Source organism: Streptomyces sp. NPDC014870 (genome assembly GCF_043081505.1).
Taxonomy (GTDB): domain Bacteria; phylum Actinomycetota; class Actinomycetes; order Streptomycetales; family Streptomycetaceae; genus Streptomyces.
The window spans coordinates 348,111-403,192 of the sequence record NZ_JBIBWQ010000009.1 but is presented as its reverse complement, the minus strand read 5'-3'; the positions used below and the strand labels follow the sequence as shown (position 1 = coordinate 403,192).

Annotated in this window: 58 protein-coding genes (1 of these 58 only partly in view); 28 read left to right on the top strand and 30 right to left on the bottom strand. The window is 71.0% G+C overall.

Annotation, left to right across the window (positions count from 1 at the left end):
- Positions 1-43: 43 nt before the first annotated feature.
- The 7 genes from ACF09C_RS26670 to ACF09C_RS26640 all read right to left on the bottom strand — a co-directional run bounded on the left by ACF09C_RS26670 (position 44) and on the right by ACF09C_RS26640 (position 7,928).
- Entirely contained in the window at positions 44-1,519 is a 1,476-nt protein-coding gene (locus ACF09C_RS26670) for a type IV secretory system conjugative DNA transfer family protein (protein WP_392094987.1), read from the bottom strand.
- A 2-nt stretch (positions 1,520-1,521) separates the two neighbouring features.
- Positions 1,522-2,925 carry an ATP-binding protein gene (locus ACF09C_RS26665; protein ID WP_392094936.1) on the bottom strand — a complete coding sequence of 468 codons (1,404 nt, stop codon included), beginning with the start codon at positions 2,923-2,925 and terminating at the stop codon, positions 1,522-1,524.
- A 50-nt stretch (positions 2,926-2,975) separates the two neighbouring features.
- Positions 2,976-4,529 carry an SCO6880 family protein gene (locus ACF09C_RS26660; RefSeq protein WP_392094934.1) on the bottom strand — a complete coding sequence of 518 codons (1,554 nt, stop codon included), beginning with the start codon at positions 4,527-4,529 and terminating at the stop codon, positions 2,976-2,978.
- Positions 4,526-5,875, bottom strand: a complete 1,350-nt coding sequence (locus ACF09C_RS26655; protein ID WP_392094932.1) for a hypothetical protein — start codon at positions 5,873-5,875, stop codon at positions 4,526-4,528. Before ACF09C_RS26655 ends, ACF09C_RS26660 begins: the two co-directional genes overlap by 4 nt.
- Positions 5,865-6,710: a hypothetical protein gene (locus ACF09C_RS26650; protein ID WP_392094985.1), complete on the bottom strand. Its 846-nt coding sequence runs from the start codon at positions 6,708-6,710 to the stop codon at positions 5,865-5,867. Before ACF09C_RS26650 ends, ACF09C_RS26655 begins: the two co-directional genes overlap by 11 nt.
- A gap of 62 nt (positions 6,711-6,772) precedes the next feature.
- Complete coding sequence (locus ACF09C_RS26645; protein ID WP_260230621.1) at positions 6,773-7,081, bottom strand: hypothetical protein; 309 nt, start codon at positions 7,079-7,081, stop codon at positions 6,773-6,775.
- A 268-nt stretch (positions 7,082-7,349) separates the two neighbouring features.
- Complete coding sequence (locus ACF09C_RS26640) at positions 7,350-7,928, bottom strand: TetR/AcrR family transcriptional regulator (RefSeq protein WP_392094930.1); 579 nt, start codon at positions 7,926-7,928, stop codon at positions 7,350-7,352.
- A 105-nt stretch (positions 7,929-8,033) separates the two neighbouring features.
- On the opposite strand from ACF09C_RS26640, the gene ACF09C_RS26635 reads away from it, so the two are divergent.
- The 5 genes from ACF09C_RS26635 to ACF09C_RS26615 all read left to right on the top strand — a co-directional run bounded on the left by ACF09C_RS26635 (position 8,034) and on the right by ACF09C_RS26615 (position 12,355).
- Positions 8,034-8,933 carry an NAD(P)-dependent oxidoreductase gene (locus tag ACF09C_RS26635; RefSeq protein WP_392094929.1) on the top strand — a complete coding sequence of 300 codons (900 nt, stop codon included), beginning with the start codon at positions 8,034-8,036 and terminating at the stop codon, positions 8,931-8,933.
- 160 nt (positions 8,934-9,093) lie between these two features.
- Positions 9,094-10,074 carry a bifunctional lytic transglycosylase/C40 family peptidase gene (locus ACF09C_RS26630; RefSeq protein ID WP_362424753.1) on the top strand — a complete coding sequence of 327 codons (981 nt, stop codon included), beginning with the start codon at positions 9,094-9,096 and terminating at the stop codon, positions 10,072-10,074.
- A 157-nt stretch (positions 10,075-10,231) separates the two neighbouring features.
- Complete coding sequence (locus tag ACF09C_RS26625; RefSeq protein ID WP_392094927.1) at positions 10,232-10,948, top strand: phosphatase PAP2 family protein; 717 nt, start codon at positions 10,232-10,234, stop codon at positions 10,946-10,948.
- A 287-nt stretch (positions 10,949-11,235) separates the two neighbouring features.
- Positions 11,236-12,048 (top strand): hypothetical protein, encoded by an 813-nt coding sequence (locus tag ACF09C_RS26620; protein ID WP_392094926.1) that lies wholly within the window; start codon positions 11,236-11,238, stop codon positions 12,046-12,048.
- Positions 12,049-12,181: 133 nt separating this feature from the next.
- Positions 12,182-12,355 (top strand): hypothetical protein, encoded by a 174-nt coding sequence (locus ACF09C_RS26615; protein ID WP_362424703.1) that lies wholly within the window; start codon positions 12,182-12,184, stop codon positions 12,353-12,355.
- 36 nt (positions 12,356-12,391) lie between these two features.
- Here ACF09C_RS26615 and ACF09C_RS26610 read toward each other — a convergent pair whose 3' ends face one another.
- Positions 12,392-12,754, bottom strand: a complete 363-nt coding sequence (locus tag ACF09C_RS26610; protein WP_392094925.1) for a metal-sensitive transcriptional regulator — start codon at positions 12,752-12,754, stop codon at positions 12,392-12,394.
- Positions 12,755-12,947: 193 nt separating this feature from the next.
- On the opposite strand from ACF09C_RS26610, the gene ACF09C_RS26605 reads away from it, so the two are divergent.
- Positions 12,948-13,568 carry a DUF47 domain-containing protein gene (locus ACF09C_RS26605; RefSeq protein ID WP_392094923.1) on the top strand — a complete coding sequence of 207 codons (621 nt, stop codon included), beginning with the start codon at positions 12,948-12,950 and terminating at the stop codon, positions 13,566-13,568.
- Between the two features lie 6 nt (positions 13,569-13,574).
- Positions 13,575-14,573, top strand: a complete 999-nt coding sequence (locus tag ACF09C_RS26600) for an anion permease (protein ID WP_392094921.1) — start codon at positions 13,575-13,577, stop codon at positions 14,571-14,573.
- A 208-nt stretch (positions 14,574-14,781) separates the two neighbouring features.
- On the opposite strand, the gene pstB is transcribed toward ACF09C_RS26600, so the two are convergent.
- From pstB to pstS, 4 genes are all read right to left on the bottom strand, one after another.
- Positions 14,782-15,558: a phosphate ABC transporter ATP-binding protein PstB gene (pstB, locus tag ACF09C_RS26595; protein ID WP_362424692.1), complete on the bottom strand. Its 777-nt coding sequence runs from the start codon at positions 15,556-15,558 to the stop codon at positions 14,782-14,784.
- Positions 15,559-15,585: 27 nt separating this feature from the next.
- A complete protein-coding gene (gene pstA, locus ACF09C_RS26590) occupies positions 15,586-16,665 on the bottom strand; it encodes a phosphate ABC transporter permease PstA (RefSeq protein WP_392094920.1) in 1,080 nt (359 codons plus the stop codon).
- Positions 16,662-17,639, bottom strand: a complete 978-nt coding sequence (pstC, locus tag ACF09C_RS26585) for a phosphate ABC transporter permease subunit PstC (RefSeq protein WP_392094919.1) — start codon at positions 17,637-17,639, stop codon at positions 16,662-16,664. The genes pstA and pstC overlap by 4 nt, the downstream gene beginning before the upstream one ends.
- Before the next feature lie 110 nt (positions 17,640-17,749).
- The gene (gene pstS / locus ACF09C_RS26580) at positions 17,750-18,886 is read right to left on the bottom strand and encodes a phosphate ABC transporter substrate-binding protein PstS (RefSeq protein ID WP_362424683.1); all 1,137 of its coding nucleotides are present in this window, start codon (positions 18,884-18,886) and stop codon (positions 17,750-17,752) included.
- A gap of 319 nt (positions 18,887-19,205) precedes the next feature.
- On the opposite strand from pstS, the gene ACF09C_RS26575 reads away from it, so the two are divergent.
- On the top strand, positions 19,206-20,864 hold the full coding sequence (locus ACF09C_RS26575) for a recombinase family protein (RefSeq protein WP_392094917.1): 1,659 nt from the start codon (positions 19,206-19,208) through the stop codon (positions 20,862-20,864).
- On the opposite strand, the gene ACF09C_RS26570 is transcribed toward ACF09C_RS26575, so the two are convergent.
- From ACF09C_RS26570 to mshD, 7 genes are all read right to left on the bottom strand, one after another.
- Entirely contained in the window at positions 20,842-21,261 is a 420-nt protein-coding gene (locus ACF09C_RS26570; RefSeq protein WP_392094915.1) for an NUDIX hydrolase, read from the bottom strand. The genes ACF09C_RS26575 and ACF09C_RS26570 overlap by 23 nt on opposite strands.
- Positions 21,258-22,274, bottom strand: a complete 1,017-nt coding sequence (locus ACF09C_RS26565) for a CHAD domain-containing protein (RefSeq protein WP_392094983.1) — start codon at positions 22,272-22,274, stop codon at positions 21,258-21,260. The genes ACF09C_RS26570 and ACF09C_RS26565 overlap by 4 nt, the downstream gene beginning before the upstream one ends.
- A gap of 46 nt (positions 22,275-22,320) precedes the next feature.
- The gene (locus ACF09C_RS26560) at positions 22,321-24,672 is read right to left on the bottom strand and encodes an RNA degradosome polyphosphate kinase (RefSeq protein ID WP_392094913.1); all 2,352 of its coding nucleotides are present in this window, start codon (positions 24,670-24,672) and stop codon (positions 22,321-22,323) included.
- Between the two features lie 346 nt (positions 24,673-25,018).
- Positions 25,019-25,936: an ABC transporter permease subunit gene (locus ACF09C_RS26555; RefSeq protein WP_392094912.1), complete on the bottom strand. Its 918-nt coding sequence runs from the start codon at positions 25,934-25,936 to the stop codon at positions 25,019-25,021.
- Positions 25,933-26,799: an ABC transporter ATP-binding protein gene (locus tag ACF09C_RS26550; protein WP_392094910.1), complete on the bottom strand. Its 867-nt coding sequence runs from the start codon at positions 26,797-26,799 to the stop codon at positions 25,933-25,935. Before ACF09C_RS26550 ends, ACF09C_RS26555 begins: the two co-directional genes overlap by 4 nt.
- Positions 26,796-27,179, bottom strand: a complete 384-nt coding sequence (locus ACF09C_RS26545; RefSeq protein WP_392094981.1) for a GntR family transcriptional regulator — start codon at positions 27,177-27,179, stop codon at positions 26,796-26,798. The genes ACF09C_RS26550 and ACF09C_RS26545 overlap by 4 nt, the downstream gene beginning before the upstream one ends.
- A 90-nt stretch (positions 27,180-27,269) precedes the next feature.
- Entirely contained in the window at positions 27,270-28,196 is a 927-nt protein-coding gene (gene mshD / locus ACF09C_RS26540) for a mycothiol synthase (RefSeq protein ID WP_392094908.1), read from the bottom strand.
- A 146-nt stretch (positions 28,197-28,342) separates the two neighbouring features.
- Here mshD and ACF09C_RS26535 point away from each other — a divergent pair, with 146 nt between their 5' ends.
- Both ACF09C_RS26535 and ACF09C_RS26530 read left to right on the top strand, forming a co-directional pair.
- Positions 28,343-30,166 carry a bifunctional metallophosphatase/5'-nucleotidase gene (locus tag ACF09C_RS26535; protein ID WP_392094907.1) on the top strand — a complete coding sequence of 608 codons (1,824 nt, stop codon included), beginning with the start codon at positions 28,343-28,345 and terminating at the stop codon, positions 30,164-30,166.
- A gap of 125 nt (positions 30,167-30,291) precedes the next feature.
- Positions 30,292-31,143, top strand: coding sequence for a phosphatidylinositol-specific phospholipase C (locus ACF09C_RS26530; RefSeq protein ID WP_392094905.1), 852 nt, complete (start codon positions 30,292-30,294; stop codon positions 31,141-31,143).
- Here ACF09C_RS26530 and ACF09C_RS26525 read toward each other — a convergent pair.
- The 5 genes from ACF09C_RS26525 to ACF09C_RS26505 form a co-directional block, all read right to left on the bottom strand.
- On the bottom strand, positions 31,108-32,526 hold the full coding sequence (locus ACF09C_RS26525; RefSeq protein ID WP_392094903.1) for a sensor histidine kinase: 1,419 nt from the start codon (positions 32,524-32,526) through the stop codon (positions 31,108-31,110). The genes ACF09C_RS26530 and ACF09C_RS26525 overlap by 36 nt on opposite strands.
- An 8-nt stretch (positions 32,527-32,534) precedes the next feature.
- The gene (locus ACF09C_RS26520; RefSeq protein WP_392094902.1) at positions 32,535-33,263 is read right to left on the bottom strand and encodes a response regulator transcription factor; all 729 of its coding nucleotides are present in this window, start codon (positions 33,261-33,263) and stop codon (positions 32,535-32,537) included.
- A 20-nt stretch (positions 33,264-33,283) separates the two neighbouring features.
- Positions 33,284-34,336, bottom strand: coding sequence for a S1C family serine protease (locus tag ACF09C_RS26515; protein ID WP_392094900.1), 1,053 nt, complete (start codon positions 34,334-34,336; stop codon positions 33,284-33,286).
- Between the two features lie 114 nt (positions 34,337-34,450).
- Positions 34,451-35,479: a LacI family DNA-binding transcriptional regulator gene (locus ACF09C_RS26510; RefSeq protein WP_362007758.1), complete on the bottom strand. Its 1,029-nt coding sequence runs from the start codon at positions 35,477-35,479 to the stop codon at positions 34,451-34,453.
- A gap of 24 nt (positions 35,480-35,503) precedes the next feature.
- Positions 35,504-36,301 (bottom strand): response regulator transcription factor, encoded by a 798-nt coding sequence (locus ACF09C_RS26505; protein WP_392094898.1) that lies wholly within the window; start codon positions 36,299-36,301, stop codon positions 35,504-35,506.
- A gap of 254 nt (positions 36,302-36,555) precedes the next feature.
- Here ACF09C_RS26505 and ACF09C_RS26500 point away from each other — a divergent pair, with 254 nt between their 5' ends.
- The 7 genes from ACF09C_RS26500 to ACF09C_RS26470 all read left to right on the top strand — a co-directional run bounded on the left by ACF09C_RS26500 (position 36,556) and on the right by ACF09C_RS26470 (position 41,681).
- A complete protein-coding gene (locus tag ACF09C_RS26500; RefSeq protein ID WP_392094896.1) occupies positions 36,556-37,359 on the top strand; it encodes an alpha/beta hydrolase in 804 nt (267 codons plus the stop codon).
- Positions 37,360-37,404: 45 nt separating this feature from the next.
- Positions 37,405-37,659 carry a MoaD/ThiS family protein gene (locus ACF09C_RS26495; protein ID WP_315896192.1) on the top strand — a complete coding sequence of 85 codons (255 nt, stop codon included), beginning with the start codon at positions 37,405-37,407 and terminating at the stop codon, positions 37,657-37,659.
- 10 nt (positions 37,660-37,669) lie between these two features.
- Positions 37,670-38,815 carry a hypothetical protein gene (locus tag ACF09C_RS26490; protein WP_392094893.1) on the top strand — a complete coding sequence of 382 codons (1,146 nt, stop codon included), beginning with the start codon at positions 37,670-37,672 and terminating at the stop codon, positions 38,813-38,815.
- A gap of 96 nt (positions 38,816-38,911) precedes the next feature.
- The gene (locus ACF09C_RS26485; RefSeq protein ID WP_392094892.1) at positions 38,912-39,601 is read left to right on the top strand and encodes a DUF2993 domain-containing protein; all 690 of its coding nucleotides are present in this window, start codon (positions 38,912-38,914) and stop codon (positions 39,599-39,601) included.
- Between the two features lie 505 nt (positions 39,602-40,106).
- Positions 40,107-40,946, top strand: a complete 840-nt coding sequence (locus ACF09C_RS26480; protein WP_392094891.1) for a sulfurtransferase — start codon at positions 40,107-40,109, stop codon at positions 40,944-40,946.
- Positions 40,947-40,993: 47 nt separating this feature from the next.
- Positions 40,994-41,281, top strand: coding sequence for a DUF1416 domain-containing protein (locus ACF09C_RS26475; RefSeq protein WP_017242395.1), 288 nt, complete (start codon positions 40,994-40,996; stop codon positions 41,279-41,281).
- A gap of 136 nt (positions 41,282-41,417) precedes the next feature.
- Positions 41,418-41,681, top strand: a complete 264-nt coding sequence (locus tag ACF09C_RS26470; protein WP_362423667.1) for a DUF3099 domain-containing protein — start codon at positions 41,418-41,420, stop codon at positions 41,679-41,681.
- 24 nt (positions 41,682-41,705) lie between these two features.
- Here ACF09C_RS26470 and ACF09C_RS26465 read toward each other — a convergent pair whose 3' ends face one another.
- Positions 41,706-42,068, bottom strand: a complete 363-nt coding sequence (locus ACF09C_RS26465) for a DsrE family protein (RefSeq protein ID WP_392094890.1) — start codon at positions 42,066-42,068, stop codon at positions 41,706-41,708.
- Positions 42,069-42,172: 104 nt separating this feature from the next.
- On the opposite strand from ACF09C_RS26465, the gene ACF09C_RS26460 reads away from it, so the two are divergent.
- The 6 genes from ACF09C_RS26460 (at position 42,173) to ACF09C_RS26435 (ending at position 47,150) form a co-directional block, all read left to right on the top strand.
- Positions 42,173-42,934 (top strand): hypothetical protein, encoded by a 762-nt coding sequence (locus ACF09C_RS26460; RefSeq protein ID WP_392094889.1) that lies wholly within the window; start codon positions 42,173-42,175, stop codon positions 42,932-42,934.
- On the top strand, positions 42,931-43,809 hold the full coding sequence (locus ACF09C_RS26455) for a hypothetical protein (protein WP_392094888.1): 879 nt from the start codon (positions 42,931-42,933) through the stop codon (positions 43,807-43,809). The genes ACF09C_RS26460 and ACF09C_RS26455 overlap by 4 nt, the downstream gene beginning before the upstream one ends.
- Positions 43,806-44,840: a hypothetical protein gene (locus tag ACF09C_RS26450; RefSeq protein WP_392094886.1), complete on the top strand. Its 1,035-nt coding sequence runs from the start codon at positions 43,806-43,808 to the stop codon at positions 44,838-44,840. The genes ACF09C_RS26455 and ACF09C_RS26450 overlap by 4 nt, the downstream gene beginning before the upstream one ends.
- Before the next feature lie 248 nt (positions 44,841-45,088).
- Positions 45,089-45,661 carry an FABP family protein gene (locus ACF09C_RS26445; RefSeq protein WP_362423682.1) on the top strand — a complete coding sequence of 191 codons (573 nt, stop codon included), beginning with the start codon at positions 45,089-45,091 and terminating at the stop codon, positions 45,659-45,661.
- A 49-nt stretch (positions 45,662-45,710) separates the two neighbouring features.
- The gene (locus ACF09C_RS26440) at positions 45,711-46,148 is read left to right on the top strand and encodes a Fur family transcriptional regulator (RefSeq protein ID WP_392094885.1); all 438 of its coding nucleotides are present in this window, start codon (positions 45,711-45,713) and stop codon (positions 46,146-46,148) included.
- Between the two features lie 36 nt (positions 46,149-46,184).
- Complete coding sequence (locus ACF09C_RS26435) at positions 46,185-47,150, top strand: YgfZ/GcvT domain-containing protein (protein WP_392094979.1); 966 nt, start codon at positions 46,185-46,187, stop codon at positions 47,148-47,150.
- Between the two features lie 18 nt (positions 47,151-47,168).
- Here ACF09C_RS26435 and dtd read toward each other — a convergent pair whose 3' ends face one another.
- Positions 47,169-47,594 carry a D-aminoacyl-tRNA deacylase gene (gene dtd / locus ACF09C_RS26430; protein WP_383167877.1) on the bottom strand — a complete coding sequence of 142 codons (426 nt, stop codon included), beginning with the start codon at positions 47,592-47,594 and terminating at the stop codon, positions 47,169-47,171.
- A 126-nt stretch (positions 47,595-47,720) separates the two neighbouring features.
- On the opposite strand from dtd, the gene ACF09C_RS26425 reads away from it, so the two are divergent.
- Both ACF09C_RS26425 and ACF09C_RS26420 read left to right on the top strand, forming a co-directional pair.
- On the top strand, positions 47,721-48,302 hold the full coding sequence (locus ACF09C_RS26425; protein WP_392094882.1) for an ABC transporter substrate-binding protein: 582 nt from the start codon (positions 47,721-47,723) through the stop codon (positions 48,300-48,302).
- Positions 48,303-48,424: 122 nt separating this feature from the next.
- A complete protein-coding gene (locus ACF09C_RS26420) occupies positions 48,425-49,669 on the top strand; it encodes a GNAT family N-acetyltransferase (protein ID WP_392094881.1) in 1,245 nt (414 codons plus the stop codon).
- Between the two features lie 34 nt (positions 49,670-49,703).
- Here the strand turns inward: ACF09C_RS26420 and ACF09C_RS26415 are convergent, their stop codons facing one another.
- Together ACF09C_RS26415 and ACF09C_RS26410 are read right to left on the bottom strand one after the other, a co-directional pair.
- Positions 49,704-50,459, bottom strand: coding sequence for an ABC transporter permease (locus tag ACF09C_RS26415; protein ID WP_392094879.1), 756 nt, complete (start codon positions 50,457-50,459; stop codon positions 49,704-49,706).
- Entirely contained in the window at positions 50,440-51,423 is a 984-nt protein-coding gene (locus ACF09C_RS26410) for an ATP-binding cassette domain-containing protein (protein ID WP_392094877.1), read from the bottom strand. The genes ACF09C_RS26415 and ACF09C_RS26410 overlap by 20 nt, the downstream gene beginning before the upstream one ends.
- 115 nt (positions 51,424-51,538) lie before the next feature.
- Here ACF09C_RS26410 and ACF09C_RS26405 point away from each other — a divergent pair, with 115 nt between their 5' ends.
- Both ACF09C_RS26405 and ACF09C_RS26400 read left to right on the top strand, forming a co-directional pair.
- Positions 51,539-52,306, top strand: a complete 768-nt coding sequence (locus ACF09C_RS26405; RefSeq protein ID WP_392094875.1) for a TetR/AcrR family transcriptional regulator — start codon at positions 51,539-51,541, stop codon at positions 52,304-52,306.
- Positions 52,303-52,911 (top strand): TetR family transcriptional regulator, encoded by a 609-nt coding sequence (locus tag ACF09C_RS26400; protein WP_392094873.1) that lies wholly within the window; start codon positions 52,303-52,305, stop codon positions 52,909-52,911. Before ACF09C_RS26405 ends, ACF09C_RS26400 begins: the two co-directional genes overlap by 4 nt.
- 40 nt (positions 52,912-52,951) lie before the next feature.
- Here the strand turns inward: ACF09C_RS26400 and ACF09C_RS26395 are convergent, their stop codons facing one another.
- Together ACF09C_RS26395 and ACF09C_RS26390 are read right to left on the bottom strand one after the other, a co-directional pair.
- Positions 52,952-53,659: an AAA family ATPase gene (locus ACF09C_RS26395; protein ID WP_392094872.1), complete on the bottom strand. Its 708-nt coding sequence runs from the start codon at positions 53,657-53,659 to the stop codon at positions 52,952-52,954.
- A 74-nt stretch (positions 53,660-53,733) separates the two neighbouring features.
- A complete protein-coding gene (locus ACF09C_RS26390; RefSeq protein ID WP_392094871.1) occupies positions 53,734-54,165 on the bottom strand; it encodes a hypothetical protein in 432 nt (143 codons plus the stop codon).
- Between the two features lie 159 nt (positions 54,166-54,324).
- Here ACF09C_RS26390 and ACF09C_RS26385 point away from each other — a divergent pair, with 159 nt between their 5' ends.
- Positions 54,325-55,082 carry the 5' portion of a HelD family protein gene (locus ACF09C_RS26385; RefSeq protein ID WP_392094869.1) on the top strand. 1,297 nt of this gene lie beyond the right edge of the window, so 758 of the gene's 2,055 nt are visible here — the first part of the coding sequence; the start codon lies at positions 54,325-54,327; the stop codon falls past the right edge of the window.

Genomic DNA, 55,082 nt, shown 5'->3' with positions numbered 1-55,082 from the left:
CGCGTCGGGGGCCTTGGGCGTCGTTCGGGGTCCGTCGGTGCGACTACGGCGTGAGGAGCCGCTCCGGCCAGCGGGTGCGGGCCTGTTCGGGGGAGCGCAGGAGCGCCAGGGTGGGCATGCCGGTGTCCCCGCCGTCGGCCAGGAGCTCGGGCAGCTGGGGGAGCGGGGCCACGGCCGCGGCGTCGTCGAGGACGAGGGTCAGTGGTGGGTCGAGCCGACCGTCGGATGACCGTGCGGCCATGCGGCGGCCGTGCTCGACCACGCTTGCGGCGAGGGCGGTGAGCAGCGGCATCGCGCCGGGGCGGCTGCGCGGGTCCTCGATCGGCTCACCGACCACATAGAGCGTGCCCCCTTCGGCGACGAAAGATTCCAGCGTCAGCGAATCAGTTCGATTTGGGGTGCAGGCTTCCCTGATGTGGATCGAGGAGAGCGCGGAGAGCGCCCGCGCGGTCAACTCCTGGGCGATCTCGCGCCGTTCCGGGTGCGCGGTGAGGGCGGACTCCAGGAGGCCTGCGTGTCCGGAGGCGGCCCTGGGGTGGGTGCGGAGGATCCGTACGGGCTCGTGGGCGCCGGTGCCCTGGGCCCAGCGGTGGACCTGCTTGAAGGGGCGGTCGTCCAGGGCGGCGGCGTGCAGCCAGCAGCGCAGGAGCGTTTCCGCGGTGTCGGCCACGGCGGCGTCCAGGCGGGACGGCGGGCGTACGGGGGCGAGGAGGGCGATCGCCCGTTCCTGGGCCCTGGCCGGGTCCTCGCAGCCGGCGGACGGGGACCAGTGGAGGCGGGCGGGGGTGTCGCAGAGGTGGCCGGGGTCGTAGAGGAGGACGGGGCCGAGCTTGCCGCGGGCGTCCTTGGTGTCGGCCCAGAGGGTCGGGTCGGAGGTGACGACGAGGGCGGCGCCCTCCGCGTCCTGGAGGGCCTGCAGGGCGGCGGGTCGGCGGGTGGCGGGGGTGCCGTAGACGAGGCCGGTGCGCGGGGCCGGCGGGGCGACGGCGGGCGGGGCGGCCACCGCGGTCTCGGCGGCCGCTTCCGTCGGCCGCGGTTCGTCCAGGGGCTTCCTGGGCGCGGGCGCCACGACCTCCGTACGTTCGGCGTGCTCGGTACGTTCCGGGGCCGACCTCTTCGTATCCGGCTCCCGCTCTCCGTACGCGCCGCCCCGCCTGTCCGCCCGTACCGCCCTCCAGCGCGCCAGCGTCCCCACCACGAACACCGTGAGGACCACAAGCACCATCAGCTCACCGATGAGCAGGCCCCAGAAGAGCCCGTACCCGGACAGCTCGCCGGCCGGGGTGTCCGGCCAGGCGGCTGCCAGGTCCTGCGGCCGGCCGAGCAGTGAGCGGACGGCCATCGGGGTGCGGGTGAAGGTGACCCCGTCCGGCCAGGCGCCCTTCGCGAGCAGCGCCGCAAGACCGGTCGCCGTCCAGGCGAGGACCGTCAGGCCGACGGGGACACCGACCAGGGCCAGGACGAGCCCGTCCGGGACCCCGCCGTGCTGACGCTCCTGCGGCCCCTTCGCCGTCCGCACGCTCACGCCACCCCGGACCTGGAGGGGTCGTTCAGCTGCTGCTCCATGAGGGCCGCGCGCTGTTCCGTCTCCCACTCCAGCTCCTGGTCGACGGGCGGGCGGTCGGACGACTCGGTCATGGCGCGGTCGGTGTAGACGAGCGGGCGTTCCTTCTCGGTGATGAGGTGTTTGACCACCTGCACATTGCCGTTGACGTCCCAGACGGCGATGCCGGGGGTGAGGGTCGGGATGATCTCGACCGCCCACCGGGGCAGGCCGAGCACCCGGCCCGTCGCCCTCGCCTCGTCGGCTTTCTGGGCATAAATGGTGCGGGTGGAGGCCATCTTGAGGATCGCCGCGGCCTCCCGGGCCGCCGCGCCGTCGACGACGTCCGAGAGGTGGTGGACGACGGCGACGAAGGAGAGACCGAGGCGCCGGCCGAACTTGAGCAGCCGCTGGAACAGCTGCGCCACGAACGGGCTGTTGATGATGTGCCAGGCCTCCTCGACCAGGAAGATGCGCTTCTTCCGGTCGGGGCGGATCCAGGTGTGCTCCAGCCACACGCCGACGATCGCCATGAGGATCGGCATGGCGATGGAGTTGCGGTCGATGTGGGACAGGTCGAAGACGATGAGCGGCGCGTCGAGGTCGATGCCGACGGTGGTCGGGCCGTCGAACATGCCGCGCAGGTCGCCGTCGACGAGCCGGTCGAGGACGAGCGCGACGTCCAGGCCCCAGGCGCGGACATCGTCTATGTCGACGTTCATCGCCTCCGCCGACTCCGCCTCCGGGTGCCGGAGCTGTTCGACGATGTCGGTGAGGATGGGCTGGCGGTCGGTGATGTGCTCGTTGACGTAGGCGTGGGCGACCTTGAGCGCGAAGCCGGAGCGCTCGTCGAGGCCGTGGCCCATCGCGACCTCGATGATCGTACGGAGCAGGGCCAGCTGCCCGGTCGTGGTGATCGACGGGTCGAGCGGGTTGAGCCGGATGCCGGCGTCGACGGCGACCATCGGGTCGAGGCGGATGGGAGTTATCCCCAGCTCCTGCGCGATGAGGTTCCACTCGCCGACGCCGTCCTCGCCCTGGGCGTCGAGGACGACGACCTGCCGGTCGCGGAACCGCAACTGCCGCAGGACGTAGGTCTTCTCAAGGGCCGACTTGCCGTTGCCGGACTCGCCGAGGACGAGCCAGTGGGGGGCGGGGAGCTGCTGGCCGTACAGCTGGAAGGGGTCGTAGATGTACCCCTTGCCGCTGTAGACCTCGCGGCCGATGATCACGCCGGAGTCGCCGAGGCCGGGGGCGGCCGTCGGCAGGTAGACGGCCTGGGCCTGGCCGGTCGAGGTGCGGACGGGCAGGCGGGTCGTCTCCACCTTCCCGAAGAGGAAGGAGGTGAAGGCTTCGGTGAGGGCGGAGAGTGGATCTCGCATGTGCACGGGCCCCTTAGCGGCTGGCGTGGCTGGCGGCTAGTGGCGGGTGGCTAGCGGCGGATGCCGGTCGCGAACGGCAGGGTGTTCACAAAGGCCCGGTGGTGCTCGCGGTCGCACCACTCCAGCTTCAGGTACGACTTGCCCGCGGAGGCCCTGATCGTGCGCTTGTCCCTGGCCAGGGCTTCGGGGGAGCGCGACGACACAGTGATGTACCCGACGAGGTTGACCCCTGCCGCGCCGCTGGCGAGATCTTCACCCCGCTGGTCGAGCCGGCCGTGGGCGGCGATGTCGCGCGGGTCGACCGTGCGGTTCATCTTGGCCTGGCGGGAGGCCTCGGCCTCGTCGTTGGTCTTCTCGGTGAGCATGCGCTCGATGGCGACCTCGGTGGGTTCGAGATCCATCGTCACCGCGACCGTACGGATCACGTCGGGGGTGTGGACGAGGAGCGGTGCGAGGAAGTTGACGCCGACGGGGGTCATCGGCCACTCCTTCACCCAGGCGGTGGCGTGGCACCAGGGGGCGCGGGTGGAGGACTCGCGGGTCTTGGCCTGGAGGTAGGTGGGCTCCATGGCGTCGAGTTCGGCGGGCCAAGCGTTTCGTTTCGTCATGGCCTGGATGTGGTCGATGGGGTGGTCCGGGTCGTACATGGAGTGCACGAGGGACGCGAGCCGGGACTGCCCGAGGGGCTGCCGTACGCGGATGTCGGCCTCGGCGAGCCGGGCGCAGATGTCGGTGAGCTCGCGGGCCATGACGACGGCGAGGCCGGCGTCGCGGTCGAGCCTGCGGGCGCCGGAGGTGTGGCGGGCGGCGCGGGCCATGGCGTTGGCCTCGGCGGCGAGTTCGCGGGTGTAGTGCATGCACGCGACGAGGTAGGCGCGGTGCTGCTCGCTGGAGGTGGAGACCATCGACTGGAGCTGCTCGTACGACTCCTGGAGCCAGCCGGGGGCCTGGACGTCGCCGCGCTGGGCGACGTCCTTGGCGTGCGCGTCGGGGTCGGCGGGGAGGGTACGGGCGAGCATCTGGAGGCGGGTGACGAAGCCGTCCCCGTTGGCGACGTGCTTGAGCAGCGTGCCGAAACGGTCCACCAGGGCTTCCTGGTCCTCGCTGTCGCGCAGGCCGACACCGGGGCCCTCGATCTCGATGGCGGCGGTGACGGTGCGGCGGTCGGCGTGCAGGAGGACGGCGATCTCGTCGGGGCCGAAGGGCGCGGAGAGCCAGTTGATCCGGCCGATGCCGGGGGGCGGGCCGATCTCGACCTCGCGGCCGTCGAGCCGTACGCCTGCTTCGGCGGCGGCGGAGCGGTACGCGGTGCCGCGCTTGAGGGACCGCTTGTAGCTGCGGTTGATTTCGAACCACTTGTAGAAGGTGCGGTGCTTGTACGGGACGTACACGGCGGCGAGCGCGAGGACGGGGAAGCCGACGAGCAGCACGATCCTGAGGGTGAGGGCGGGGACGAGGAGTCCGCTCATCATGCCGAGGAAGGCGCCGGCGATGATGAGGGCGATCTCGCCGGTCTCGCGGTTCTTGCCGACGATCGCGTTCGGCCGGGCTCGGCCGATGAGATACGTACGGCGGGGCGCGACCGGCTGGGACTGGGTCGTCAACGCCCTCCACCTCCTGTGCTTCCTGTGGATCCGGTGTTCCTGCGGCTGCTGTGCGGGGTGCCCGCGGTGGGGCTGCTGCTACGCGGCGGGGGTGCGGCGGAGGGGACAGGTCCGCCGCCGCCCCCGGCGTTACCGGCGCTGCCGCGGCTGCTGTGCGCGGCGACTCCGCCGGAGAGCGGGTTGGCGGGGCGCGGGGCGCCGCCGCTGTTCTGGTTGCCGCCTCCGCCGTCGCGGGTGCTGTGGGTCTTGATGCCCTGCGAGACGAGGGAGGCGGGGGAGGAGAGGACGGCCGCGGCGGCGTTCTCGCCGGCGCGGTGGATGCGGTTGTTGCGGGAGGCGACGATCTCGTCGCCGAATCCGGGGACGAAGCGGTAGATCATCGCGGAGGCGAAGATCGCCAGGAGGATGATCGCGAGCCCGGAGACGACGGCGGAGAAGGAGTCGGGGCCGGTGCCGGAGGAGAGCGCGCCGGCGAGGCCGAGGACGATCACGATGACCGGCTTGACCAGGATGATCGCGATCATGATCCCGGCCCAGCGGCGGACGTGGCCCCACATGTTCTTGTCGACGAGGCCGGAGTAGACGACGACGCCGAGGAGGGCGCCGACGTAGAGCATGACGGCGCGCAGGAAGAGCTCGAGGTAGAGGACGCCGGCGGCGAGGATGCTGACGAGCGAGACGATGATCAGCATGATCGGCCCGCCGCCGATCTGGTCGCCCTTCTGGAGGGCCTCCTTGAAGCTGCCGAAGAAGACGTCGGTCTGCTGACCGGTGCCGGCGGCGATGACTTCGGTGACGGCGTCGGTGGCGTTGACGACGGTGTAGAGGATCAGCGGGGTGAACGCGGAGGCGAGGACGGTCAGCCAGAGGAAGCCGATCGCCTCGGAGAGCGCGGTGGTGAGGGGCACGCCGCGCATGGCCCGCTTGGCGACGGCGAGGAGCCAGAGGAGGAGCGTGAGGAAGGTGGCGGCGGCGAACACGATGGCGTAGCGGCCGAGGAACTCGAGGTTGGTGAAGTCGACGTCGGCGGTCTCTTTGACGGACTTGGAGAGCGCGTCGACGATCGACACGGCGGCGTCGGCGCATCCGCGGGCGAGGGAGGCGAGGGGGTCGAGGGAGGCGGTGGGGTCGGGGGCGGTGCGACCACCGCCGGTGCCGGCTTCGCCGTTCTCGCAGTAGTCGCGGGCGGGGCCGCGGATCAGGTCGCAGGGGTTGTTGCTGGGGCTGGGCGTGGGGGTGGGCGTCGGATCTGCGAAGGCGCGGCTGGACCACACGATGGCGATCGTCTGGACGGAGCCCGCTACCGCGGCGACGGTGAGGGCTCGGCGGGAACGCTCAACGGGCATAGGTGAACCCTCCGAACTGGTCGACGGCGTCCGCCATCTCCTCCGCGCTGGACGCCGTTTGGTCGCGGCCGACCGGCACGGGCCCGTCCTTCTGCTCGAAGTCCGTGACCTTCCAGTCGCCGCCGACCCACCGGAGCTGGTACGTCGTCGTGTACCAGCTCTCGCTCACGGGGTTCTGCGAACCCTCGCCCGCGAGGCCGAACAGCGAGGAGTACCAGACGGCGACGGTCGCCCGGTCACCGTCGAAGCTCTCGATCTTCGAGCCGACGGGGATGACACGAGAGATGAACGTGAGCCCGTTGGGCGCCTTCCCGTCCTCCTGGAGGCCGATACGCGTCAGGAACCCCTTGTCGGCGTACACCTTGTCGAGGGCGCCCTGCCGCGCGGCGGCGATGTCCGGGGCATACACCGCGTCGACGATCTCGTGGCGACGAGCGGTGTCGAACATGTAGGCGGAGCCGAGAGGAATCGCATAGTTCGACGCCGCACTCTGCGCCCCCTGCTCGTCCCGGGCGAACCCCGTCGGGATCGTGCCGTTCTTGCCGGTGACCGGGCGGACGCCCGTCGCGGCTGTGGGGGCCTGTTTGCCCGGGGTGTTGGAGGAGGCGGAGGTGTTGTCCGTGCCCGCCTCGCCGTCGCCTCTGTTCGCGAAGGCGATCGCGGCGATCAGCAGGACCACCACGCCGACCGCCCCGATCAGTGAGCGTGAGCCGCGCGGGCGGCGTGCGGGGGCGTACGGGTCGCCCGTGCCGCCCTCGGGGAGACGTGTGCGGGTCTGGCCGGAGCCGCCCATGCCGCTGCTGCCGAAGCCGTCGTTGTCGTCGCCGAGGCTCATGGCGAGCACGCCCTCTCAACCCTGTGGTGACTGGACATCAGGAAAGGAACCGACCTCGGAAGTCAGACGGCCATCCCGTACACGATCGTGAAGAGCGTCCCCAGCGAGCCGATGATGAAGACGCCGGTCAGGCCGGCCACGATGAGGCCCTTGCCCTGTTCCGCGCTGAAGGTGTCGCGGAGTGCGGTCGCGCCGATGCGCTGCTTGGCCGCTCCCCAGATGGCGATGCCGAGGCAGAGCAGGATGGCCACGGCCATCACGACCTCGATCATCACCTTGGCTTCATTGCCCAGGCTCCCGAAAGGCCCCCAGTTCGGGGCGATTCCACCGATGATGGTGGTGATGTCGCCCTCTTCGGCCGCCAGGTACATGTAACTCACCGCCCCTGTTGGGTAGTTCGTCGCCCCTGCCCGATGGCATGGGTCATCGCCCTATCTTCGCTGATGAAACCGCTCGCGTGTGACGGCTTGACGGCTCTCTTTACCCGATCCCCGCACATCTGACCGGTCCGGCCGTCTTGACCTGCGACGGCGTGGCCGGTTTCGGTGCGAGGACGCGTATGGTCACTCTGTGTATCACGGAGGGTGACTCCGGGCAATGACTGTCGTTGTTGCACTCTTGGGGTGGTGGCGCGGCAGGTCAGGCGTAGGACGCGACCAGGCGCGAGAGGTGACGGCCCGCCAGGAGCAGCGGGGTCTCCGAGTGGGTGACCTGTGCGGTTACCTCCGCGCCTTCCAGGGTGTTGATGACCGTCTGTGCGAGGTCGCGGGCCTCGGGGTCGGGGAAGCCGCAGCCGAGGAGCTTGTCGGTGACGACGCGCTGCCAGATCAGGAACGCCTCGGCGCAGGCGCGTTGGATGGCGTTGTCCGTGCCCAGGGTCTCCAGGGCGGCCGCGGTGACCGGGCATCCGTCGATCCAGCCGGAGTCGCGGAGCTCGCGGGCCAGGAGGCGGGCGCAGGCGTCGACCGCGGCGGCGGGGTCGTCCTCGCCGTCGAGCGCGGTGCGCAGCATCGCGGCGAACTCCTCCCGGCTGTGCGCGATCGCCTCCACCGCCACGGCCTCCTTGCCGCCGGGGAAGAAGTGGTACACGGAGCCGAGCGTGGCCTCGGCCTCCTGGGCGATCTGCTTGATACCCGTGCCGACGTAGCCCTGGCGCTGGATGAGGCGGGCGGCGGTCACGACGATCCGCTCGCGGGTGCCGGTCGTGCTGGTCTGCATGCGGTGATTCTAGCGAGGTCCGGTCAATAAGTAGAGCGTTCGTTTTAGAGGTGTGCTAGCGTCCGTTCCGTTGCTGGATAGAGCGTTCGTTCTAGGGAGCCTTTCATGCGTCAGAACTCCGTCACCGTCATCGGCCTCGGCCCCATGGGGCGCGCCATGGCCGCCGCCTACCTCGACCAGGGGTACGACGTCACCCTGTGGAACCGCACCCCCTCCCGCGCCGACGAGCTCGTGGGCCGGGGCGCCGTGCTCGCGGCCACGCCCGCCGACGCCGTCGCCGCCAACGAGGTCGTCCTCCTCAGCCTCACCGACTACCAGGCCCTGTACGACGTGCTCGGCGGCGTCGACCCGGTGCTCCTCGCCGGGCGGGTCCTTGTCAACCTCAGCTCCGACACCCCGGACCGGGCGCGCGAGGCCGCGGACTGGGCGCGCGAGCGCGGCGCCGTCCAGCTCACCGGCGGGGTCCTCGTACCGCCGTCCGGGATCGGCCGGCCCGGCTCCTCCACCCTCTACAGCGGTCCGAAGGACGTCTTCGAGGCCCACCGCGCCACCCTCGAGGTCCTCGCGGAGGCCGACCACCGCGGCGAGGACCCCGGGCTGGCCGCGCTGTACTACCAGCTCAGCATGGTCATGTTCTGGACCTCCCTCAGCGGCTACTGGCAGGCCCTCGCCCTCGCCGGCGCGTACGGCATCACGGCCACCGACCTCCAGCCGTACGCCCTGCGCGCGCTCGACCTGCAGCAGTTCGTGGAGTTCTACGGGCCCCGCGTCGACGCCGGGGACCACGCGGGAGACGTCGACCGCCTCGCGATGGGACTCGCCAGCGCCGAGCACGTCGTGCACACCGTCGCCGACGCCGGCGTCGACACGGCACTCCCCGCCGCCGTCGCCGAGCTCTTCCGGCGCGGTGTCGACGCCGGGTACGGGGACGCCAGCAGCTCCAGCCTGGTGGAGGTGCTCATGGGCAAGGGCACGGACAAGGGCCGGGAGGGGGACGCCGCCTGACATTTGTCCGAAACGGGCGACCGGCGGCCCGTCCACCGGGCGGGTGCCGCACCTAGACTTGTCGCCCGATGGGCTGATCCATGGACTGCCAAGACCCCAGGGGTGGTTGACGGTGCGTAAGGCGCGCAAGGCCTGGCTGGTGGCCGGTGGGGTCTTCGGCATGTGCCTCGGCTTCGTCGCGCTGCTCGTGGTCGGTACGTACTCCGCCGCCGCCGGCCTCATCGGCGGCGCGGGGGACGCCAAGAACGGCACCGTCGCCCTGGCCAAGGGCGCCGTGCCCGCCGCGTACCAGGGGCTCGTCCAGCAGTGGGGGAACCTCTGCCCGGCCATCAACCCGGCCCTGCTCGCCGCCCAGCTCTACCAGGAGAGCGGCTGGAACCCGAGGGTCGTCTCGCCCGCCAACGCCATGGGCATCGCCCAGTTCATCCCCGGCACCTGGGCCGGGCACGGCATCGACGGGGACGGGGACGGCGACCGGGACGTCTGGGATCCCAAGGACGCGATCCCCTCCGCCGCCAGCTACGACTGCGAGCTCGCCGGCTATGTGAAGAACGTGCCCGGCGACCCGACGAACAACATGCTCGCCGCATACAACGCGGGCGCCTACCGGGTCATCAAGTCCGGTGGTGTGCCGCGGATCAGCGAGACCCAGAACTACGTCCGCATCATCCGGTCCCTGGAGAAGAGCTTCGCCCGGCCCGTCGGCCGCGTCGAGCCCTCGCGGCAGGCCGCGGGCGCGATCTACTTCGCCCAGCAGAAGCTCGGCACCCTCTATCTCTGGGGCGGCACCGGCACCGCGGCGCAGAATGGCCGATTCGACTGCTCCGGGCTGACCCAGGCCGCGTACGAATCCGTCGGGATCCAGCTGCCGCGCGTCGCCAACGACCAGTACAACGCGGGACCCCATCCCTCCCGCGACGAGCTGCTCCCCGGTGACCTGGTCTTCTTCTCCGACGACCTGACCAACTCCCGCGCCATCAGGCACGTCGGCATCTACGTCGGCGGTGGATACATGATCGACGCCCCGCGCACGGGGGCCGTCATCCGCTTCGACAAGATCGACACGCCTGACTATTTTGGTGCCACCAGGGTGACGAAGGACGGCGCCGCGGCGCTTCCCACACATCTGCCGCAGGCCTGACAGACCGTCGACCCCTGGCCGGAACTCTCCGTTAAGCACAGGCCCTGAGCTGCGACGACGTATCACTCTTCGGTAACGTCAGGGCGATCATCGACGGTGAGCGGAACGCACGCGTCAGACGGTTCGTTCGATTCACGTGACAAGGCAAGGGGCAGCAGTGGCTGAACTCGCATCGGATGGTTCCAACCCCGATGTCAGCCTGCTCTACGACATCAACGGGCTGGCGCGGGACGCCCCGCCCTGGTTCGACCGTGTCATGGGCTTCGTGGGCGAGTACGGGATCATGCTCGCCCTCGTCCTCGTCGCGCTCTGGTGCTGGTGGAGCGTCCGCCGGCGGGACACTCTCGGCGACTCCGTCTCCGGCGTCGCCTCGCTCCTCTGGGCCCCGCTCGCCGCCGCAGTCGCCGTCCTCGTGAACGTCCCGATCCGCGGCTTCGTCGAGCGGCCCCGGCCCTTCAACGACCACCAGGGTCTCGAAGTCCTCGTCTCCGGCAAGACCGACTACTCCTTCGTCAGCGACCACGCCACGCTCGCGATGGCCATCGCCGTCGGGGTCTTCATCGCCCACCGCAAGCTCGGCCTCCTCGCGATCGCCTTCGCCTTCGCCGAGGGCTTCTGCCGGGTCTACATGGGTGTCCACTACCCGACCGACGTCATCGGCGGCTTCGCGCTCGGTACGGCCGTGGCGCTGCTGCTCGCCCCCGTCGCCCACGCCCTGCTGAACCCGCTCGTCTCGGCGATCGCCCGCTCCCGGCACGGCGCGCGCCTGGTCCGCTCCCGCAGCGCCGCCGCCCGCTCCGCCGTCCCCGAGGCCCTCGACATTCCCGAGCCCCGCATCGGCTCCGGGCCCGAGGAGAACGACCTCGCCGCGTAGGCGCCCCCCGGCACTACTGGACCGTCTGCTGCGGCGAGTCCGTGTGGGCCGCCGCGTCCGTCCGGGCCTTGTCCCGTGATCTTCGCGCCGGCCCCGCCCAACCGCAGCTGCATCGGGCGACTGCGAAAGAGCCGCGCTCCGTCGTGGTGGCGTGATGCGCGTGATGCGGGGCCTGCTGCTCGTGCACGCATCCACGGTACTGCGCGTGACGGGTGGCCCGAGCCGTCGTTATGCGAATCGGGCGGGTCCCGGACAGGCAGCGGTACGGCGTTGGGGGTTGGCAGGCGATGGCGGTGCGGCGGCGGTACGGGCACAGAGGCGGGGCGTGGGCCGTCGCCGCCGCGCTGATGGCCGGCGGATGCGCCGGACCCGAGGACCCCGCGCCCCCCGGCGGCGACCCGACCGAGACCGTACGGGGCGCGGCCGAGGTGCTCACCCGGGCGGGCACCGCCAAGACGAGCACCAGCATGGAGATGGCCACCGGCGGGACCCGGGTCACCATCCGCGGCGAGGGCGGTTACGACTTCCGGCGCCGTACCGGGCGGCTTCAGGTCGTCCTGCCCAAGGACGCCGCAGGAGCGGACGAGCACCGCCCCGTCACCGAACTCCTCGTCCCCGGCGCGCTCTACATGAAGAACCGCGGCGCGGGTGTCCCGGCCGACAAGTGGGTCCGGGTGGACACCACCACCCTGGACGACGGCAACCTGGTCACCGGTGGGGCCACCGACCCGGGCGCCGCCGCCGAGCTGCTGCGCGGCGCGCAGTCCGTGACGTACGTCGGCCAGGTCGACCTGGCAGGGGTGAAAGTCAGCCACTACCGCGGTGTCGCCGACCTCGGGGCGGCCGCACGGGCCGCCTCGCCGCAGGTGCGCGGCTCGCTCGCCGCGGCGGCGAAAGGGTTCGCCAAGGACACCGTGCCCTTCGACGCGTACCTCGACGCGGAGGGCCGGCTGCGGAAGGTCCGGCACCAGTTCAGCTTCGCCAACAAGGACCGTACGGTCGGGGTCGCGTCGACGACCCTGCTGTACGGGTTCGGCACCCCCGTCGACGTACGGCTGCCGGGTCGCGCGGACATCTACGCCGGGAAGATCGAGGTGTAGCGGGGGCGGCCGGAAGCCACGCGCAGGCCATGGGCAAGCAGGCCATGGGCAAATGGTCCGGACGAGTCATGCGCGGTGCGTGGCGCGCTCCCTACGCTGGGAGACCGACGCCGGCAGGAAGAGGTGAACGCGCGTGGCCCCGCCCAGTACCGCGACCGTGCCCACGGAACAGGACCGCGTCGCTCTCGCCGAGATCGAGCTGTGCGGTGAGCTGATCATCGCCGCGTCGGCGGCCGACGGGGAGCGCCTCAGCGCGGACCGCATCGACGAGGTGCTGCGGGTCGCGGAGCGGGCGACCCCTTCCTGATCGGCCGGATCCTGATCGGCCGGCCGCCCCGGACCGTCAGGTGCGCAACATCCGCGCGATGGCCTTGGTGGCTTCCTCGACCTTGGCGTCGATCTCGTCGCCGCCCTTGGTCGCGGCGTCGGCGACGCAGTGCCGCAGGTGCTCCTCCAGGAGCTGGAGGGCGAAGGACTGGAGGGCCTTCGTGGAGGCCGAGACCTGGGTGAGTATGTCGATGCAGTACGTGTCCTCGTCGACCATCCGCTGCAGGCCGCGGATCTGGCCCTCGATCCGGCGCAGCCGCTTGAGGTGCTCGTCCTTCTGCTTGTGGTACCCGTGCACGCCGTGATCGTGGTCGGTCAGGGGTGCCGTGGCGGGTGCGGTGCTGTCGGGGGTGACCTCGGCCGCCTCGGTGGTCGTCATCGCGTCCTCCCGTTGTCCAGAAAGGGTGTGTATACCCCTCGTGGGTATATGGTACCGATCCCCGCCGATCCGGGCGGGGGCCCGTGCAGATCACTGTGCCTGATGGGCGACACTGAAGGGACGCCGGTTAGCCGTGGCCGGATGATGCGCCTAGCATCAGCCTGACCGAAACCCAGCACCCCGAGGACCCCACGTGCGATTTCGTCTGACCCCCAGGGAGACGAGCTTCTATGACATGTTCGCCGCGTCCGCGGACAACATCGTCACGGGCTCGAAGCTCCTGATGGAACTGCTCGGGGCGGAGCCTTCGGCCCGGGCCGAGATCGCGGAGCGCATGCGGGCGGCGGAGCACGCGGGTGACGATGCTACCCACGCGATCTTCCATCAGTTGAACTCCTCGTTCATCACACCCTTCGACCGTGAGGACATCTACTCCCTCGCGTCCTCCCTCGACGACATCATGGACTTCATGGAGGAGGCCGTCGACCTGGTCGTCCTCTACAACATCGAGGACCTCCCCAAGGGTGTCGAGCAGCAGATCGAGGTGCTGGCCCGGGCGGCGGAGCTGACCGCGGAGGCGATGCCGCACCTGCGGACGATGAACAACCTCACCGAGTACTGGATCGAGATCAACCGGCTGGAGAACCAGGCCGACCAGATCCACCGCAAGCTGCTCGCCCACCTGTTCAACGGCAAGTACGACGCCATCGAGGTGCTCAAGCTCAAGCAGGTCGTGGACGTCCTGGAAGAGGCGGCCGATGCGTTCGAGCACGTGGCGAACACGGTGGAGACCATCGCGGTCAAGGAGTCCTGAGGCTTCGTGGACACCTTCGCGCTGATCGTGACCATCGGTGTCGCGCTCGGCTTCACTTATACGAACGGCTTCCACGACTCGGCGAACGCCATCGCCACCTCGGTCTCGACCCGGGCGCTGACCCCGCGGGCGGCCCTGGCGATGGCCGCCGTGATGAACCTCGCCGGCGCGTTCCTCGGCAGCGGGGTCGCCAAGACCGTCAGTGAGGGCCTGATCGAGACGCCGCACGGCGACAAGGGGATGGGCATCCTCTTCGCCGCGCTCGTCGGCGCGATCATCTGGAACCTGGTCACCTGGTACTTCGGTCTGCCGTCCTCCTCCTCGCACGCGCTGTTCGGCGGCATGGTGGGCGCGGCGCTCGCGGGCGGTACGGAGGTGATCTGGTCGGGCGTGCTCGACAAGGTCGTCATCCCGATGTTCGTCTCGCCGGTCGTCGGTCTCATCGCCGGTTACCTGGTGATGTGCCTGATCCTGTGGATGTTCCGGAAGGCCAACCCGCACAAGGCGAAGCGCGGTTTCCGCATCGCCCAGACGGTGTCGGCGGCGGGCATGGCCCTCGGCCACGGTCTGCAGGACGCCCAGAAGACGATGGGCATCGTGGTGATGGCCCTGGTCATCGCCGACGTCCAGCAGGCGGGCGACGACATCCCGGTGTGGGTGAAGATCGCCTGCGCCGTGATGCTCTCGCTGGGTACGTACGCGGGTGGCTGGCGGATCATGCGGACGCTCGGCCGGAAGATCATCGAGCTGGACCCGCCGCAGGGGTTCGCGGCGGAGACGACGGGCGCGACGATCATGTTCGGCTCCGCGTTCCTCTTCCACGCGCCGATCTCCACCACGCACGTCATCACGTCCGCGATCATGGGCGTGGGCGCGACGAAGCGGGTGAACGCGGTGCGGTGGGGTGTCGCCAAGAACATCATCCTGGGCTGGTTCATCACGATGCCGGCCGCTGCCATTGTCGCGGCGCTCAGCTTCTACGTGGTGCAGCTGTTCTTCGGCTGACGGTCTCCACGCGGGGTGCTGCGCGGGCCCTTGGGGTGGACGGGCTCGGTAGCGTGCACCGTTCACGTGGCGTTGTGCCCACCCGTTCCGCCCTGCGGAACGACTGCCCACAACGCGGCGTACGAAATGGTTGGGCCCGGCTCTCCAACAGGAGAGCCGGGCCCATTCGTCTTGCGGTGGCACCGCCATGCAGCACCGCTAGACGTGTTTATCCGAAGCGGCCGGAGATGTAGTCCTCGGTCGCCTGGACGCTCGGGTTGGAGAAGATGCGCTCCGTGTCGTCCAGCTCGATGAGCTTGCCCGGCTGGCCCACGGCCGCCAGGTTGAAGAAGGCCGTGCGGTCCGAGACACGGGCGGCCTGCTGCATGTTGTGCGTGACGATGACGATCGTGAAGCGTTCCTTCAGCTCGCCGATCAGGTCCTCGATCGCGAGGGTCGAGATCGGGTCGAGGGCCGAGCACGGCTCGTCCATCAGCAGGACCTCGGGCTCGACCGCGATCGCGCGGGCGATGCACAGACGCTGCTGCTGACCGCCGGAGAGGCCGGAGCCCGGCTTGTTCAGGCGGTCCTTGACCTCGTTCCAGAGGTTCGCGCCCTTGAGGGAGCGCTCGACGATCTCGTTGAGCTCGGACTTCTTGTAGCTGCCGTTGAGGCGCAGGCCCGCCGCCACGTTGTCGAAGATCGACATGGTGGGGAACGGGTTCGGGCGCTGGAACACCATGCCGACCGTGCGGCGCACGGCGACCGGGTCGACCCCGGCGCCGTACAGGTCCTGGTCGTCCAGGAGGACCTTGCCCTCGACGCGGCCGCCGGGGGTGACCTCGTGCATGCGGTTGAGGGTGCGGAGGAACGTGGACTTGCCGCAGCCGGAGGGGCCGATGAAGGCCGTCACCGAGCGGGGCTCCACGGTCATGGAGATGTCGTCGATCGCCTTGTGGGCGCCGTAGTACGCGGAGAGGCCGCTGACGTCGATTCGCTTGGCCATATCAATTCACTTCCAGGGGTGGCCGCGTCAGCGGCTGGTCTTGGGGGCCTTCCAGCGGGCGATGCCGCGGGCCACCAGGTTGAGGATCATGACGAAGGCGATCAGGACGAGCGCGGCGGCCCAGGCACGGGACACTGCGGCGTCGGTGCCGACCGCGTACTGCTCGTACACGTAGAGCGGCAGCGAGGACTGGGCGCCTTCGAAGGGGTTCGGGTTGATGAGCTTCGTACCGAACACGAGGAGCAGGACGGGGGCCGTCTCACCGGTGATGCGGGCGACCGCGAGCATGACGCCCGTGGTGATGCCGCCGATCGCGGTGGGCAGGACCACCTTCAGGATCGTGCGCCACTTCGGGATGCCGAGGGCGAGGGAGGCCTCGCGCAGCTCGTTCGGGACGAGCTTGAGCATCTCCTCGGTGGAGCGGACGACGACAGGCATCATCAGGATCGCGAGGGCCATCGCGCCGGCGAATCCGGAGGGCCCGAAGCCCAGCATCAGATTCCAGGTGGCGAGGATGAACAGACCCGCGACGATCGACGGGATGCCCGTCATGACGTCGACGAAGAAGGTGACGGCCCGGGCGAGCTTCCCCTTGCCGTACTCGACCAGGTAGACCGCGGTCAGCAGACCGATCGGCGCGGCGATCAGGGTCGCGATGGCGACCTGCTCGATGGTGCCGAGCAGCGCGTGGTAGACACCGCCGCCGGCCTCGGCGTCGAGGACGCCGTTCATCGAGTGGCTGAGGAAGTACGGGTCGAGGACCTCGAGGCCCTTGCTGATCGTGACCCAGGCCAGCGAGAGCAGCGGGACGACGGCCAGGATGAAGCAGACCCAGACGAGGCTGGTGGCGACGCGGTCCTTGGCCTGACGGCTGCCCTCGACCTTGGAGGTGATGGCGTACGTGCCGAGGACGAAGAACAGCGCGGCGATCAGGCCCCACTGGATACGGCTGTGCCAGCCGGCCGCGAGGCCGAGGCCGACCGCGGCGGCGATCGAGCCGATCGCGATGGCGAACGGGGTCCACTTGGGGAGCCGGGAGTGGCTGAGCGGATCGCGCTTCACGGTGACCTTCACGGGCGGGCGATCCTGTATGGCGTTGTGGCTCATGCGTTGGCCCCCGAGTACTCCTTGCGGCGACCGATGATCCAGCGGGCCGCGCCGTTGACCAGCAGCGTGATGACGAAGAGGACCAGGCCGGAGGCGATCAGCGCGTCACGGCCGAAGGTGTCGGCCTCGTTGAACTTCGCCGCGATGTTCTGGGCGAAGGTGCCGCCGCCCGGGTCGAGGAGGTGGCCCGAGAGGAGGAAGCTCGGGGAGAGGACGACGGCGACGGCCATCGTCTCGCCGAGCGCGCGGCCGAGTCCGAGCATCGAGGCGGAGATGATGCCGGAGCGGCCGAAGGGCAGCACCGACATCCGGATGACCTCCCAGCGCGTGGCGCCGAGGGCGAGGGCGGCCTCTTCCTGCATCTGCGGGACCTGGAGGAAGACCTCACGGGTGACGTTGGTGATGATCGGCAGGATCATGATCGCCAGCAGGATGCCCACGGTGAAGAGGTTGCGGGCGGGGCCGTCGGTGGCCTTGTCGAAGATGTAGGTCCAGCCGAAGTACTGGTCGAGCCACTTGTTGAGGCCGTCGAGGTACGGGACCAGGAAGATCGCGCCCCACAGGCCGTAGATGATGCTGGGCACGGCGGCGAGCAGGTCGACCACGTACGCGAGCGGCTTGGCCAGCTTGCGCGGGGCGTAGTGCGAGATGAAGAGCGCGATACCGATCGCGACCGGCACGGCGATGAGCATCGCGATGATCGACGAGACGATCGTGCCGAAGGCGAGGACCGCGATGCCGAACACCGGCGGGTTGCCCGACGGGTTCCACTCGAAGGTGGTGAAGAAGTTCGTGGAGTCCTTGGAGATGGCAAGGATCGCGCGGTAGGTGAGGAAGCCCGCGATCGCGGCCATGATCACCAGGAGGGTGATGCCGGATCCTCGGGACAGTCCGAGGAAGATCTTGTCTCCCGCGCGCGTCGCGCTCTTGGCGCGGCGGCTGTTTCGTATGGGTGGCGTGGTTGTCGTAACCATCGGTCTCTCCGGTCTGCGGAGCCGTTACTGCGTACGGCTCCTGGCGGCGGTGCACCGGATGCCGGGGCCGGTCCCTCACCCGTGGGTGGTGGACCGGCCCCGGCCGGGGATCAGGACAGGGTGGGGACGATCTCGCGGACCTTGGCCGCGATGTCGGCCGGGAGCGGGGCGTAACCGGCGTCGGAGAGGATCTTCTGACCCTCCTCGGAGACGGTGTAGTTCAGGAACGCCTTCAGGGTCGGCAGGGTCTCCGCCTTGTTGCCCTTGTCGCAGGCGATCTCGTAGGTGACGAGGATCAGCGGGTAGGCGCCCTCGGCCTTGGTGGCGTAGTCGAGGGAGAGCGCCATGTCGGAGCCCGTGCCCTTGACCTTGGCGGCGGCGATGGCCTTGGAGGCGTTCTCCGAGGTGGCCGCGACCGGGGCAGCGGCGCCGGTGTTCAGGCTGACCGTGCTGATCTTGTTGGCGGTGGCGTAGGAGAGCTCGAAGTAGCCGATGGCGCCCTCGGTGTCCTTGACCGCGGTGGCGACACCGGAGGAGCCGTTGGCGGCCTGGCCACCCTGGGCCGGCCACGACTTCGACTTCGGGTCGTGCTTCCAGTCGGCGGCGGCGGCCGTCGAGAGGTACTTGCCCAGGTTCTGGGTGGTGCCGGACTCGTCCGAGCGGTGGAAGGCCTGGATCGTGCTGTCGGGCAGCTTGGCGCCCGGGTTCAGCTTGGCGATCGCCGGGTCGTTCCACTTGGTGATCTTGTTGTCGAAGATCTTGGCGAGGGTGGAGGCGTCGAGGACCAGGTTGTCCACGCCGTCCAGCTTGTAACCGATGGCGATGGGGCCACCGACCATCGGGAGGTTGACGCCCTTGCCGGTCTTGCAGATCTTCGCGGACTCGGCGACCTCCTCCTCCTTCAGCGCGGAGTCGGAGCCGGCGAACGCGACCTGGCCCTGGTTGAACTTGGTGATACCACCGCCGGAGCCGATGGCCTGGTAGTTGACCTCGACACCCTCACAGGCCGCCTGGAAGTTCTTGACCCAGAGGTCCATCGCGCCCTTCTGCGCGGAGGAGCCCGCGGCGAGGAGCTGGCCCTTGGCACCGTCGCACTTGATGTTCGACGCGGCGGCCGAGGTCTTCTCGCCGTTCGCGGGGGTGCCGGTGTTGTTGTCCGAGCCACACGCCGAGAGGACGAGGGCACCGGAGACGACGAGGGCACCGATCGCGGAGGCGCGAAGCCCGTTCATGCGCGAAAGCTTCACTTTCGGGTGTTCCTTCCAGAAGCCGCCAGCCGCGGACCGGGTGTCCTGAACGTTGTACGGCGGTGTGTGTCGGGGTGTGGGCGCGGCGCTGTGCCTGTGCACCCTGTACGACCGAAATTAGGCAGAACAGGTGAAGCGGCCGACGGTTGAGAGTGAACGGAAAGTGAACCGTGCTGTAAGGGCGGGTGCGGTGCCTCTGGGCCGGGCGGGCGGCTGGGGGAGCGCTGGGGGCCGGCTCTCTGCGGATTCCGCGCGGCCCACGTGCCTTTTGGGTGGTACGGCTCGTTGCGATGGTATCGACGACGGTGCAGGGGGTCACATGATCGACACGCGTGATGCGGAGAGGCCGACGAGGACCTTCTCCCGCATCTGCATCGCCCCGGCACTTCTGGAGTGGCTCGACCAAGGTGGCACCGTGGAGGGCTGGCTGCGAGGACGGGTGCCTCTGATCTCATACGCCCGGATCTCCGCCGACAGACTGAGCGGTGACGCCATCGGTGTCACCCGCCAGCACCGGAACAACGCTCGAAGTGCGGAGGGCTTGGGCTGTGCCGTGGTGATGCACTACGAGGACAACAACCTGACGGCGGCCAAGGAGTCCGTCGTGCGCCCGGCCTTCCGTCGCATGTGCCAGGACATCACCCACGGCCAAGAGCGGGATTCAGGGATTCCCGTCCGGGGGTGTGTCAGTGTCGAACGGGAGAGGGTCTATCGCCTCCCTGCCGACTTCGTCGCCTTTCAGGACGCTCTGGTGATGGCCGGTGACGGAGTCTTCATCGAGGGCGCCACGGTGCTGGACATCACCGGGGAAGTCGGCCCGTCCCTTGGTGCGGAGGAAGTGGACCGAGTGCGCACGCGTACGGCCAGGAGTCGCGCGGACCGTGCGGAGGAAGGACGGGTCTACGCGGGGCCTCGCCGTTTCGGCTGGCTCGGAGCATCTCGGAACCCCCTCAGGATCGGCAACAAGCACAGGAACGACGAGGAGTGGCCGCACCTGGTGGTCATGATCAAGGCGCGAGTCGCCGGAAGGTCATGGCGGGGGATCGCCGGCGACCTGAACCGGCAGGGGGTCGAGACCGCACGGGGAGGCCGGTGGTCCGAGCAGGGAGTGAAAGTCCTTGTCAGCAATCCGGCCTGGTGGGGTGGCCGCGTCCTCGACGGTCTCCTGGTGACGGACATCGCGACGGGTGAGCCGGTGATCGGTGAGTGGTTCCACGCCGACGAGGCGCGGGATGGAGTCGGCTATGAGACCTGGAAAGGGATCATGGCCGGGGTGCGAGCGGCCCGTATGCACCGGGGCATGAACCAGGGCGAAGGGGCGCCCGTGCCCCGGCCCGCTGCCGGGGCGGCGGGCCGGACGTACCTCTTCTCCGGCGTTCTCCGATGCGGACGGCTCAACGACCTCGGCGAGGTCTGCCGCTCCAAGCTCTGTGGCAACAAAGCGAGCGGAAGGAACGCGAAGTACGGCGACTACTACCGATGTGGAGACCCCAATTGCAAGGGCGTCGGCCGGAGAGCGCGGCCCGTTGACGACTTCCTCGAAGGTCTGGTCCTCGATCACCTGGAGGAGCACTTCGCAGGCCCACCGGCCGAGCCGGTCGCATGGCGCGGTGAGGAGAAGCTGACCCGGCTCCGCACGACGCGGCGCGGGATCGAAACGGCGGTTGTCACGGGGGAGGCATCATGGGGAGATGGCCGGCATCTGCTCGCGCGAGTCGACCGGGCCATCGCGAGTCTGGAGGCGGAGCGCCACGAGTACCTGGAGGCGCAGACGGCCGAGAACCTCGTGCGCGGGTGGGCCCCCGAGAATTGGGCTCGGATGAGTTCGTGTGAGAAGCGTGAGGTGATCTCTCAGGTGCTCGCTTCGGTACTCGTCCTGCCCGTGCCTGCGGGCGTCAGCGACAAGGCGCCCTTTGACCCCAGCCTGCTCAAGCCCTCGTGGCGACCTACCGGGCCTACGCGCCTTTCCGCGCCGTGAGAAAGGCGTCGAGGAGCTCCTTGTCCCGGGTCCGGGTCAGTCGTGCCCGCGCGGCGGTCGGCGAGAGCCAGAGCAGCCGAGTGACTTCCCGGTTCGGTTCGAACCAGCCGCCCGTGGCCTCAGCCGCCCAGTAGCGGACCACCTTGGGGCGGCCTTGGACTTCGTACCGCACGCTGGACAACTCGATGCCCAGCTCGCACGTCATACCGGTCTCCTCCAGCACCTCTCGTAGGGCACCGGCGCGTGAGTCCTCCCCGCGCTTCAGCTTTCCCTTCGGGTGGGACCAATCGCGCCACTTCGGCCGGAAGATCACGGCGATCTGCGTGCCGCCGCCCCCGTAGGGCATGCGCCGCCACAGTACGCATCCCGCCGCGAGGATCGGGTCGGTTGCGGTCATGACAGGCTCGCCGTGGCGTGCTGCCAGGCGCGTTGGAAGGCGAAGCGGGCGGCCTCGACCTCGTGCCGCTGGTCCGCGTGCAGGACGCCCAGGGCGTACGCGGTCGCCGGGGCGATGCGCGGGGTGCGGGCCGCGCCGGCCGCCGCCGCGGCCGCCTCGGAGGCGTCGCGGTGCCGGTTCAGGGCCCGGCCGGCCTCGTCGAGGACCGGGTCGGGCGGGGCGTCGCCCTGGAGGACCTCGCAGGCGTACCGGTGCAGGCGGAGCAGCAGCCGGGTCTGGTGCCAGGGCGCGTCCTGGGTCTCGCCGGCCGCGAGGGCGAGCGCGTCGGCGTTGTACGGGTGGGCCGCGCGGGCCAGCGGCAGGCCGCCGACCGCGTCGAGCAGACGGCGCTCGACGACCGCGGCCGGCGCGTCGAGGACGTCGACCGCCTGGGCCGCCCCCGCGGGGCCCAGCGGTACCTCGGAGGCCAGCAGCGCGACGGCGTCCGCGACCGCGTGGAAGCGGGAGGAGCCGAGTGCCTGGAGCGCGGCCGAGTGGGCGCGCGTACGGCCCAGGGTGAGCTGGCGTTCCAGGAGGGCGCCGGCCCGGGCGGCGCCGACCGTCAGGCCGGAGCCCTCGGCGCCGCGCGCGGCCGGCACGGGCCCACCGGAACCTGGGCCGACGCTCGACAGGCGGGACAGTGCGTCCACCAGTCGGACGAGCCGGGCGGTGCAGGCGTGCTCCAGGGCGAGCGTCCCGGAGAGCCAGGCCAGCTCCGTACGCAGCTGGTCGGCCCAGGGGGCGTCCAGGAGCGGCCGGAAGGTGTGCAGCGTGCCGCCGATGCGCCGGGCGGCCGCCCGCAGCGCGCGGGCGGCCTCCTCCGCGCCGGTCGTGTCCGCCCCGGCCTCGGTGTGCAGGCGCAGGGCGCGGAGGAAGTCCCCGGCCCGCGCCTGGAGGTAGGGGGAGAGGACCTCTCCCGCCGAGACGCCCGCGGTGACACCTGTGACGGCTGTGACGCCTGCGGTGTCCGTGATGCCTGTGGCGCCCGTGGTGGTGGCGTCCGCGGTGGCCGCAAGGTGGTCAGGGTTGTGCACGCCGGCGCCTCCGCGCGTCGATGAGCATCTCCTGGACGTGCCGCAGCGGCTGGCCTTCGGGGTCGGTCGCGTGCCGCGTCCAGTTCCCGTCCGGGCCGAGGTGCCAGGAGGAGGTGGTGTCGGACATCCCGGTCTCCAGGAGCCGGGTCAGGGCCGCCCGGTGGGCCGGGTCGGCGACCCGGACCAGGGCCTCGATGCGCCGGTCGAGGTTGCGGTGCATCATGTCGGCGCTGCCGAGCCAGACCTCGGGCTCGCCGCCGTTGCCGAAGGCGAAGATCCGGGAGTGCTCCAGGAAGCGGCCGAGGACCGAGCGGACCCGGATGTTCTCGGAGAGACCGGCGACGCCCGGGCGGAGCGCGCAGATGCCGCGGACCCAGATGTCGACCGGCACGCCCGCCTGCGAGGCCCGGTAGCAGGCGTCGATGATGGCCTCGTCGACCATCGAGTTGACCTTGATCCGGACGTACGCCGGGCGGCCCGCGCGGTGGTGGGCGATCTCCTTGTGGATCCGGGAGACCAGACCGTCGCGCAGCGACTTCGGCGCGGTGAGCAGCCGTCGGTAGGTCTCGCGGCGGGAGTAGCCGGAGAGCCGGTTGAACAGGTCGGAGAGGTCGGCGCCGACCTGCGGGTCGGCGGTGAGCAGACCGAGGTCCTCGTAGAGCCGGGCCGTCTTCGGGTGGTAGTTGCCGGTGCCGACGTGCGAGTAGCGGCGCAGCACGTCGCCCTCCTGGCGGACCACGAGCGACAGCTTGCAGTGCGTCTTCAGTCCGACGAGGCCGTAGACGACGTGGCAGCCGGCCTCCTCCAGCTTCCGCGCCCACTTGATGTTGGCCTGCTCGTCGAAGCGGGCCTTGATCTCGACGAGGACGAGGACCTGCTTGCCGCTCTCGGCGGCGTCGATCAGCGCGTCGACTATCGGGGACTTGCCGGAGGTCCGGTAGAGCGTCTGCTTGATCGCGAGGACGTCCGGGTCGGCCGCCGCCTGCTCCAGGAAGGCCTGGACGGAGGTGGAGAAGGAGTCGTACGGGTGGTGCAGCAGCACGTCCCGCTCGCGCAGCGCCATGAAGATGTCGGGCGCGGACGCCGACTCGACCTCGGCCAGGTCCCGGTGGGTGCCGGCGACGAACTTCGGGTACTTCAGCTCGGGCCGGTCCAGGCCGGCGATCCCGAAGAGGCCGGTCAGGTCGAGCGGTCCGGGCAGCGGGTAGACCTCGGCGTCGGAGATCTTCAGCTCGCGGACGAGCAGGTCGAGGACGTACGGGTCGATGGACTCCTCGACCTCCAGGCGGACCGGCGGGCCGAAGCGGCGGCGCAGCAGCTCCTTCTCCAGGGCCTGGAGCAGGTTCTCCGCGTCGTCCTCCTCGACCTCGAGGTCCTCGTTCCTGGTCACCCGGAACATGTGGTGCGCGAGCACCTCCATGCCGGGGAACAGCTCCTCCAGGTGCGCCGCGATGACGTCCTCCAGCGGGACGTACCGCTCGGGGGAGGCCTCCAGGAAGCGGGAGAGCAGCGGCGGGACCTTGACGCGGGCGAAGTGGCGGTGGCCGCTCACCGGGTTGCGCACGACGACGGCCAGGTTGAGGGAGAGGCCGGAGATGTACGGGAAGGGGTGCGCGGGGTCGACGGCCAGCGGGGTGAGGACCGGGAAGATCTGCTGGCGGAAGAGGGTGAAGAGGCGCGCCTGCTCCTTCTCGGTCAGCTCGGGCCAGCGGATCAGGTGGATGCCCTCGTCGGCCAGGGCGGGGGCGATGTCCTGCTGGTAGCAGGCGGCGTGCCGGGCCATGAGCTCGCGCGAGCGGGTCCAGATCAGCTCCAGGACCTCGCGGGGCTGCAGTCCTGAGGCGGAGCGGTTGGCGACGCCGGTGGCGATGCGGCGCTTGAGACCGGCCACCCGGACCATGAAGAACTCGTCGAGGTTCGACGCGAAAATGGCGAGGAAGTTAGCCCGTTCGAGGAGGGGTGTGCTGGGATCCTCGGCGAGTTCGAGCACGCGCTCGTTGAACGCGAGCCAGCTGCGCTCCCGGTCGAGGAAGCGGCCCTGGGGCAGCTCGCCGGAGGAGTCGTCCTCGTAGCCGTCGAGGTCGGCGTCCAGGTCGTGGTCGAGGTTGGAGCCCTGGCCGGGCGAGCCGACCGTCTGCGGACGGTGAGCGGCTATGGAGCCGACGGTGGGCTGCGCGGGGCCCTCGCCCTTCTTCTCGCCGGTCGCGGGCTTCTTCCCGGACGTCCTCGCGGACGCCTTGGCGTTCTTCCCTGCCGCCGTCGCGGAGGGTGCCGCGGACGTCGGGGCGGAAGGGGTGGCGGACGGCTGGACCGGGACCTCGGCGGGCTGCTTGCTCATGGCCCCATTCTTCCGCGCGAAGGGCTGGTCGGGCGCGTCGGAGCGGGCCGTGGGCGCGGGCAGTCTCCCCTTCGGGAGCGCCTGGGCGGGAGGAGGCACGGCGGGCTTCATTGCGCGAGCGTCGCAAGCGCGTCTGAATGGCTGGTAACGAGGACATGTCGTGCCGGAATCGGGGGCGGGGCCCCTGAAGGGCCCCACCGGCCGATTTTCCGTGGCCTGATTCGTACGGTACGGGTTCGGGCCGCGCCCGTACATGCCGGGCGCGGTGGCCGGGCGCGCCGGACGAGCGTGCCGGGCGGGGCGGCGACCCGTGCCGGGCGGGCGCTAGCCGTGCCGGGCGGGCCCGCTAGCCATGCCGGCGGCGCAGGATCCGGAAGGCGGCGAAGAGCGCGAGCGCGGCGAGGGCGAGGCAGACGCCCGTCTCGATGAGCTGGAGAGGCCAGTACTGCGAGACCGGGTGGTAGTCCGCGAAGTGGCTGGTCACGCTGACGTCGCTGCGGCACAGGGCCGGGTTGACGGGCTCGGAGCAGTACCAGCCCTCCAGGCGCGCGCCGGTGTCGGTGAGCAGCCCGGAGTCGCCGGGGGCGGCGCTCTCGGGGATGAGGGCCACGATCCCGTCGCCCGCGGTGAAGTCCGCGGTGGCGGTCCGGACGGGCAGCCACTCCCAGCGGAGACCGTTCAGGGCCAGCAGGACGGCGCCGGTGACGACCCCGGAGGCGGCCATGGCGACGACGGTACGGCGGATCAGCTGGCCGAGCACGGCGCCGATCCCCAGGGCGAGCAGGACGTGGGCGACGAGGACGGGGCCCGAGGCGTCGAAGACGCCCTGGTCGTACCACTGGAAACGGAAGGATCCGGCGACGCCGCCCCAGCCGAGCCGGAACGCGCCGACCAGCACGAGCGTGCCCACGACCGTGACGACGCCCGCGACCAGCAGCTTCGACGCCAGCCAGCGGGTCGGTGTGACGGACTGGGTCAGGGCGAGCTTGTACGTCCCCGATTCCAGCTCGCGGGCGATCAGCGGGCCCGCGACGAACACGGCGACGAGGAGGGGGAGGAAGTGGAGCGTGGTGGCGGCCAGGTCCATGGCGGCGCGCAGCGGCCCGTGGCCGGGGTCGTCGAGGCCGACCGCGCGGGAGTCCCAGAAGCGGACCCAGGCCATGGAGGCAAGACCCAGCACCACGGCGCCGCCCGCGAGCCTCAGCGCCTTGCGGTGCTGCCGGACCGTCACCCAGTACGGACCCTTCAGGGGCAGGCTGCTCATGCGGAGGCTCCTTCGGTGGTCGTCCCGGCGGTCTTCGACGCGCGGAGGTGGGCGAGGAGGAGGTCCTCCAGGGTGGGCTGGGTGGTCTCCCAGGCGCCCTCGACGCGGCCCTCGCGGCGTACCAGGGCGGTGAGCTGACGGCCCGTCGTGCGGGAGTCGATCACCGTGTGCGGGGCCAGGTCGGCGACCGGGCCGCGCAGGAGCACGTGCGCGCCGAGGAGGTCGTCGATCGCGCCGTCGAGCCGGACGCGGCCGTCGGCCACGAACAGCAGGTGGTCGCAGGCGCCCTCCAGCTCGGTGAGGACGTGCGAGGACATGACGACGGTCGTGCCGCGCTCGGCCGCGTCGGCCATCAGGACGCCCATGAGTTCGTGCCGGGCCAGCGGGTCGAGGTCGGCCATCGGCTCGTCCAGGAGCAGGAGTTCCGGGCGCTTGCCGAGGGCGAGCGCGAGGGCCACCCGGGTGCGCTGTCCGCCGGAGAGGGAGCGGATCTTGGCGCCCGGGTCCAGCGGGCCCGCGGCGACGACGCGGTCCGCGATCGACGCGTCCCAGCGGCCCGGGTTGAGCTCCTGCCCCATCCGCAGCGTCTCGGCGATCGTGAGCTGCGGGTAGAGCGGCTTGTCCTGGGCGACGTACGCGAGCCGCTCGCGCTCCGGGGCCCGGACGGTGCCCTCGGTGGGCCTGAGCAGGCCCGCCGCGAGGGCCAGGAGCGTGGACTTGCCGGCGCCGTTGGGGCCGACGAGCGCGCAGATCCGGCCGGCGGGGAGGGCGAAGGAGCAGTCCTTCAGCGCCCAGCGGCCGCCGCCCCCTCCGCCGTACCGCTTGCCGAGGCCCTCGGTGCTCAGGGCCGTACCACTGGTCATGCGTCCCCCTCGAAGAATTCCTTCAGTACGGAAGTGAAGAGCGCGGCCACGTCCTCGCGCTCCAGGCCCTCGGTGCGGGCCCGGCGCGCCCAGTCGGCGAGTTCGCCGCGCAGCGGCGACTCGGCGGGGGCGGCTCCGAGCGTGGCCCGGACGAAGGTGCCCAGGCCCCTGCGCGCCTCGACGAGGCCGGCGCGCTCCAGTTCGCGGTAGGCCTTGAGGACCGTGTTCGGGTTGATGGCCGTCGCCTCGACGACCTCGCGCGCGGTGGGCAACTTGTCCCCCGGTTCCAACAGGCCCATACGCAGAGCCTGTTCGGTCTGCTGGACGATCTGGAGGTAGGTGGCGACCCCGCTGCGCCGGTCGATCCGGTATTCGAGCACGTTCCCTTCCACCACCCTTTCACTAATCAAGTAGTGAAAGGGTGGTGGAAAGAAGGGGGCGGTGTCAACCGCCCCCTCCCGAAACCCGGTTCAGGACTCCGTTCGGTACATCAGGTCCACCTCGTGCGTCACGAACCCCAGCCGCTCGTAGACCGTCACGGCCGCCGTGTTGTCCGCGTCCACGTACAGCATCGCCGTCGGCAGCGCCTGCGCCGCGAGGTGCCGCAGGCCGATCGCGGTCAGCGCCTTGCCGAGGCCGCCGCCCTGGGCGTCGGGCAGGATCCCGACCACGTACACCTCGCCGAGCTGCTCCTCGGCGTGGGTCTTCGTCCAGTGGAAGCCGATCAGCCGGCCGTCCTTCTCCGCGAGGAAGAAGCCCTTGGGGTCGAACCACGGCTCCGCCGTCCGGTCGTCCAGGTCCCGCTGGGTGAGCGAGCCCTGCTCCGGGTGGTGGGCGAAGGCCGCCGCGTTCACGGCCAGCCAGGCCGCGTCGTCCTGACCGGGCACGAAGGTGCGGACCGTGACGCCCTCGGGCAGCACCGGCTCGGGGATGTCGAGCGGGACCAAGGGGCGGCGCAGCTGGCGCAGTTCGCGGAACAGGGTCAGGCCGAGGACCTGCGCCAGGTGCCGGGCCGCCGACTTCCCGCCGTGCGCCCACACCCGCAGCCGCTTGCCCGAGGCGCCGAGCAGCGCGGTGCCGAGCGCCCGCCCGTGCCCCCGGCCCCGGTGCGACGGATGGACGACCAGCTCGGCGGCCGGGGCCTCCACGGGATCGGTGTCCTCCAGTTGGGCGTAGCCGTAGAGGTTCGAGCCGACGGTGAGCAGGAAGTGCCGTACACCCTCGCGCCGCCCGTGCCGGAGATAGAGCCGCCCCTGCTCGGACACGGCATGCACGCCGTCCGCACGGTCGGCCGCCTCCAGCAGGTCGAGGACGTCGCTCACCTGCTCGGCCGAGAGCTCGTCGAGAGTGTGGATCTGCCGGCCGGGTTCGAGGGCCGGTGCCGCGTCAGGAGTCATGATGCGAGCCTACGGAATCAACCTAGTTGTAACCCGGTACCCCCTGTTGCGCTACGCGCGTTGACTCTAGGCTGCGCTGGCACGATCAGCAGTCGAATGAGCAGTCGAGTGGCGCCGCACAACGGGGCGCGGGGACAAGGGGAGCGATGGCAGCGACAGCGAAGAAGAAGAGGGCGGCGGGGCGGATACTCGCCGTCGGCGCGGGGCTCGCCACCGTCGGTGCGCTCGTGGCCGCGCTGCCCGCGGGCGCTTCGGGGACGAAGAGTGACGGCCGTGGGCAGGGCAACGGGTACGGCTACGGGCGCTACGTCGACGTGCAGCTGCTCTCCTTCAACGACCTGCACGGGAACCTGGAGCCCCCGACGGGCTCGGCAGGACGGGTCACCCAGATCCAGCCCGACGGGACGACGAAGACCATCGACGGTGTCGGTGGCGTCGAGTACCTGGCCACGCACCTGCGTGAGGCCCGCAAGGGCAACCCGTACTCCGTGACCGCCGCCGCCGGTGACATGATCGGCGCCTCTCCGCTGATCTCCGGGCTCTTCCACGACGAGCCGACCATCGAGGCGCTGAACAAGCTGAAGCTCGACGTCAGCTCCGTCGGCAACCACGAGTTCGACGAGGGCGCGCGCGAGCTGGCCCGGATGCAGAACGGCGGCTGTCACCCGACCGCCGGCTGTTTCGAGGAGGGCAAGCGCTTCAAGGGGGCGAAGTTCCCCTACCTCGCGGCCAACGTGACCGACGAGAAGACCGGGCGCCCGATCCTGGACCCGTACTTCATCTGGGAGCGCAACGGGGTCAAGGTCGGCTTCATCGGCGTGACCCTGGAGGGCACCGCCGACATCGTCTCCGCCGAGGGCATCAAGGGCCTGAAGTTCGGCGACGAGATCGAGGCGATCAACAAGTACACCAAGGTCCTGGAGCGCAAGGGCGTCAAGTCCATCGTCGCGCTGCTGCACGAGGGCGGTGTGCCGGCCTCGGGCTCGTACAACTACGACTGCGACAGCCCCGGCCCCGGTGACGGCATCTCGGGCCCGATCGTCGACATCGCGAAGAACGTCAGCCCGCAGGTCGACGCCATGGTGACCGGCCACACGCACCAGGCGTACGCGTGCACCATCCCGGACCCGTCCGGCAAGCCGCGCACGGTCACCTCGGCGGCCTCCTTCGGCAAGCTGTACACGGACACGACGCTCACCTACGACCGTCGTACGAAGGACATCGTCCGTACGGCCGTCTCCTCCGCGAACCACGTCGTCACCCGTGACGTGCCGAAGGCCGCGGACATGACCTCGCTGATCGAGCGCTGGAAGACGCTGGCCGCGCCGATCGCGAGCCGTCCCGTCGGCTACATCTCCGGTGACATCGACAACCCGTTCGAGGCGCCCGAGAAGCCGCTCGGCAACCTGATCGCCGACGCGCAGCTGGAGGGCATGGCCCCGGCCGACAAGGGCGGCGCGCAGCTGGCGCTGATGAACCCGGGCGGCGTGCGCGCGCCGCTGGTCCACAAGGCGTCGGCCGGTGAGGGCGACGGCGTGGTGACCTACGGCGAGGCGTACACCGTCCAGCCGTTCACCAACATGATGACCGCGGTCGACCTGACCGGTGCCCAGCTCATCACCGCGCTGCAGCAGCAGGTCAGCGGCCCGAACCAGGCCGCCCCGAAGATCCTGCAGGTCTCGAAGGGCTTCACCTACACCCTGGACCTGACGAAGACCGGCGCCGACCGGATCGTGGTGTCCTCGGTGAAGCTGAACGGCGAGGCGATCGACCCGTCGAAGACCTACCGGGTCGCGATGAACGAGTTCCTGGCCGGTGGCGGTGACGGCTTCGCCGTCCTGAAGGAGCACAAGAACAAGCTGGTCGGCGCCTCCGACCTGGACCTGTTCACCGCCTACCTCGGTGCCCACTCCTCGGCGGGCGCCCCGCTGGCCCCGCCGGCGACGGGCCGGATCACGGTCGTCAAGTGACCGTCGTCAAGTAACTCCGCGACGCCCGGGGCGGTGGATCGTTTCTACGGTCCGCCGCCCTTTCGTCGTTCTCTCGGCACCCGCACCTCTGGCGTTGCTTGACGCGTACGCGTCATACTCCGCGCATGGACCGACGACGCTTTCTCGCGGGAGCCGCAGCAGCCGGTGCCGTCCTCCTGGTGGGAGCCCCGCCCGCGCGGGCGCTCAGCACCCAGGACTGGATGGCCGGCCACGGCGACCCCACCCCGCTCCAGAAGCTCACCATCCCCGGCACCCACGACTCCGGCGCCCGCTTCGGCGGCCCCTGGGCCGAGTGCCAGAACACCACGATCGCCCAGCAGCTCGCCGCCGGCATCCGCTTCCTCGACGTCCGCTGCCGGGTCACCGGCGGCTCCTTCGCCATCCACCACGGCGCCGCCTACCAGAACATGATGTTCGGCGACGTCCTCATCGCCTGCCGGGACTTCCTCGCCGCCCACCCCTCCGAGACCGTCCTCATGCGGGTCAAGCAGGAGTACTCCTCCGACTCCGACGCCACCTTCGGCGCGGTCTTCACCGACTACCTCGACAACCGCGGCTGGCGTTCCCTCTTCCGCATCGGCGACACCGTGCCCACCCTCGGCGAGGCCCGCGGCCGGGTCGTCCTCATCGCCGACAACGGCGGACTGCCCGGCCTCAAGTGGTGGGACGGCGGGGCCATCGCGATCCAGGACGACTGGAACGCCCTGCCGAACGCCAAGTACCCGAAGATCGAGGCGCACTTCCGCAAGGCCGCCGAGCAGCCCGGCAAGCTGTACATCAACTTCGTCTCCACCTCGGCCTCACTGCCGCCGCGCTGGAACTCCGACAACCTCAACCCGCGCGTCCACGGCTTCCTCGACGGTACGGCGAACGGCTGGAAGGGCCTCGGGATCGTCCCCATGGACTACCCCAACACCCGCTCAGGCCTGGTCGAGTCCCTCATCCGCCACAACTGACGGCGGGGGCGTCGGTGCCCCCGGCAGTCGCAGGACCGCCGCCGTGCCGCCGCCCTCCGCCGCCGTCAGCTCCACCGTGCCGCCGGCCTGCTGCACCGTACGGGCCACGATCGAGAGGCCGAGCCCCGAGCCGGGCAGGCTGCGGGCCGACGGAGAGCGCCAGAAGCGGTCGAAGACATGCGGGAGTTCCTCGGGCGCGATCCCCGGACCGTGGTCGCGGACCGTCAGCTCGCCGCGCATCAGCCGCACCTCGACCGTCGCCCGCGGCGGCGAGAACTTCACCGCGTTGTCCAGGACGTTCACCAGCGCGCGCTCGAGACCGGCCGGCTCGGCCCGGACGTACCAGGGCGCCAGCTCCGTGACGAAGGTCAGCTCGGGTCCGCGCAGCCGCGCCCGGTCAAGGGCCGAGCGCAGGATCGTGTGCAGCGGTACGACCTCCAGCGGTCCGGGCTGCGCCGCGTCCGGGCGGGCCAGCTCCTGCAGGTCGCCGATGAGCGCCGCGAGCTCCGTCATCTGCGCCTTCACCGACGCCATCAGCGCCCGCCTGTCCTCCGCCGGCAGGGCGCGGCCGGTCTCCTCACTGCGGGCGAGCAGTTCGACGTTGGTACGGAGGGAGGTCAGCGGCGTCCGCAGCTCGTGGCCCGCGTCCGCGATCAGCTGCGCCTGCCGGTCACGGGAGACCGCGAGCGCCGCCGTCATCGCGTTGAAGGAGCGCGAAAGACGGGCGATCTCGTCCTCGCCCTCGGCCGGGATGCGGACCGTGAGGTCCTCCGTCGCGGCCACGTGCTCGACCGCGTCGGTGAGCCGGTTCACCGGTTCGAGCCCGGTCCGCGCGACCCACAGTCCGGCCGCGCCCGCGCCCACGACACCGATCCCGGAGACCAGGAGCAGCACCCAGCGCAGCGTGGCCATCGAGTTGTCGATCTCGGACAGCGGGCGGGCGACGGAGACGCCGACCACGTCCTGGAAGGCGGGCTGCCGGTAGGTGTAGACCCGCATCTCGGTGCCGTCCTCGGCGTTCGCGGTGTGCAGCGAGTCCGGCAACTGTCCGCGCGCCACCGCCAGGTCGCCCGCCTGCACCGGAATCGGCGAGGGGCCGTACGTGCACGCCTTGCCGTTGCTCAGCACGATCTGGACCGTGGCCGTGTAGGAACCGGTGAGCTGGACCGGCGAGTCGTCGCCGCGCGCGCAGGCAAGCGACAGGGCGGTCACCGAACGTTCGTCGACCTTGATGCTGCGCAGCGAGGAGTCCAGCTCGGCCTCGAGCTGCGCCCGCGTCACGAACCAGCACGCCAGCGACACCGCCGCCACGGCCAGGGCGACCGCCGTCGCCGTCAGCAGCGCGAGCCGGGACCGCAGGGGCCGCGACCGGAACCACGACACAGGACCACTCACTCAGGACCCCCACCGCGCAGCACGTAGCCCACGCCGCGCACGGTGTGCACGAGACGCGGTTCGCCGCCCGCTTCCGTCTTCCGCCGCAGATACATCACGTACACGTCGAGCGAGTTCGAGGACGGCTCGAAGTCGAAGCCCCAGACCGCCTTCAGGATCTGCTCGCGGGTCAGCACCTGGCGCGGGTGCGCCAGGAACATCTCCAGGAGCGTGAACTCCGTCCGCGTCAGCTCCACCGCGCGGCCCGCCCGCGTCACCTCGCGGGTCGCCAGGTCCATCCGCAGGTCCCCGAAGCGCAGGCTGTCGTCGCCGTCGGCCGGGGCCCCGGCGGCGCTCGCGTACGAGCTGCGCCGCAGCAGCGCCCGGATCCGGGCGAACAGCTCGTCCAGCTCGAAGGGCTTCACCAGGTAGTCGTCGGCGCCCGCGTCGAGCCCCGTCACCCGGTCGCCGACCGTGTCCCGCGCGGTCAGCATCAGGATCGGCACGGTCGAGCCGGACGCCCGGATCCGCCGTGCCGCCGTCAGCCCGTCCATCCGGGGCATCTGCACGTCGAGCACGACGAGATCGGGGGCGTACGACTCCATGCGGGCGAGCGCGTCGACTCCGTCGACGGCCTCCTCCGTGCCGTACCCCTCGAACGCGAGGCTGCGGCGCAGCGCCTCCCGTACGGCGGGTTCGTCGTCGACGATGAGGATGCGGTCGCCTGCGTTCTCCGGGCCAGTCATGGTGTCAGCGTCGCACGCGTTCAGTTCGAACCGCCGTCGCGGAGGCTGTCGAGGTCGGCCTTGAGGGTGTTCACGGGGATCGCGAATCCGAGCCCGACGCTGCCGGCCGAAGAACCGTTCGAAGAACTCGGCGCATACATGGCCGAATTGATTCCGATGATCTCGCCGTTCATATTGATCAGCGCGCCGCCGGAATTCCCCGGGTTCAGCGAGGCGTCCGTCTGGATCGCCTTGTACGTCGTCTTCGACGAACCGGTGTCGCCGTTGAACTCCTGACCGCCGAACTCGAAGGGCCAGCCCTGGCGCGGGTCGTACTGCGGGCGCTGCTGCTGGTCCTGGCCCTCGTCCTTGGCGACGGTGACATCACGGTCGAGCGCGGAGACGATGCCGCTGGTGACGGTGCCGGTCAGGCCCTCGGGGGAGCCGATCGCCACGACTTCGTCGCCGACCTTCACCTGGTCGGAGTTCCCGAGCGTGGCCGCCTTCAGGCCGGACGCGCCCTCCAGCTTGATCAGCGCCAGGTCCTTGTCGGGGTCGGTGCCGACGACCTTCGCCGGGTACGTCTTGCCGTCGGACAGCCGCACGCTGATCTCGGAGGCGCCCGAGATCACGTGGTTGTTGGTGACGACCTCGCCGTCGCCGGTGATGATCACGCCGGAGCCGGTGGACTTGCCCGAGGTCGAGCTCGCGGAGATCTCCACGATCGAGGGGGAGACCGCCTCGGCGACCCCGGCGACCGTGCCCTTGCTGCTCGCGGTGACGTTCGTGCCGCTGACGCCGCCCGCGACGGGGGTGCCGTCCTCGGTCAGCTGCTGCACGAGGGTGGCGGCGCCGCCACCGACCGCCGCCGCGGCGATGGCGACGGCGGCGATGAGCCCCACACCCCGCTTGGCCCGCCGGCGCGGGGCCGGGGCGCCGGCGTGGGACGGCGGTGCCGCGGGCGGCACGGGAGGCATGTGGCCCCCGGACGGCCAGATCGTCGTACCCGGGTCGGTCGTGACCGGCTGCGTGGGGTCGTACGGAGGACGCGGTGGGTAGTACGGCTGCTGCGGCTGCTGCTGGAAGTCCGTCATGGCTCTGACTCTCGGAGCCGAACATGAGAGCACCCTGAGGACGACCTGAGAAGCCCGACAGAACCCTGTATGCCCGATATAAAGGCCGGAGGGGTGTGGGTCGGGAGGGGTGCGTCAGCCGCCGTCGCAGCCGCAGGAGCGGCGGACCACGAGCGCCGACGGGAACAGCTTGACCCGCTCGCGCTTCGACCCCGCCACCCGCAGCCCGTCGTCGAGGACGAGGTCCACCGCCGCCCGGGCCATCGCCGGACGGTCCGAGGAGATCGTCGTCAGCGGCGGATCCGTCAGCGCCGCCTCCTTCACGTCGTCGAAGCCCGCCACCGCGAGCTCCGTCGGCACGTCGATCCGCAGCTCCCGCGCCGCCCGCAGCACACCGAAGGCCTGGTCGTCCGTGGAGCAGAAGATGGCCGGCGGCCGATCGGGGCCCGAGAGCAGCTTCAGCGCGACCTGGTAGGCGTCGTAGCGGTTGTACGGGGCCTGGAAGAGCCGGCCCTCGATCGAGCGGCCGGACTCCAGCATCGCGCGCCGCCAGCCCTCCTCGTGGTCCGCGACCGGGTCGCCGACCGCCGGGGTGTTCGGCACGCCACCGAGACAGGCCACGTACTCGTGCCCGTGCTCCAGGAGGTGGCGGGTGGCGAGCTGCGCGCCGCCGATGTCGTCCGTGACGACCGCCACGTCGTCCAGCGCCTCGGGCCGCTCGTGCAGCAGCACCACGCGCGCGTCCCAGGCCTCGATCTCGCTCGCGGCCCGCTCGCTCATGCCCTGGCTGACCAGGATCAGACCGGAGACCCGCATCCCGAGGAAGGCGCGGAGGTAGTGGACCTCGCGCTCGTCGCGGTAGTCCGAATTGCCGACCAGGACCATCTTGCCGCGCTCGGCGGCGGCCTGTTCGACCGCGTGCGCCATCTCGCCGAAGAACGGCTGGCGCGCGTCCGGGACGATCATGCCTATGAGATCCGTACGGCGGGACGCCATGGCCTGTGCCACCCGGTCCGGGCGATAGCCCAGCTCCTTGATGGCTGCGAGTACACGCTCGCGCGTGGCCGGGGCGACCGGCCGGGGTCCGTTGTTGATCACGTAGCTCACGACGGCGGTCGAAGTACCCGCCAGTCGCGCTACGTCATCCCGCGTCACCTTGGCCACGCGCGGCAGTCTACGCGGGGTGACCTACCTACCGGCAGGTCGCACTGTGGCCTCTGCCACGTTCCTGTCCCCCGAAGGGGTGTCATCGCGCGTGGTGGCCTTGACCCGGGCCTCTTCCTTCGCCCGCGCCTCCTCGGCCGCCCGCTCCACCTTCTCGGGCGTGACGAACCGGTATCCGACGTTACGGACGGTGCCGATCAGCGACTCGTGCTCGGGTCCGAGCTTGGCGCGAAGCCGCCGCACATGGACGTCGACCGTACGGGTGCCGCCGAAGTAGTCGTACCCCCAGACCTCCTGGAGGAGCTGGGCGCGGGTGAAGACCCGGCCCGGGTGCTGCGCGAGGTACTTCAGGAGCTCGAACTCCTTGAAGGTCAGATCCAGGACCCGGCCCTTGAGCTTGGCGCTGTACGTCGCCTCGTCCACCGAGAGATCGCCGTTGCGGATCTCCATCGGGGAGTCGTCGGCGACGATCTGCTGCCGCCCCATCGCGAGGCGCAGCCGCGCCTCGACCTCGGCAGGTCCCGCGGTGTCGAGCAGCACGTCGTCGATGCCCCAGTCGGCGGTGACGGCCGCGAGGCCGCCCTCCGTGACGACGAGGATCAGCGGACAGCCGGGCCCCGTGGAGCGGAGCAGCTGGCAGAGGCTGCGGACCTGCGGGAGGTCCCGCCGGCCGTCGACCAGGATGACGTCCGCCCCGGGGGTGTCCACCAGGGCGGGGCCCTCGGCGGGGGCCACCCGCACGTTGTGCAGCAGCAGGCCGAGGGCGGGAAGCACCTCGGTCGACGGCTGGAGGGCGTTGGTGAGGAGCAGCAGAGAACTCATCGCACCCCACCTGCCCGCACCGTCGGCCGCGCTGTCGGTCGGGTCGTCGCTCGGTCGTGCTCGGTTCGCTCGTCCATGACGTCGGTTCCTCCTCGGTCCCTGCGAGGACTACTGCGGCACTTGCTCACAGCTGCATCACTGCTGGCTCTCGCGCCCTGAGAGCTTTTGTTCATCCATCCGTAACAACGGGCGGAAAACGCAAAAGGACCCGGGGGCTGCGTCGCCCGGATCCTCTGGCAAGCAGAATAGCCCACATGAGTTCCGAGGCAGAGGGCCGATTTCACATCGTGGATGTCTTCTCGACCACATCCGGATCCCAGCGTGCCACTTTGCTCACCGGGGACGGTGTCCGTATCGAGGCCGTTTACGAACCGTGTACGCGCGGTGTCACCGATACGGCCGTCGTCCTCGCCCACGGGTTCACCGGGTCGGCCGACCGGCCCGCAGTCCGCCGCGCCGCCCGGGCCCTCGCCGAACACGCCGCCGTCGTCACCTTCTCCTTCCGGGGACACGGCCGATCGGGTGGCCGCTCCACCGTCGGCGACCGCGAGGTCCTCGATCTGGCGGCCGCGGTCCGCTGGGCCCGTGACCTCGGCCACGCGCGCGTGGCGACCGTCGGCTTCTCCATGGGCGGCTCGATCGTCCTGCGCCACGCCGCCCTGGAGCGGGACACCGGCGGCCACGCGGACGCCGTCGCGGCCGTCAGCGCGCCGGCCCGCTGGTACTACCGGGGCACGCCCTCCATGCGCCGCGTCCACTGGGTGATCACCCGCCCCATGGGCCGCCTCGTCGGGCGCTACGGGCTGCGGACCCGCATCGACCACCGGGACTGGGACCCCGTACCGCTGTCCCCGGTCGAGGCGGCCCCGCTGATCGCGCCGACCCCGCTGCTGATCGTGCACGGCGACCGCGACCCGTACTTCCCCGTCGACCACCCGCGGACGCTCGCGGCGGCCGCCGGGTGCGAGCTGTGGCTGGAGCCCGGCATGGGGCACGCGGAGAACGCGGCGGACGAGCAGCTGCTGAGCCGTCTGGGGGACTGGCTCACGCGCGGATAGCCCATCATGGACAGCGGCGCGCACACGAACGAAGGGAGCGCCGCTATGGCAGCGGGAACCATCCGCTACTGGGCCGCGGCCAAGGCCGCCGCCGGTGTCGCCGAGGAGCCGTACACCGCCGAGAACCTGGCCGAGGCGCTGGACGCCGCCCGCGCGAAGCACCCGGGCGAGCTGGTCCGCGTACTCCAGCGGTGTTCGTTCCTCATCGACGGTGACCCCGTCGGGACCCGCGCGCATGAGACCGTACGCCTTGCCGAGGGCGGCACGGTCGAGGTGCTCCCGCCGTTCGCAGGAGGGTGAACCGCACAGCATGAGCAGCGATCAGCAGCAGCCGTACGACCCGGGCTCGGGGTACGACCCGTACTACGGGAACCAGCGGCCGTACGGGGAGCAGTCGCCGCCGTACGGGCAGCAGGAGTACGGACAGCAGGAGTACGGGCAGCAGCACGGGAACCAGCAGCAGGACCCGCATGTCACGCAGACGTGGGAGGGCCAGACCTGGGACACGCAGTACCAGCCGGTGGTCCAGCAGCCCGCGCCCGCGTCGCAGCCCTTCGCCGGCGACACCGCGTACCTGCCGCCGCAGCCCGCCGCGCACCCGCTGCCCGAGGAGACGCCGGTGGCAGCGCCGGCGGCAGCGTCCGATGCTCCCGCCGCCGGGCCCGAGTGGTCCTCGCCCACCACCTCCGGCCACACCCGCCTCACCGACGCCCAGCGGGCGCGGGCCGAGGGCCGGTCGCCGATCATCCCGCCCGGGATCCAGCCGGCCGCGCTCACCGCCGGTCTCGGCGCCCTGCTCGCCGGCGGCGCCGCCCTCGGCCCGTACGGGCTGCTCCTCCCGCTCGTGCTGCTCCAGGCCGTCACCGCGGCCGGCTGGTTCCGGCTCAACGGCATGTGGCCGGCCCGGCAGGGCATCGCCCTCGCCTTCGCCGGCGGCCTGACCGCCGACGTCGTCCTGCTCGCCGCCGGCCGGGAGAACGCGCCCGCCGCGATCATGGGCACCCTCGGCGTGTGGGTGCTGCTGACCCTCGTCCTCCAGCTGCGCAGCCACGCGGACCCCGACGAGCGGATGTACGGCCTGATGGCGACGGTCGCCTCCGCCGCGCTGACGATCGTCGCCGCGGGCCACCTCGGCGCCGCGCCCGACGCCGTCGTCGTCGGCGGCCTCGCGGTCGCCGCCGCCGTCGTCGCCCGCGCCCTCCCGCTGCCCGGCGCGGCCTCCGTGGTCGTCGCGCTGCTCGCCGCCGCGGGCGCCGGGATCGCGGCCGGCACCCTCACGGACCTGGGCACCTCCGGGGCCCTGCTCGGCCTCGGGGCCGGGGTGTGCGCGCTGGTCGGCCTGCGGGCCGCGAGCTACGACTACCCGTCGCGGTTCGTCCACATGACCGCGGGCGTCGCCCTTCCGCTGACGTTGGCGGCCCCGGCCGTCTACCTGCTCGGCCGCGCGCTCGCCTGACCCACCCAGCCATTTGTTCGGGAACCATCCGGCCCCACGACACGTCGATCTTCGTGTCGGGGGCCGGAGTCGTTTTTCAAGGGGGGCGAGCAGACCGTGCGAGCACTGCGCGTATTGCTGATCGTGGCCGTGGTCCTCGGCGGGATCTTCGTGGGCGTCGACCGCCTCGCGGTCTCGTACGCCGAGTCGGAGGCCGCGGGCAAGGTGCGCCTCGGGCCCGCGCGCGCCGCCTCGACGGAGGTCGACATCAAGGGCTTCCCCTTCCTGACCCAGGTCATGGACAAGCGGCTCGACGAGGTCGACGTGGTGGTGACCGGTGTCGAGGCCACGGCCGGCGACAAGAAGATCCGGATCACCGAGATGCAGGCCGACCTGCGCGACGTGACCGTGAACGACGCCTTCACGAGCGCCCGCGCCCGCAGCGCGACCGGCACGGCCTTGATCTCGTACGCGGACCTGACGGCGGCCGCCGACCGTGACGTGAAGATCGCCTACGGGGGCAACGGCAAGCTGAAGGTCACCGGTGGTGTCCAGGTCCTGGGCCGCACCCTCACGCGGAGCGTCGTCTCCTCGGTGACCCTGGTGGACGGCGACACGATCCGGGTGCGCGCGGACGCGGTGCCGGGCGAGGGCATCCCGGGCCTGGAGTCCCTGGTCCGCAAGCGGACCGACTTCGACCGCGAGATCGGCGGCCTCCCGGCGGGCATGAAGCTGGACCGGATCGAGGCCCGCGAGGACGGCGTGGTGATCGGCGTGACGGGCACGGACGTGACCCTGGCGGGCTGACGCCCGGTCCTTACGGGCTGACGCCCGGCCCTGGCGGGCAGACACTCGGCACTGGCGGCGGGCTGACGCCCGGTCGGCCCCTCCCGGGATCGCCTTTCAGGCCCCCTGGCCACATATTGAGACACCCTGGTCCGCCCCGCAGAAACATCGCTCTCCCGGGCCCCTCGAAAGCGGGCCGAGGACCCCGTTCCCCGCGATCGCGTCCCGCATCTCGGACGATCGCGTCTCAAAATACGACACACCGGTGACACGGCGGCCTGTCCGTCCCTACGATCGTGGGCATGAAGCGACAGGCGGATCTCACGAAGCGGCGGGCAGTAGACCTGTGCCGCATCGCCGCCATGCTCTGTCGCTCTGTCTGAGCGGGACCCCGAGTCCCGTATTCCTCAGGCCCTTCGACCTCCGGTCGGGGCCGCACCTCGCGAAGCCGTACGCCCGCAATGCCGCGTACCCGCAACCGCACCCGCATGAACACCGCCGAACACTGCCCCGGAGGAGAAACAGCATGAGCCGCAGCGACGTCCTGGTAGACGCCGACTGGGTCGAGGCGAACCTCGACAACCCGCAGGTTGCCGTCGTCGAGGTCGACGAGGACACCTCGGCGTACGAGAAGAACCACATCCGCAACGCGATCCGGATCGACTGGACCAAGGACCTGCAGGACCCGGTCCGCCGTGACTTCATCGACCAGGAGGGCTTCGAGAAGCTCCTCTCGGCCAAGGGCATCGCGAACGACACCACGGTCGTCCTCTACGGCGGCAACAACAACTGGTTCGCCTCCTACGCCTACTGGTACTTCAAGCTCTACGGTCACCAGGACGTGAAGCTCCTCGACGGCGGTCGCAAGAAGTGGGAGCTCGACTCCCGCGACCTGGTCGCCGAGGTCCCCTCCCGTCCGGCCACCGAGTACAAGGCCAAGGCCCAGGACACCTCCATCCGTGCCTTCCGTGACGACGTCGTCGCCGCGATCGGCGCGCAGAACCTGGTCGACGTCCGGTCCCCCGACGAGTTCTCCGGCAAGCTGCTCGCGCCGGCGCACCTCCCGCAGGAGCAGTCGCAGCGCCCCGGCCACGTGCCGAGCGCCCGCAACATCCCGTGGTCGAAGAACGCCAACGACGACGGCACCTTCAAGTCGGACGACGAGCTCAAGGCCCTCTACGAGGACGAGCAGGTCGATCTGGCGAAGGACACCATCGCCTACTGCCGCATCGGTGAGCGCTCCGCGCTGACCTGGTTCGTGCTGCACGAGCTGCTCGGTGTCGAGAACGTCAAGAACTACGACGGCTCGTGGACCGAGTACGGCTCCCTCGTGGGCGTGCCGATCGAGCTCGGCGCCAACAAGTAAGACCTTCCGGACCCCTCCCCGGACCTCCCGACCGTAAGGACAGAAACATGTGTGGAGCGCAGCCCGGCGGCCCCGACGCCTCGACGATCAAGCCCGGTGAGACCACCATCCAGGGCTTCGTGACCAAGGACGGCGAGCCCGTCACCGGTTACGTCCGCCTCCTGGACTCGACCGGCGAGTTCACCGCCGAGGTCCCCACCTCCGCGACCGGCCAGTTCCGCTTCTACGCGGCCGAGGGCACCTGGACCGTCCGCGCCCTGGTCCCCGGCGGCACCGCCGACCGCCAGGTCGTGGCCCAGAAGGGTGGCCTCGCGGAGGTCGCCATCGCGGTCTGACACCGCACAGCGGCCTGGCGCCGCACCGCTGAACCGGCCGAAGGGCCGTGCCTCCTGGGGGGTTGGACGCTTTCCCGGACTCGAGGCACGGCCCTTCGGTCTGCCCGGACGCTCCTCCCGGGCCTACGCTTGAGGTATGTACGCGCGACGGCGGCATGTCTACTTCTGGATGATGGGCATCTGCCTGGTGCTCTTCGTCGGGGCATGGGGCGTCGTGCGGCTCTTCTCGATGCCCGTGGCGATCGGGATGTGCGTCGTCGCCATGGTCATCCCGCCGGTCGCCGCGATGATGGCGAACCGGCGGGGACCGGAGGACCGGTGGTGGGACGACCCGTCCGGGGATCCTCAGTCGGACGAGTGGTGGGACGAGCTCGACGGGAAGAAGCGCCGGGAGCGGTGACCGGGCGTTGGCCCCTTCGTCGGCTCAGTAGACGAGTGCCTGGGTCTCGTCCGCCATGGCCTCCTGGACGAACACCTGGGCGCCCGCGATGCGGACGCCGTCCAGGACGTCCTTATCCGTGATCTCGCGGCGGGCCGCGCACTGGGTGCAGAGCGTGATGCGGCCGGCCGCCAGGATCGAGTCGATGAGGTCCGGAAGCGGCGCCGCGTGCGGGAGTTCGAACTCGGCCGCGCGGCCCGGGAGCGCGAACCACGACGACTCGCCGGTCAGCCAGAGCGAGACCTCCACCCCGCTGGCGACGGCGACGGCCGCCACCGTGAAGGCCTGGGAGCAGCGTTCGGGGGCGTCGGCCCCGGCGGTCACCTTGATCACGAGCTTCTTCGCCATATACCGAACTGTAATGCGGATCCCTGCAACCCCATGCATCACTCACGTGTCTGCTGTGTGCACGGATATCGGAATCCGTCATTCAGGTCTCGTGGGGGGACCCCTTGGAAGCCATCGAAGTACCGGCCGACGCGACACCGCCGCGTCGGCGTCGCGTCGCGCGGACGGTTGGGCTGATCGCCGTCGCTGCCGTCCTCGGCCTGGTCGGCGGCACCGCCGTCGGCTACGGCATTCAGGCCGATCGTGAACCGACACCGCTGCCCGCCCTGAACCAGCCCGGCCTCGCCTACCCGAAGCCGCTGCCCGCGGGGCAGAAGCCCGCGGCCCTGCCCGCCTCCGAGGACCGCAAGGTCAAGACGGACGGCGACCTGCGCAAGCTGCTCGTGCCGAAGCCGGCGGGGTCGAAGAAGACGGAGTTCGGGGACGACGACGGCTGGGTCACCGTTCCCCAGTACGCCGACGAGTTCAACAGCCCCGGTAGCGCGCTGAGCAACGAGCTGGAACGGGGCATCCGGCGCATCGCCTCGACGTCGTGGCAGACGGGCAAGTACCGCATCACGTCGATCCGCCTGGTGCAGTACCGCTCCAACGACGAGCTCGGCGCCCAGGAGCACGCCGAGGGGCAGATGGACTACATGCCCGACGAGGACTACGCCCGCTCCGACGGCGAGGCGATCAAGGGCTCCGCCAACGGCCGGTACTACGTCTTCCCGGTGGAGCGGAAGGCGGGATACCTGGACCTGTACGAGGCCAGGGCCTACTTCTACCGCGGTGACGTCGTGGCCGAGATCTTCATCACCGACACCAAGAAGATCTCCGCGGCCGACATCCGGTCGCTGGCCGAGAAGCAGCTGGGGCGCCTGTGAGCGAGGACCTGAACACCGTGACCGAGCCCGTGGCAGCCGAAGGCGTGGCCGTCGAGCCCGTGGCCGCCGAGAGTGTGGCCGAGCCCGCGGCCGAGAGCGCCGCGCCTCGCCGCAGGAGCAAGGTGCTGACCGTCGTCCTGCCCGCCGTCCTCGTCCTCGGGGCGATCGGCGGCGGCCTCACCTTCACCGGGCTCACCGTCAGCTCCGCCGACCGCACCGCGGAGACCATTGTCTGGGAGGACGCGGACTCGCCCAAGAAGGCGGAGGATCCCGCCTCCCGCGAGGTGGGGTACGGCAAGGCGTCGACCCCGCTGAGCAAGCTGCTCCTGCCGGTGCCCCAGGGGTACGAACTCGGCCCCGACACCGAGTCGTACGGCAACGACGACGAGGTGGGCGCGGAGGAGGCCACCGCCCTCATGAAGGAGGAGGGCAAGGGGCTCTCCGGCAAGAAGCGCCGCGAGTACGAGAAGCGGGTCGACCAGCTCGGGATCAAGGGCATCGCGGTCCGCACGTTCGTCTCGGAGGACGCCGAGACGGTCGTGTACGTCCGGGTCATGCAGATGAAGGACAAGAAGCAGATCCGCGCGGCGTTCGAGCTCAAGAAGGACTTCTTCGAGTTCCTCGAACTCCCCAAGGGGCCGAAGATCAGCGGCCACAAGAACTCCGCCTGCTTCAAGTACCCGGAGGACAAGGACCTGGACAAGGAGGAGAAGGCCGAGCAGCTGAACCAGCTGGTCTGCTCGGCCTACGACGCCGAGGTCGAGGTCACGGTCATGGTCGCGGGCGCCAAGGGGTACCTCGACGAGGAGTCCGAGGTCTCCCAGCTCGTGAAGAAGCAGCTCGATCACATCAAGTCCCCGGGGGAGTACGTATGACGACCGAGCAGCAGACGGAGAAGGAGACGGAGAAGGAGGTGGAGACGGTGAAGGAGACGGGCACGGTGCCCGGACAGGCTTCCGCCCCCGTCGCCGAGGACCTGCCCGAGGAGCCCGCGCCCGAGGAGCCCGCGCCCGAGGCCGCCGCTGAGCCCGAGCCCGCCGTCGCCCCGGTCGCCACGGAGCCCGCCCCCGCCACCGAGCCCGAGGCCGTCACGGAGCCCGCCCCCGCCGCCGAGCCCGTCCCCGCTCCCGTGCCCGCTCCCGCCCCCAAGCGGTCCCGTAAGCCGGTGCTCTGGGCCGTCGCCCGGTGGACCGCCGCCGTGCTCGTGTGCGGCGGTGTCGGAGCCGGGGCCACGGCCGGGATCACCGCCCTGGACCGTACCGACGTGCCCGGTCTCGCGACCGAGAGCGACGGGCGCTGGGCGTACCCGGAGCTCAGCCTGCCCGCCCTCCCCGCGGGCGCGCCGCAGCCCTTCACGCACGGGAACACCGGCGAGATCCACCACGCCGACCTGCGGAAACTCCTGCTGCCCGCGCCGGAAGGCGCCACCGTCGACCCGAAGCTGAACGGCGGCTGGGTCACCGTGGACACGTTCGCGTCCCAGTACCGCGCGGACGACCGGACCGAGGTGACCGAGCCGCTCGCCGAGTCCGCGCTGCGCCACATCGCCGCCCGGGGCTGGACGATGCCGGACGGTACGACGACCCGGATCCACCTGCTCCGGTTCAACTCGGTGGCCTTCGCGCAGGCGTTCAAGGACGAGGGCCTGGAGGGGAGCGCGTCCGGTGGCGCGCTCCTCGACGGCGTCGAGGGAGTGGAGATCGACAAGGATCTCCGCACCGAGGTGCAGGTGCCCGACACCGACCTGTACACCTACGTGGAACTGCCGCAGAACGCCGATCAGACCCGCTGGGCCTACATCCTGGCCGGTGACACGGTCGCCGTGATCACCCAGACCCGCAAGGGCGGGGCGTTCGAGGTCCCGTTCCAGCAGACCGTCGCGCTGCAGAACCAGCTCCTGGGCTGACCGTACGGCCGCCGGACCGCCCCGGCGCACCTCACAGAGAGGGCCGGGCCCCCGCAGACTAAGCTGGGGTCCGGCCCGTTCTGCCTTCACGCTCATCCGAGGAGCACCCGTGATCATCTTCTTCGAAGTTCTCCTGGCCCTGGTCTGTGTCGCCGTGCTCGCGTTCACCGGTCTGGCCGTGAAGAAGCTGTACCAGGGCCAGCGCTGACCACTTCGAAACCCGACGCTACGGAACGACAGAGCTGCTCATGATCGAGATCCCGTCCGACCTCAACCCGGACCTCGTCCCCCTCGCGTTCCTGCTCGGAACGTGGGAAGGCGCCGGCGTGGCCGACTTCCCCGGTGCCGAGAAGTGCAACTTCGGGCAGTCCGTGACCTTCAGCCACGACGGCCGGGACTTCATCGAGTACCACTCCCACTCGTGGGTGCTCGACAGTGAGGGCAAGCAGGTCCGTCCGCTGGAGAGCGAGAGCGGCTTCTGGCGGATCGACAAGGACCGCAAGGTCGAGACCGTCATGGTCCGCGACCAGGGCATCGTCGAGATCTGGTACGGCGAGCTGGCCGACAAGAAGCCGCAGATCGACCTGGTCACGGACGCCGTGGCCCGTACCGCGGCCTCCGGCCCGTACAGCGGTGGCAAGCGGCTCTACGGCTACGTCAAGGGCGACCTGATGTGGGTCGGCGAGAAGGCCACCCCCGAGGTCCCGCTCCGCCCGTACATGTCGGCGCACCTGAAGAAGGTCGTCACGCCCGAGGAGGTCGCCGAGATGGCGCGCAACCTCGGCGACCTGCCGGACGACGGCATCGCCTTCTTCAAGTAGGCCCACGAGACCAGTCGTGATTCCGCCACGCCCTCCTACACTGGGGGGCGTGGTGAGCACCGACTGGAAGAGCGACCTGCGGCAGCGCGGCTACCGGCTGACGCCTCAGCGCCAGCTTGTCCTGGAGGCCGTGGACACGCTGGAGCACGCGACGCCCGACGGCATCCTGGGCGAGGTCCGCAAGACGGCCTCCGGGGTGAACATCTCCACCGTGTACCGGACCCTGGAGCTCCTGGAGGAGCTGGGTCTCGTCTCGCACGCCCACCTCGGGCACGGGGCGCCGACGTACCACCTCGCCGACCGGCACCACCATCTCCACCTGGTCTGCCGGGACTGCACGAACGTCATCGAGGCGGACGTCGAGATCGCCGCCGGCTTCACCTCGAAGCTGAAGGAGACCTTCGGCTTCGAGACGGACATGAAGCACTTCGCGATCTTCGGCCGCTGTCAGGACTGCTCGAAGAAGGACAGCGGTACGCAGTCGTAGCGCAGTCGTAGGCTTGCCCCTATGAAGAGCCCTGTGGTGAAGAGCCCGCTGCTGTCCCTGCCCGGCGCCGTTCCCGCCGAAGGCCGCGACGAAGGCATCGCCGCGCACTACGGCGATCTGTTCCGCGAGCAGCGCGCCCTCGCCGCCGGTGACGGTTTCGTCGACCTCTCGCACCGCGGTGTCGTCACCGTCTCCGGCGACGACCGGCTGAGCTGGCTGCACCTGCTGCTCACCCAGCACGTCAGCGAGCTGCCGGTGGGTGTGGCCACCGAGGCGCTGATCCTCTCCGCGAACGGCCACATCGAGCACGCGCTCTACCTCGTCGACGACGGCGAGACGGTCTGGGCGCACGTCGAGCCCGGTACGCAGGACGAGCTCATCGGCTATCTGGAGTCGATGAAGTTCTTCTACCGGGTCGAGGTCGCCGACCGTACGGACGACTTCGCCGTCGTCCACCTCCCGGCCGGCTCCATCGCCGAGGTCCCGGTGGGTGTGGTCGTACGGGAGACCCCGCACGGCCGCGACCTGTTCCTGCCCCGCGAGGGCCTGGAGGGCTTCGCCGGTACGCACGGGCCCGCTGCCGGGATCCTCGCGTACGAGGCGCTGCGGATCGAGGCGCACCGGCCCCGGCTCGGCTTCGAGACCGACCACCGCACCATCCCGCACGAGCTGGGCTGGATCGGCAGCGCGGTGCATCTGCAGAAGGGCTGCTACCGCGGTCAGGAGACCGTCGCCCGCGTCCACAACCTGGGGAAGCCGCCGCGCCGGCTGGTCTTCCTGCACCTGGACGGCAGCGAGGTGCACCTGCCGGGCCACGGCACCCCGATCCGGCTCGCGGCGGACGGCGCCGACGGGCGTCAGCTGGGCTTCATCACCACCTCGGGCCGCCACCACGAGCTGGGGCCGATCGCCCTCGCGATGGTGAAGCGGAACGTGCCCGTCGACGCGGAGCTGATGGCCGGGGAGACGGCCGCCGCGCAGGAGACCGTCGTCGAGCCGTAGGCCGCGCCGCGAGGCCGGTCAGACCTCCAGGAGCACCGTGAACGGGCCGTGATTCGTGAGCGAGACGCGCATGTCCGCTCCGAACCGGCCCGTCTCCACATGCGCGCCCAGCTCCCGCAGCCGGGCGACGACCTCGTCGACGAGCGGCTCGGCGACCGGTCCTGGCGCCGCCGCGTTCCAGGTGGGCCTGCGGCCCTTGCGGGCGTCCCCGTAGAGGGTGAACTGCGAAATCACCAGCAAGGGCGCATTGATGTCCGAACAGGATTTCTCTCCCTCCAGAATCCGGACGGACCAGAGCTTTCGGGCAAGTTGCGCCGCCTTCTCCGGTGTGTCCTCGTGGGTCACTCCCACCAGCACACACAGCCCCTCGCCGACGATCTCGCCGACGGTCTCGCCTGCGACGACGACGCTCGCGCCGTCCACTCTCTGCACCACTGCACGCATACAGACCAACCTACAGACCGGCGCATAGGGGCTGAACGGGTGCAGAGCGCCTGCACGTGCACCTGCGGGAGTGGCACCATGCCTGTCAGGCGGTGCGGTTCCGCGCCGGTCGAGGGGACGATTCACATGAGTGCACCTGGCGCCGGGCAGACGCCGGCCCGATTCGGTTCCGGAGTGGGCGTGCGTCCGCCCGTGCAGCGGACGGCCGAGCCCGCGCTGCCGACGCGGCCGCAGCCCGACCTGGCCGCGCTGCGGCTGCCGGAGTTGCGCGCGCTGCGCCGTGACGCGCAGGGCGAGGAGGCCGACCTCAGCTACGTACGGCGGATGCTGCAGGGCCGTATCGACATCCTGCGGGCCGAGCTGGCCCGGCGGACGGATCCGGAGTCACCGGTCCTCGACCGGCTGTCGGAGATCCTGGCGGACGTGCCCTCGCGGCGGGCCGTCTCGGCGCGGCACGTGACGCTGTCGACGCCCCGCAGCGAGGAGTACCGCCAGCTGGTGGCGGAGATGCTGTCGGAGGTCGAGCTGTCCGACCTCGGGGCGCGGACCGACGACGAGCTGCACGCGGCGATGGGCCGGCTCGCGGGGTACGAGCAGCAGATCTCGCGGCGGCGGCGCGAACTCCAGGGGACGGCGGACGACTGCAGTGCCGAGATCACCCGCCGCTATCGGGAGGGCGAGGCCCAGGTCGACGACCTGCTGGCCTGAGCCGTCGACCGGTCGGCCCGAGCCGCCGACCGGCTTCGGGTGGTGTCGACCGGTCCCGACCACCCGCGCCCCGGTGAAAACTGGGGTGCGGGTGGTCGGGTGGGCGCCATAGCCTCGCCGGTATGACTCTTGAGGTGCGCCCCGTGGGCGAGTCCGAGCTGGGTGATTGGCTGCGTGCGCTCAAGACCGGGTTCATGCGGCCACCCCTCGTCACGGACGAGGAGGTCGAGCAGCGGCGCTCGCACTTCGACCTGTCCCGGACGCTCGGGGTCTTCGACCGCGGCCGGATCGTCGCCACCTACCGCACGTTCACGCAGGAGCTGTCCACGGTGGGCGGCGGCTCGCTCGTCGCCGACGCCGTCAGTCAGGTGACCGTCTCGCCCTCCCACCGCAGGCGCGGTGTGCTCAGCCGGGTGATGGCGGGGGACCTCGCCGCCGCGAAGGAGCGGGGTGACGCCGTCGCCTCGCTGATCGCCGCCGAGTACCCGATCTACGGGCGGTACGGCTTCGGCCCCGCGGCCTGGACCACCGAGTGGTCCGTCGACGTGACCCGCGCCGGCCTCGACCCGCGCCGCACCGGGCAGCCCGATGACGGCGGGACGGTCGAGCTGTCCGACGGCGCCGAGATCCGCAAGATCGGCCCCGAGGTACACCGCCGGCTCGCCCGCGTCCGGGCAGGCGTCCCGAACCGCGACACCCGGGGCTGGGAGCGGGGTACGGGCGTGGGCTTCCAGGCCGAGCCGTGGACGGAGCCCTTCTACGCCGTCCACCGCTCCGCGTCCGGCGAGGTCGAGGGCTTCGCCGCGTACCGCTCCGACGACAAGTGGGACGACGCCAAGCAGCCGGTCAACACCGCCTCCGTCCGGGACCTGATCGCCTGCACCCCGGCCGCCGAGCGGGCCCTCTGGCAGTACCTGTGCTCCCTCGACTGGGTGACCACGGTCCGCTCCGGCTACCGCGCCCCCGACGACGTCCTTCCGCTGCTCCTGCCCGACCCGCGGGCCGCCCGGGTGGTCAGCCACGCCGACATGCTGTGGCTGAGGGTCCTGGACGTCGCCAAGGTCCTTCAGGCGCGTACGTACGCGAGCTCCGGCAGCCTCGTCCTGGAGGTGCGGGACGAGGCGGGGCTCGCCGGCGGGCGCTACCGGCTCGACGCCTCCCCGGCGGGCTCGGAGGTCTCCCGTACCACCGAGTCCGCCGATCTCGCCCTGGACGTCGCCGAGTTGGGCAGGCTCTCGCTCGGTGACGAGTCGGTCGTACGCCTTGCGGAGCTGGGCCGGGTCGAGGAGCTCACGGCCGGCGCGGCCGTCCGGGCGGACGTGCTGCTGCGGGCCGCGCGCCGGCCGTGGTGCCCCGACATCTTCTGACGGCCGCCCGGTTCGCTTCGTACGGCCGCCCGGTTCACCGCGTCCGGCGTCGGAACAGCGCTCCGGACGCGGCGACCGCCACGAGCAGGATCCCGGTGCACCACGCGAGCGCGATCCAGGGGGTGTTGCCCACCGGCTGGTCGAGCAGCAGTCCGCGCATCGACTCGATGAGCGGTGTGACGGGCTGGTGTTCGGCGAAGCCGTGGAGCCAGCTCGGCATGGTCTCGATGGGGACGAACGCGCTGCTCGGGTAGGGCAGGAACATCATGAAGAAGGTGATCGCGCCCGCCGCCTCCGGGGTGCGGGCGAGCAGCCCGGCCGCCGCCGCGAACCAGGAGATCGCGGTGATGAAGGCGATGAGCAGCCCGAGCGCGGCGAGCCAGCCGAGCGGGGTCGCGGTGGGCCGGAAGCCGATCGCGAAGGCCACGCCGAAGACGAGCGCGGTGGCGACGAGGTTGCGGGCGACGCTGGCGCCGACATGGCCGGCGAGGATCGGCGTGCCGCCGATGTCGAGCGAGCGGAACCGGTCGATGATCCCGCCCTTCATGTCCTCGCTGACGGCGACGCCGGTGCCGGCGGAGCCGAAGCCGGAGCAGAGGATGAGGACGCCGGGGACGACGTAGGTCACGTAGCGGGTGCCGGTGTCGATGGCTCCGCCGAAGAAGTAGACGAAGACCAGCATCAGGATGATCGGCAGCATCATCGAGGTGATGACGGCGTCGATGTTCCGGCGGCCGAGGCGGAGCCCGCGGCCGGTCATCGTCAGGGCGTCAGACACGGGCGTCGACATGGGTGGGCTCCTTGGGGCCGGACGGGGCGGTGGGCTGGGCGGCGGTCTTTTCCGTGAGGGCGAGGAAGACGTCGTCGAGGGTCGCGTCGCGCACCGTGAAGCGGACGACGTCGGCGCGGTCGGGGTCGAGGCCGTCGAGGAGCGCGCGGACGTGCGCGGCGCTGCCGTCGGTGGCGAGGCCGAGGGTGAGGGCCTCGGGTTCGTGGTGGACGGCCCGGTCGGCGAGCCTCAGGTAGGCGTCCCGGTCGCGCAGTACGAGGTCGAGGCGGTGGTCGGCGAAGCGGGCCTTCAGGGCCTGCGCGGTGCCCTCGGCGACGACCCGCCCGGAGTCCATGACGGCGATGCGGTCGGCCAGTCGGTCGGCCTCCTCCAGGTACTGGGTGGTGAGGAAGACGGTCGTACCGCTGTCGGAGAGGGCGCGGACGATCTCCCAGAGCTCCTTGCGGCTGCGCGGGTCGAGGCCGGTGGTCGGCTCGTCCAGGAAGATCACCGAGGTCTCGCCGGGGTCGCGGACGAGGCCCGCGGCGAGGTCGAGGCGGCGGCGCATGCCGCCCGAGTACGTCTTGGCCAGGCGGCGGCCGGCGTCGGTGAGGCGGAAGCGCTCCAGGAGTTCGGTGGCGCGCCGCTCGGCGGCCCGGCGGGAGAGCCCGGAGAGCCGGGCCATCATGCGCAGGTTCTCGGCGCCGGTCTGCATCTCGTCGACGGCGGCGAACTGGCCGGTGAGGCTGATGGCGCGGCGCACCCGGGACCGCTCGGTGGCGATGTCGTACCCGGCCACGCGCGCGTGGCCGGCGTCCGGCTCGGTGAGGGTGGTCAGGATGCGGACGGTGGTGGTCTTGCCGGCTCCGTTGGGGCCGAGCAGGGCGAAGATCGTGCCCTCGTCGACCCGGAGGTCGAGGGATCGGAGGACGGGGACGGTGCCGTAGGCCTTGCGCAGGCCGGTGGCTTCGATGGCCGGAGACATGGCTGTGCTCCTCTGAGGGCTCGCACGGCGCGTACTGCGTATGCTATACGCGTTACTGTGTAAGGGTTACGCATTACTAGGATGGTCGTCAAGCGAGGAAGGGCGGACGGCTGTGGTGGCGGACGAGAAGAGCGAGGGCTGCGGCAGCTTCCTGCCCGCGAGCGTCGAGGCCGCCTGGGGGCTCCGGGAGCGCCCCTCCAAGGGCCCCAAGCCCGGCCTCACCCTGGACAGGATCGTGACGACGGCCGTGGCCGTCGCCTCCGCGGAAGGGCTCGACGCGCTCTCCATGGGGCGGATCGCCAAGGAACTCGGCGTCTCGCCCATGTCCCTCTACCGCTACGTCGGCGCCAAGAGCGAGCTGTACGTCCTCATGCAGGACGCCGCCAGCGGCCCGCCGCCGGCCCCGCTGCCCGCCGGGACGGGCTGGCGCGAGGGGGTCGAGCACTGGGCGTGGGCGCTGCGCGAGATCTACCGCGGCAATGTGTGGATGCTCCGCATGCCGCTCTCCGGGCCGCCCGCGACGCCGAACACGGTCGCCTGGTGGGAGCAGGTCATGGTCGCCCTTGAGGGGACGGACCTCGACGAGGGGACCAAGCTCTCCGTGGTCATGCTGGTCGCCGGCTTCGTCCGCAACGAGGTGCTGATGATGGCCGACCTGGGGTCCATCGTCGGGGCGGACCCGGAGCGCACGGTGGAGGCGCTCACCCGGTACGGCCACACCCTCCGGCGCCTCGCCGACCCCGAGCGCTTCCCGGCGGTCGCGCGGATGCTGGAATCCGGCGTGATCGAGAACGAGGACGACCCCGACGACATGTTCCGCTTCGGCCTCGCGCGGATCCTCGACGGGGTCGCGCTCCTCGTGGACGGGAAGGGCTCCCGGTGAGCGGGCTGCGCGAACGCAAGAAGGAGCGGACCCGGCAGGCGCTGTCGGACGCCGCCGTCGCCCTGTTCCTCGCGCGGGGCTTCGACGCCGTCTCCGTGGCGGAGATCGCGGAGGCGGCGGACGTCTCCAAGCCGACGCTCTTCCGGTACTTCCCCGCCAAGGAGGACCTGGCCCTCCACCGCTTCGCCGACCACGAGGACGAGGCCGCCCGGGTGGTCTCGGGGCGTCCGGCGGGCGTCTCGCCGCTCGACGCGCTGCGGGCGCACGTCCTCGACGGCCTGGCGCGGCGCGACCCGGTCACCGGACTCTGCGACCACCCGGCGGTCCTCGCCTACCAGCGGCTGCTGTACGGCACCCCCGCGCTGGTCGCCCGGATGTACGCGTACCAGGGGCGCTCGGAGGCCGTACTGGCGGAGGCGCTCGGAGGCGACGCCGTGGACGCGCGGGTCGCGGCCGGTCAGATCGTCGCCGTGCTGCGGATCCTCGCCGAGGAGAACGTGCGCCGGATCGGCGCGGGGGAGAGCGCGGACGCCCTGTACGAGGAGGCCGTGGCGGCGGTGGAGCGGGCGTTCGCGGGGCTGCGGCAGGGGTTGGCGTACGCGTAGTCGGCGGCGCGTGGCCGGCCGCGGTTCTTCGGGGCGGGCGTCAGTCGAGGACGTGCCGGAGGTAGGACCGGGGGTCGGCGAGGTAGCGGCGCCAGTGGTCGACCAGCGCGAGCTCGCCCCAGGTGGTCCGGCGCAGCCCGTGCTCGCCGACCTCGATGATGTCCGCGCCGGGCAGTGCGGTGAGCAGGGGCGAGTGGGTGGCGCAGATGACCTGGCCGCCGTGCTTTACCAGCTGGTCGATGTGGCCCAGCAGCTCCAGGCAGGACGTGAACGACAGGGCCGCCTCCGGCTCGTCCATGACGTAGAGCCCCGCCTTGAGGAACTTGCCCCGGAACGCGGCGAGGAAGCCCTCGCCGTGGCTGACCGAATCCGGGGCGAACCCTTCGCGGTCCAGCGCGTCCAGGGCGGTCTCCGCGCGCAGGAAGAACCCCTTCCGGGCGGTCCAGCTGCCCAGCATGGCCCGGCCGCGTGGCGCCGCGTCGAAGCGGATCCGCTCGCCCAGCAGCGACTTGGGGCGGTGGCTGGCATAGCGCCAGTCGTGCGAGCCGCCCCAGGAGTCCAGGCCGAACCCCTCGGCGAGCGCCTCGACCAGGGTCGACTTGCCCGAGCCGTTCTCCCCGACGAGGAACGTCACCGGAGCGGTGAAGCGCACTCCGTGGGCCATGAGATCGCGCACGCACGGGACGGACCACGGCCACTCGTCGTCGTTGCGCGCGTCCGCATGGGCGTATGCACGTTCGATAATCATGTCGGGGAGTCTCTCACGGGCCATCCCGTCCATACCCGCCCAATACCGGCGCGGTCCCACCCCGGCTGCGCGCTTCAGCCCGCCTGGTTGAGAGCGTCGCGGAGGGTGCTCTCGATGTCGTGCTGGATGCGTTGGACGCCGGTCGCTCCGCCCTGGGAGTTGGCTTCGTACGCCTGGCCGGCCAGCCCGTGAGCCCGCTCGAGCAGGTGCTGGATGTGGCCGGGGCAGACGCCCGCCGCTCGGGTGATGTCGTGCATGGTCTGTTCGTTGGCCCGTGCGGCCCCGATGGGGTCCGACGCGTCGACCAGGGTGATGGCCTGGCGATTGCGGTCGATGGCCAGGTCGATCGCGGCCTGGCACTGCGGATCGGCCCGCACGGTCGCGGCTTCGGCGGCGATCGGCGACGAGGGCGAGGCGAGCGCCGGGGGCGCGGCGGCGAGGGCCGCCATGGCGAGGAGTGCCGTGAGGAGCAGGGTGGGTGTGGTCCGGGAGCGGCGGGGTCGCATGGGGCTCCTTGCAGGGTGTCGGGAATGCGGGAACTGGTGTGCATCATCGGTCCGATCGATGAGCGTGTGGGGTGGTTGGAGGCCATTTGGCGCCATGACGCCATGGCGCTACTCGGTAAAAAAAGTTACTCAGTAACGTCACTCGTCTACCCTGGACCCATGACGACGTCACTCGACCCCGCCCCCGGCCCGGACCCCGCCCCCCACCTCGCCCGCGAACTCCGCCGCGAGCGCGCCCACCACGACGCCTGCCGCGCCGCCCTCGCCCGGATGGCCGAGGACGTCGCCGAGCAGGTCGTCATCGGTGAGGACGTCGCCGCCTCCGGAGCCGACGCCGAAGTGCTCGGACGCCACCTGCGCAGCCGGGCCAAGGAGTTCGGCGAGCAGCCGCCCGGGCCGCTGTTCTTCGGGCGCCTGGACCGCGAGGACGGCCAGTGCCACCACATCGGGCGCCGCCGGATCGCCGAGCGCCCGGCCGACCCGCCCCTCGTCGTCGACTGGCGTGCCCCCGTCTCCCGCGCCTACTACCAGGCGGGCGCGCACGACCCGCAGGGCGTCGTGCGGCGGCGGCGCTTCGGCTGGGCTCCGTACAGCGCGGGGGACACGGCCGACCTGACCGGTCTGGAGGACGAGCGCCTGGCGTCCGGGGAGGACGTCGTCAGCGCGATCGTCGCCGGGGAGATCGAGCGTCCGCGCGTGGGCCCCATGCGGGACATCGCCGCCACCATCCAGCCCGAGCAGGACGACCTCGTACGGTCCGGGCCCGGCACGTCGGTGTGCGTGCAGGGCGCCCCCGGCACCGGCAAGACCGCCGTCGGTCTGCACCGGGCCGCGTACCTCCTCTACACCCACCCGCAGCGCGTCCGCCGCTCCGGACTCCTCGTCCTCGGCCCCAACCGCACCTTCCTGTCGTACAT

Bases quoted from the DNA above. Each gene is read 5' to 3' on its own strand.
- ACF09C_RS26635 (WP_392094929.1), top strand. From the start codon at position 8,034: ATGCGTCAGAACTCCGTCACCGTCATCGGCCTCGGCCCCATGGGGCGC.
- ACF09C_RS26425 (WP_392094882.1), top strand. From the start codon at position 47,721: ATGAGTGCACCTGGCGCCGGGCAGACGCCGGCCCGATTCGGTTCCGGA.
- ACF09C_RS26610 (WP_392094925.1), bottom strand. From the start codon at position 12,754: ATGACGACCACCGAGGCGGCCGAGGTCACCCCCGACAGCACCGCACCC.
- ACF09C_RS26395 (WP_392094872.1), bottom strand. From the start codon at position 53,659: ATGATTATCGAACGTGCATACGCCCATGCGGACGCGCGCAACGACGAC.
- mshD (WP_392094908.1), bottom strand. From the start codon at position 28,196: ATGACTCCTGACGCGGCACCGGCCCTCGAACCCGGCCGGCAGATCCAC.
- ACF09C_RS26465 (WP_392094890.1), bottom strand. From the start codon at position 42,068: ATGGCGAAGAAGCTCGTGATCAAGGTGACCGCCGGGGCCGACGCCCCC.
- ACF09C_RS26530 (WP_392094905.1), top strand. From the start codon at position 30,292: ATGGACCGACGACGCTTTCTCGCGGGAGCCGCAGCAGCCGGTGCCGTC.
- ACF09C_RS26665 (WP_392094936.1), bottom strand. From the start codon at position 2,925: ATGCGAGATCCACTCTCCGCCCTCACCGAAGCCTTCACCTCCTTCCTC.
- ACF09C_RS26645 (WP_260230621.1), bottom strand. From the start codon at position 7,081: ATGTACCTGGCGGCCGAAGAGGGCGACATCACCACCATCATCGGTGGA.
- ACF09C_RS26640 (WP_392094930.1), bottom strand. From the start codon at position 7,928: ATGCAGACCAGCACGACCGGCACCCGCGAGCGGATCGTCGTGACCGCC.
- ACF09C_RS26650 (WP_392094985.1), bottom strand. From the start codon at position 6,710: ATGAGCCTCGGCGACGACAACGACGGCTTCGGCAGCAGCGGCATGGGC.
- ACF09C_RS26570 (WP_392094915.1), bottom strand. From the start codon at position 21,261: ATGACCGCAACCGACCCGATCCTCGCGGCGGGATGCGTACTGTGGCGG.
- ACF09C_RS26445 (WP_362423682.1), top strand. From the start codon at position 45,089: ATGATCGAGATCCCGTCCGACCTCAACCCGGACCTCGTCCCCCTCGCG.
- ACF09C_RS26560 (WP_392094913.1), bottom strand. From the start codon at position 24,672: ATGAGCAAGCAGCCCGCCGAGGTCCCGGTCCAGCCGTCCGCCACCCCT.
- ACF09C_RS26495 (WP_315896192.1), top strand. From the start codon at position 37,405: ATGGCAGCGGGAACCATCCGCTACTGGGCCGCGGCCAAGGCCGCCGCC.
- ACF09C_RS26575 (WP_392094917.1), top strand. From the start codon at position 19,206: ATGATCGACACGCGTGATGCGGAGAGGCCGACGAGGACCTTCTCCCGC.
- ACF09C_RS26480 (WP_392094891.1), top strand. From the start codon at position 40,107: ATGAGCCGCAGCGACGTCCTGGTAGACGCCGACTGGGTCGAGGCGAAC.
- ACF09C_RS26410 (WP_392094877.1), bottom strand. From the start codon at position 51,423: ATGTCTCCGGCCATCGAAGCCACCGGCCTGCGCAAGGCCTACGGCACC.
- ACF09C_RS26505 (WP_392094898.1), bottom strand. From the start codon at position 36,301: ATGAGTTCTCTGCTGCTCCTCACCAACGCCCTCCAGCCGTCGACCGAG.
- ACF09C_RS26420 (WP_392094881.1), top strand. From the start codon at position 48,425: ATGACTCTTGAGGTGCGCCCCGTGGGCGAGTCCGAGCTGGGTGATTGG.
- pstA (WP_392094920.1), bottom strand. From the start codon at position 16,665: ATGAGCCACAACGCCATACAGGATCGCCCGCCCGTGAAGGTCACCGTG.
- pstC (WP_392094919.1), bottom strand. From the start codon at position 17,639: ATGGTTACGACAACCACGCCACCCATACGAAACAGCCGCCGCGCCAAG.
- ACF09C_RS26500 (WP_392094896.1), top strand. From the start codon at position 36,556: ATGAGTTCCGAGGCAGAGGGCCGATTTCACATCGTGGATGTCTTCTCG.
- ACF09C_RS26415 (WP_392094879.1), bottom strand. From the start codon at position 50,459: ATGTCGACGCCCGTGTCTGACGCCCTGACGATGACCGGCCGCGGGCTC.
- ACF09C_RS26520 (WP_392094902.1), bottom strand. From the start codon at position 33,263: ATGACTGGCCCGGAGAACGCAGGCGACCGCATCCTCATCGTCGACGAC.
- ACF09C_RS26620 (WP_392094926.1), top strand. From the start codon at position 11,236: ATGGCGGTGCGGCGGCGGTACGGGCACAGAGGCGGGGCGTGGGCCGTC.
- ACF09C_RS26655 (WP_392094932.1), bottom strand. From the start codon at position 5,875: ATGCCCGTTGAGCGTTCCCGCCGAGCCCTCACCGTCGCCGCGGTAGCG.
- ACF09C_RS26450 (WP_392094886.1), top strand. From the start codon at position 43,806: ATGACGACCGAGCAGCAGACGGAGAAGGAGACGGAGAAGGAGGTGGAG.
- ACF09C_RS26630 (WP_362424753.1), top strand. From the start codon at position 9,094: ATGTGCCTCGGCTTCGTCGCGCTGCTCGTGGTCGGTACGTACTCCGCC.
- ACF09C_RS26490 (WP_392094893.1), top strand. From the start codon at position 37,670: ATGAGCAGCGATCAGCAGCAGCCGTACGACCCGGGCTCGGGGTACGAC.
- ACF09C_RS26555 (WP_392094912.1), bottom strand. From the start codon at position 25,936: ATGAGCAGCCTGCCCCTGAAGGGTCCGTACTGGGTGACGGTCCGGCAG.
- ACF09C_RS26475 (WP_017242395.1), top strand. From the start codon at position 40,994: ATGTGTGGAGCGCAGCCCGGCGGCCCCGACGCCTCGACGATCAAGCCC.
- ACF09C_RS26550 (WP_392094910.1), bottom strand. From the start codon at position 26,799: ATGACCAGTGGTACGGCCCTGAGCACCGAGGGCCTCGGCAAGCGGTAC.
- pstB (WP_362424692.1), bottom strand. From the start codon at position 15,558: ATGGCCAAGCGAATCGACGTCAGCGGCCTCTCCGCGTACTACGGCGCC.
- ACF09C_RS26535 (WP_392094907.1), top strand. From the start codon at position 28,343: ATGGCAGCGACAGCGAAGAAGAAGAGGGCGGCGGGGCGGATACTCGCC.
- dtd (WP_383167877.1), bottom strand. From the start codon at position 47,594: ATGCGTGCAGTGGTGCAGAGAGTGGACGGCGCGAGCGTCGTCGTCGCA.
- ACF09C_RS26470 (WP_362423667.1), top strand. From the start codon at position 41,418: ATGTACGCGCGACGGCGGCATGTCTACTTCTGGATGATGGGCATCTGC.
- ACF09C_RS26390 (WP_392094871.1), bottom strand. From the start codon at position 54,165: ATGCGACCCCGCCGCTCCCGGACCACACCCACCCTGCTCCTCACGGCA.
- ACF09C_RS26515 (WP_392094900.1), bottom strand. From the start codon at position 34,336: ATGACGGACTTCCAGCAGCAGCCGCAGCAGCCGTACTACCCACCGCGT.